This window comes from Hydrogenophaga sp. OTU3427, from assembly GCF_038440225.1.
GTDB lineage: Bacteria > Pseudomonadota > Gammaproteobacteria > Burkholderiales > Burkholderiaceae_C > Hydrogenophaga.
Genome location: NZ_JASATI010000002.1, coordinates 168,091 through 225,761, shown reverse-complemented (window position 1 = coordinate 225,761; position 57,671 = coordinate 168,091). Strand labels below are relative to the sequence as shown.

Genomic DNA, 57,671 nt, shown 5'->3' with positions numbered 1-57,671 from the left:
GTGAAGGCCACCGCCTCGCGCGCCGCCTCGACCCGGATCAGGCGGCTGGCCTTGATCTCTTTCTTGTCGATGCGGTCCTGCGTTTTTTCGTCCAGCGGCCAGCCCAGTTCCATGGCCAGGGTTTCGGGCAGCAGCACACACAGGTCGGCATGGGTGCGCACGGCGATGGCGTGGCAGCTGCCGCACTGGCCACAGGCGCCCTGCGCTGTCGGCTGCTCGCACAGCCAGGCGCTGGCCAGGGCCAGTGCCAGCGGGTACTGCCCCAGGCCGGACGGTCCGGTGAGCAGCAGCGCATGGCCGCGTTGCTGCAGCAGCTCTTGCAACTGGCTCTGCAGCCAGGGCGCCAGTTGGGGCGCGCTCATGCCGCCACCTCGCGCCACCAGGCCTGGCGGCCGCAGGCCGCCATCACGTCGGCGCGCACCGCGTCCAGCGGCTGGTCGGCCGCGATGCGGGCGAAGCGCACCGGGTCATCGGCCAGGCGCTGGGCGTAGCCCGCGGCGACGCGGCGGAAAAACTCGACCGGCTGGGACTCGAACTTGTCGGGCACACGCGCACCGGCCAGGCGCCGGGCCGCGACCTCGGGTGCCAGGTCGAACCAGACCGTGAGGTCGGGCTGGCGCAACCGGCCTTGGGGCGTGGTCTGCACCCAGCGCTCCAGCGTTGTCAGGGTGGCGAGATCGAAGCCACGCCCGTGGCCCTGGTAGGCGAAGGTGGCGTCGGTGAAGCGGTCGCACAACACCGCGTCGCCACGCGCCAGCGCCGGCTCGATGACCTGCTGCAGGTGGTCGCGCCGGGCGGCGAACATCAGCAGCGCTTCGCACAGCGGGTCCATGGCGTCGTGCAGCAGCAGGGCGCGCAGCTTTTCGGCCAGCGGCGTGCCGCCGGGCTCGCGGGTCAGCGTCACCGTGCGGCCCTGGGCACGCAGCGCGGCGGCCAGGGCGTCGATGTGGGTCGACTTGCCGGCGCCGTCAATGCCTTCGAAGCTGATGAAAAGTCCGTCTGTGGGCATGGTGGTTGGGCTCAACGCTTCAGTTGGAATTCGCGCACGGCGCGGTTGTGGTCGTCGAGTGTGGCGCTGAACTGGCTGCTGCCGTCGCCACGCGCCACAAAATACAGGGCCTGGGTGTTGGCCGGGCGCACGGCGGCCAGCAGCGCGGCCTTGCCCGGCATGGCGATCGGCGTGGGCGGCAGTCCGGCGCGGGTGTAGCTGTTGTAGGGCGTGTCGGCCTCCAGGTCGCGCCGGCGCAGGTTGCCGTCAAAACGCTCGCCCAGTCCATAGATCACGCTGGGGTCGGTCTGCAGGCGCATGCCGATGCGCAGCCGGTTGCTGAACACACCGGCCACCTGGCCACGGTCGCTGGCCTGGCCGGTTTCTTTTTCCACGATGCTGGCCAGGATCAGGGCCTCGGTGGGGGTTTTCAGCGGCGTGTCCGGCGCCCGCTGGGCCCAGGCGGTGTCCAGCTGCTGCTGCATGGCCTGCGCCGCCTGCCTGAGCACGGCCGACGCCGGCGAGCGCTTGGGGTAGCGGTAGGTGTCGGGAAAAAAGCGGCCTTCGGGGTGCACACCGGCCAGGCCGATGCGCGCCATGAGGGCATCATTGCCCAGGCCTTTGAGGTCGTCCTGCAGGTGTTCGGCCGATTGCAGCGCGGCGCGCACCTGGCGGAAGGTCCAGCCCTCGACCAGGGTCACCTGGCGCAGGGCCTGTTCGCCGCGCACCAGCATGGCCAGCACCGAGGCCGGCGTGTCGCCGGGCGCGATCTCGTAGCTGCCGGCCTTGATGCGTGTGGCCGCGCCCGAGATGCGCCACGCCACTTGCAGCAGCCACGCGGGCGAGTCCACCCCGGCGTCCACCAGGGCCCGGGCGATGCCGGCCCCAGAGGTGCCGGGCGGCACCAGGACGTCCAGCACGCCCTGGTCCGCGGGCAGTCGCAGCGTCAGCGGCTTGTGCCACCACCACGTGCCCCAGGCCGCTGCCAGCAGGGCCACCAACAGGGCCGACAGCAGCAGCCTTTTCAACACTCTCAGCACGGTCCGGGCACCTTTGGGAAAATAGGAGTCGCAAATCATATAAGAGGACCTTCGAATGACCGTCACCAGCGCCCCCCTGCTCCCTCTACCCACCTTTGACGCCAGCACCGTGTCGGGCGCCGCGCGCCTGCCGCAACTGGGGGTGATCCGGGTCGTGGGCGAGGACGCCGCCAGCTTTCTGCACGGCCAGCTGACGCAGGACTTTGCCCTGCTGGGCCTGTCACAGGCCCGCCTGGCCGCCTTTTGCTCCGCCAAGGGCCGCATGCTGGCGAGTTTTGTCGGCTTCAAGCGCAGCCACACCGAAGTCTGGCTGGTCTGCGCCCAGGACCTGCTGGCCCCCACGCTCAAGCGCCTGTCCATGTTCGTGCTGCGGGCCAAGGCCAAGCTCAGCGACGCCAGCGCCGAACTGGCGGTGTACGGCCTGGTGGGCGACGGCGCGGGCTGGCCGGCCACCGCCTGGTCCAAGCAGGACGATGGCGAGGCCAGCGTGGTCCGGCTGATGCCGGCCGAAGGCCGTGCACGCGCCCTGTGGGTGGCGCCGGTCGAGGCTGCGGCGCCCGCCCTGCCCGCGCTGGACCCGGCCCTGTGGCAGTGGCTGGCCGTGCGCAGCGGCGTGGCCGACCTGTCGGCGCCGGTGGTCGAGGCCTTTGTGCCGCAGATGCTCAACTACGAATCGGTCGATGGCGTGAACTTCAAGAAGGGCTGCTACCCCGGCCAGGAGGTGGTGGCCCGCAGCCAGTTTCGCGGCACCCTCAAGCGCCGCGCCTACCTGGCCCACGCAGACGCGCCCATGGCCGTGGGCCAGGACGTGTTCCATGCCAGCGATGCCGAGCAGCCCACCGGCACGGTGGTGGCCGCCGCGCCCCACCCGGTGGCCGGGTTTGATGCCGTCGTGTCCATGCAGATCAGCGCCGCCGATGGCCAGGCGCTGACCCTGGCGGCGGCCGATGGTCCGGCGTTGCAGTTGCTGCCCCTGCCCTACCCGCTGCGCGACGACATCTGACGCTGCGCCCATGTGCCTGATCGTTTTTGCGCTGGACGCAATGCCCGGCTGCCGCCTGCTGGTGGCCGCCAACCGCGATGAACACCTGGACCGCCCGACCCAGCCACTGCACGCCTGGCGGCTGGACAACGGGACACCCGTGGTGGCCGGGCGCGACCTGCACGCGGGCGGCACTTGGCTGGGTGTGACACCGGCTGGACGGGTGGCCATGTTGACCAATGTGCGCGAGGCGCTGGTGGGCAACACGCCCCAGAGCCGCGGCGAGCTGGTGACCGGCTGGCTGCAGGGCGACCAGGCCTGGCCAGACTTTGCCCAGGGCATCGCGGCCGAGCGCTACAGCGGCTTCAACCTGGTGCTCGGTGACCTGCGTCGGGGCGACTGGGTCTGGCTCAGCAACCGCCCTGCCGACGGCGCCACGCAGCTGGCGCCCGGCCTGGTGTCGCGCACACTGGCGCCCGGCGTGTATGGTCTGTCCAACGCCGCCCTGGACACCCCCTGGCCCAAGACCCTGCGGCTCAAGCAGGCCATGGCCTCGGTGGTGGATCGCGCCGCTGACGCGCTGCCGTCCGACTGGCGCCAGCCTCTGCTGGCCACTCTGCTCGACCGCCGCCAGGCACCTGTGGATGCCCTGCCACACACCGGTGCGCCGCGTGTGTGGGAACAGGCCTTGTCCAGCCCCTTCGTGGACTACGCCGAGCGCCGCTATGGCACCCGCAGCAGCCTGCTGCTGCAGGCCAGCGACGACGAGGTGGTGATGGAAGAGTGGAGCCACGACCGCAGCGGCGCCACCGCGCCGGCCCACGCGACCGACAGCCGCTGGCCGCTGGCCCACAGCACCTACAGGCGCATGTGCATCTCGATGTGGGGGATGCCGGCTTCCTCGAAGGGTTCGCCGTTGAGCGTGTAGCCCAGGCGGGCGTAGAAGCCCTCCGCGCTGCGCTGCGCGTGCAGCACCACCTCGTGTTCGCCCCGCGCGCGGGCCGCGTCCATCAAGGCAAACAGCACGTCGCGCCCCACGCCAGAACCACGGATCACCCGCTTGACGGCCATGCGCCCGACCTTGACCACGCCAGGCCGCACATCGCGCTGATAAGGCAGGTAGCGGCCCGTGGCCAGCGGCGTGCCCATGCGGTTGTAGGCCACGGCATGCACCGCATCGGCATCGGCCGCGTCCCACTCCAGTTCCTTGGGGATCTTCTGCTCCTCGACGAACACCTCGTTGCGCACCTGCGCCGCGTCGGCCCCCAGCTCGTCCCAGCCACCGACCTTCAGGGTGACCATGGGCTCGCCGGCCTCATAACCCAGGAAGACGGCGCGCAGCACCTCGGGCACGGGCCGTGAGGTCTGGCTGATCGGGTCGGCAAAAACGTAGATGATCTCGGACGAGATCAGGTGCTGCTCGCCGCGAAAGATGGCGCCCACAAACTGCATCGACGAGTTGCCGATGCGCTCGCAGCGCAAGGCCACGTCGATCTGGTCGTCCATGGCGGCCGAGGCGTTGAACTCGACCGTGGCCTTTTTCACGTACAGCTCGCCACCGAGCTGGGCAAAGACTTCCTCCATGGGCAGCGCGATGGCCCGCCAGTACTCGGTGATGGCGGTGTCGAAATACATCAGGTAATGCGCGTTGAACACGATTTTTTGCATGTCCACCTCGGCCCAGCGCACGCGCATGCGGTGGAAAAAGCGGAAATCCTGGCGTTTCATGGAAAATTCGTCCTTTGTCGCTTGGCTGTGAAAACAGCTCCGGATTATGTTGCCCCACCAGCTCGAACTGCTGTCACCTGCCCGCACCGCCGACATCGGCATCGAAGCCATCAACCATGGCGCCGACGCCGTCTACATCGGCGGCCCCTCCTTTGGCGCGCGCACCAGCGCCGACAACAGCGTGAGCGACCTGGCGCGGCTGGTGCAACACGCCCACCGCTTCCACAGCCGCATCTTCTGCACCGTCAACACCATCCTGCGCGACGACGAGCTGGAGCCGGCGCGCCGGCAGATCTGGCAGCTGTATGAGGCCGGGGTCGACGCGCTGATCATCCAGGACATGGGCCTGCTGGAGCTGGACCTGCCGCCCATCCAGCTGCACGCCAGCACCCAGACCGACATCCGCACGCCTGAAAAGGCCCGTTTCCTGCAGGATGCCGGCCTGAGCCAGCTGGTGCTGGCGCGCGAACTCACGCTGCAGCAGATCGCCGCCATCCGTGCCGCCACCGATCCACAGCGCAGCGTGATCGAATTTTTCATCCACGGCGCCCTGTGTGTCGCCTACAGCGGCCAGTGTTTCATCAGCCACGCCCACACCGGGCGCAGCGCCAACCGCGGCGACTGCTCGCAGGCCTGCCGCCTGCCCTACGAGGTCAAGGACAGCCAGGGACGCATCGTCGCGCACGAAAAACACGTCCTGTCGATGAAGGACAACAACCAGAGCGACAACCTGCGCGCCCTGATCGACGCCGGCGTGCGCAGTTTCAAGATCGAGGGCCGCTACAAGGACCTGGGCTACGTGAAGAACATCACGGCCCACTACCGCACCCTGTTCGACGAGATCCTGGAAGAGCGCCCCGAGCTGGCCCGCGCCTCCAGCGGCCAGACCCGCTTCAGCTTCACCCCCGACCCCAACCAGAACTTCAACCGCGAGTTCACCGATTACTTCGTGCAGGGCCGCCAGGACGACATCGGCGCCTTCGACACGCCCAAGAACCCGGGCCAGGCCATCGGCTGGGTCACGCGGGTGGCGCCCGACCACCTGGAAATCGAAACCAACTCACCCGAGACCGTGCTCCACAACGGCGATGGCCTGTGCTACCACGACCTGCAAAAGGAACTGGTGGGCCTGCAGACCAACCGCTGCGAGCCCGTGGCCGGCAAGGTCGGTCACTGGGCGGTCTTTCCCAAGGACCCGATGGCGGGCTTCAAGGACCTGCGCAAAGGCACCGAGGTCAACCGCAACCGCGACATGGAATGGGTGCGCGCGTTGGAGAAAAAGTCGGCCGAACGCCACATCAACGTGTGGGTGCGGCTGGCCGATGCCGATGGTGGACTGGTGCTGACGCTGACCGACGAGGATGGCTTCCAGGGCAACGCCACCCTGCCCGGCCCGCTGCAGATGGCCAAGGACGCCACGCAGGCCCGCGCCAAGCTGCAAGACAACCTGGCCCGCCTGGGCGACACCGTGTTCGCGCCGCTGGACGTGTCGCTGGACCTCGGCCAGCCCTGGTTCGTGCCGGCCTCGCAAGCCAACGCACTGCGCCGCGACGCCGTGGCAGCGCTCGAAACCGCCCGCGCCGCCGGGCTGTTGCGCCTGCCGCGTGCCCAGCCTGTGCATCCGCCGGTGCCCTACCCCGAGGACACCCTGAGCTACCTGGCCAACGTCTTCAACCAGAAGGCACACGACTTCTACGCCAAACACGGCGTCAAGGTGATTGCCGCGGCCTACGAAAGCCACGAGGAGCACGGCGAGGTCAGCCTGATGATCACCAAACACTGCGTGCGCTTCAGCCTGAGCCTGTGCCCCAAGCAGGCCAAGGGCGTGACCGGCGTGCAAGGCACCGTGCGCGCCGAGCCCATGCAACTCATCAACGGCAAGGAAAAGCTCACCCTGCGCTTCGACTGCAAGCCCTGCGAGATGCACGTGGTGGGTAAGATCAAGCGTTCGGTGCTCAACGCCGCGGCCGAAAGCCCGCTGACCTTCTACCGCACCCGGCCCACGGCGGTGTCGCCGCACTGAAACAGACCACCCCGTCGCTTGCCCGCTGCGCGTGGCCGCATCCCCCTCAAGGGGCGACACCAGCCGTCCGGCCAAGCCGGCCCGGCGGTGTCCCCCGGTTCGACCGTTTCATGAGCAGCGGGTGGTGCGAAGCACAATAAAAAGCTGATTTACTTGCGCAAGGCGGAGACGGCCGTCACAGCCAGCAGCGCCAGGGCGCCCGCCACCAAGCCGACCACGGCGTCGAACAGCGTGGGCGCGAGCCAGGCCAGGCCCGGACCGACGGCGGCGGTCACCGCCTCGCTGGCGTGGTGCAGGAAAGGCAGGCCGTGCGACAGGATCCCGCCACCGACCAGGAACATGGCGGCCGTGCCAGCCACCGACAGCGCCTTCATCAGCCAGGGCGCGACCCGCAGGATGCCCCGCCCCAGGGCCTGCAGGGCGCTGGACGCCGAGCGGCTCAGGTGCAGGCCGGCATCGTCGAGCTTGACGATACCGGCCACCAGACCGTAGACGCCCACCGTCATGAGGATGGCGATGCCCACCAGCACCGCGACTTGGGTGCCAAAGGGCGCGGCCGCCACGGTGCCAAGGGTGATGGCGATGATTTCGGCCGAGAGGATGAAGTCGGTGCGGACCGCGCCTTTGACCTTGTCGCGCTCGAAGGCCACCATGTCGACCTCGGCATTGGACAGGGCCGCCACGTGTTGTTCGTGGTGCTGGGCGTCGTCCTCGGCACGGTGCAGGAACTTGTGCACCAGCTTCTCGAAGCCCTCGAAGCAGAGGAAGGCGCCGCCCAGCATCAGCAAGGGTGTCACCAGCCAGGGGGCGAAGGCGCTGATGAGCAGCGCCGCTGGCACCAGGATGGCCTTGTTGAGCAGCGAACCCTTGGCCACCGCCCAGACCACCGGCAGTTCGCGGTCGGCGTTCACCCCGGTGACCTGCTGGGCGTTGAGCGCGAGGTCATCACCGAGGACACCGGCGGTTTTTTTGGTCGCGACCTTGGTCAGGATGGCCACGTCGTCGAGCACGCTGGCGATGTCGTCGATCAGTGCAAGCAGGCTGCTGGCCATGGGGCTCCGTGGGGTCAGGTGGGGCCGGCCGTGCGGGGCCAGGCCAGCGGAAACAGGGGGTCATCCATGGGCGCGCCATCGGGCAAGCGTTCCGTCAGACCAGGAAAAGGTGGTGAGGTCCGCCAGGCGCGCGGCGCGTGGCGGCTGTCGTCGCCCAGGTAACGGGCCGAAAACACGCGGCGGCGCTGCCCTGGGGCGGTGCCGCTGGACGCGTGCAGCGTGAGCATCTGGAAGGCCACCAGATCGCCCGGTGCCAGCGCCCAGCCCAGTTGGCGGTAGCGTTCGGGTTCGGCGTCGATCGGCGGCAGCTCGGCCAGGGCACCCTCGGGGAACCACTTGGCCTGTTGATCGCGGAAGGTGCGCGGCATGTACCAGGTGCCGGCGTGCGACCCCGCCACGAAGCGCAGCGTGCTGGCCAGTGGCACCGGGTCCACGGGTATCCAGAAGCTGACGTTCTGGCGGCCGCTCACGTTGTAGTAGGGCTGGTCCTGGTGCCAGGGCGTGGGCTGGCGCGTGCCGGCTTCCTTGACCAGCAGGTGGTCGTGGTACAGGCGCGCGGTCTGGCTCTGCATCAGCTGCGCGGCGATCTGCGGCAGGGCCGAGTCGAGCAGGATGCGCCGGTAGGCCGGGTTGCCCTGCCAGGTGCAGAAGTCCTCGACGAATCGCCCCGGGTCGTCGGGCTCGCTGGCCACCAGGGCCAGCGGGCTCAGGTGGGCGAGGTTGTGCTCGATGCCCTGCTCCAGCAAGGCCAGGTCGCTGGGCTGGAGCGCGCCGCGTACGACCACGGCGCCGTCGCGGGCGAAGGCTTCAACGGTGCCGGGGTCCAGCCGCATGTGCAGCGGCACGCTCAGCCCACCCAACGGCGGGCGTTGCGCCAGATCTGCATCCAGGGGCTCAGGGCGTTCCTGTCGCCGCTGGTCCAGCTCATCTGGATGTTGCGGAAGACACGCTCGGGGTGGGGCATCATGGCCGTGAAGCGGCCATCAAGCGTGGTCACCGCGGTCAGGCCGCCCGGGCTGCCGTTGGGGTTGAACGGGTACAGCTCGGTCGGCGCGCCGGTGTTGTCCACAAAGCGCATGGCGGCAATGGCCTGGGCCGGGTCGCCACGGTGCTTGAAGTTGGCATAGCCCTCGCCGTGCGCCACGGCGATCGGCAGGCGGCTGCCGGCCATGCCGTGCAGGAACAGGCTCGGCGAGTCGAGCACTTCAACCATCGACAGACGCGCTTCGAAGCGTTCGCTCCGGTTGGTGGTGAAACGGGGCCAGGCTTGCGCGCCGGGGATGATGTCGGCCAGCTCGGCGAACATCTGGCAGCCGTTGCACACGCCCAGGCCGAAGGTGTCGGCGCGACCGAAGAAACCCTGGAACTGCTCGGACAACACCGGGTTGAAGGTGATGGAGCGAGCCCAGCCGATGCCCGCGCCCAGCGTGTCGCCGTAGCTGAAGCCGCCGCAGGCGACCACGCCCTTGAAGTCGGCCAGCCGGGCACGACCGGTCTGCAGGTCGGTCATGTGCACATCAAAGGCTTCAAAGCCGGCCTGGGTGAAGGCGTAGGCCATCTCCACATGGGAGTTGACGCCCTGCTCGCGCAGGATGGCGACCTTGGGGCGCGCCAGGTTCAGGAAGGGCGCGGCCACGTTGTCCGACGGGTCGAAGCTCAGCGCCACGTGCAGACCCGGATCCTGGTCCAGGCCCGCCGCCGCGTGTTCGGCGTCGGCACAGGCCGGGTTGTCGCGCTGCTGGTTGATCTTCCAGCTCACGCTGTCCCAGACCTGGTGCAGGTCGAACAGGGAGGCGCTGAACACCGCCTGGGTGTCCCGCCAGACCTGCAGCTGGCCCTTGCCCACGTCCATGCCCGACGACACGGGACGCGTCTTGCCGATGAAGTGGCTGTGTTTGCTCAGGCCGTGCTCGCGCAGCGTGGCCATCACGGCGTTGCGCTCGGCGGTGCGCACCTGCAGCACCACGCCCAGCTCTTCGCTGAACAAGGCCTTCACGGTCAGCTCTTCGCGGCGGGCGCTGACCTGCTTGGCCCAGTTCTTGGCGTCGCCGTATTCGGCTCGGCTGTCGGCGATGCCGTCGCCCTCGGTGACCAGCATGTCGATGTTCAGCGCCACACCCACGTGGCCGGCAAAGGCCATTTCAGCCACCGTGGCCAGCAGGCCGCCGTCGCTGCGGTCGTGGTAGGCCAGGATCTGGCCCTGGGCGCGCAGTGCATTGACGGCCTTCACCAGGTGAATGAGTTCCTGCGGGTCGTCGAGGTCGGGCACCTCGTCGCCCGGCTGGCCCAGGGTCAGGCCCAACACGCTGCCGCCCATGCGGTTGCGGCCCCGGCCGAGGTCGATCAGCACCAGGGTGGTGTCTTCTTCCTGCGCATCAAGCTGCGGCGTGAGCGTGCCCCGCACGTCGGCCAGCGTGGCAAAGGCGGTGACGATCAGGCTCACCGGCGAGGTGACCTTTTTCTTGTCGCCATCGGCCTGCCACTGGGTGCGCATGGACAGGCTGTCCTTGCCCACCGGCACTGACACGTCCAGCGCCGGGCACAGCTCCATGCCCACGGCCTTGACGGTGGCGTAGAGGTCGGCGTCCTCACCGGGTTCGCCACAGGCCGCCATCCAGTTGGCGGACAGCTTGACGCGTGGCAGCTCGATGGGCGCGGCCAGGAGGTTGGTGATGGCTTCGGCCACCGCCATGCGCCCCGACGCCGCAGCGTTGATGGACGCCAGCGGCGTGCGCTCGCCCATGCTCATGGCTTCGCCGGCAAACCCGGCGTGGTCGGCCAGGGTCACGGCGCAGTCGGCCACCGGCACCTGCCAGGGGCCCACCATCTGGTCGCGGTGGGTCAGGCCACCCACGGTGCGGTCGCCGATGGTGACCAGGAAACGTTTGGAGGCCACGGTCGGGTGGCTCAACACGTCGATCACGGCCTTTTGCAGGTCGACGCCGGTGAGGTCCATGGGCTGGAACTGGCGTTGCACCGTCTTGACGTCGCGGTGCATCTTGGGCGGCTTGCCCAGCAGCACGTCCATCGGCATGTTGACAGGGCTTTCGTTGCCCTCGTCCACCAGCGACAGGTGGCGTTCTTCTGTGGCGACGCCGACGACAGAGAACGGGCAACGCTCACGCTCGCAGAAGGCCTTGAACTGTTCCAGGGACTCGGGCGCGATGGCCAGCACGTAACGCTCCTGGCTCTCGTTGCACCAGATTTCCTTGGGTGCCAGACCGCTCTCTTCCAGCGGCACGGCGCGCAGGTCGAAGCGTGCGCCCCGGCCAGCGTCGTTGGTCAGCTCGGGGAAGGCGTTGGACAGGCCACCCGCGCCCACGTCGTGGATGAACAGCACCGGGTTCTTGTCGCCCTGCGCCCAGCAGTGGTTGATGACCTCCTGCGCGCGGCGCTCGATCTCGGGGTTGCCGCGCTGCACGGAATCAAAGTCCAGTTCCGCCGCGTTGGTGCCGGTGGCCATGGAGCTGGCCGCGCCACCGCCCATGCCGATGCGCATGCCCGGGCCGCCGAGCTGGATCAGCAGCGTGCCGGCCGGGAAATCGATCTTCTTGGTCTGGCCAGCGTCGATCTGGCCCAGGCCACCCGCGATCATGATGGGCTTGTGGTAGCCGCGCACCACGCCGCCCACGTCCTGTTCGTATTCGCGGAAGTAGCCCAGCAGGTTGGGTCGGCCGAACTCGTTGTTGAAGGCCGCGCCGCCCAGCGGGCCCTCGGTCATGATCTGCAGCGGGCTGGCGATGTGCTCGGGCTTGCCGCCGGGCTGGTCGCTCAGGCCACCCCAGAGCTTGGAGACGGTGAAGCCGGTCAGGCCGGCCTTGGGCTTGGAGCCGCGGCCGGTCGCGCCCTCGTCGCGGATCTCGCCGCCCGCGCCGGTGGAGGCACCGGGGAAAGGCGAAATGGCGGTCGGGTGGTTGTGGGTCTCCACCTTCATCAGGATGTGGTGCTGCGCGGCCTCGGCCTGGTAGGCCGGCGCGGTGTCGCCACCGGCGCGAGCGACAAAACGCTCCAGGTGGTGGCCTTCCATGATGGAGGCGTTGTCCGAGTACGCCACGATGGTGTGCTGCGGGCTGGTCTGGTGGGTGTGGCGGATCATGCCGAACAGGCTCTTGTCCTGCGGCACACCGTCGATCGTGAACTGCGCGTTGAAGATCTTGTGGCGGCAGTGTTCGCTGTTGGCCTGGGCGAACATCATGAGCTCGACGTCGGTCGGGTTGCGCTTCAGGCCGGTGAAGGCCGCCACCAGGTAGTCGATCTCGTCGTCGGCCAGGGCCAGGCCCCAGGCGGTGTTGGCGGCCTCCAGCGCCGCGCGTCCGCCGGCCAGCACGTCCACGTGTTCCATGGGGGCCGGCTGCAATTCGGTGAACAGGGCCTGGGCATCTTCCCGGCTGTTGACCACACTCTCGGTCATGCGGTCGTGCAGCAGCGCGGCCACGGCGGCGCGCTGGGCCTCGCTGAGAGCGGCCTTGCCCAGCAAGGGGTTCTTCAGCGCCACGTGGAATTCGGTGATGCGCTCGACCCGCTTGAGCGCGATGCCGCAGTTGTGCGCGATGTCGGTGGCCTTGGACGCCCAGGGCGACACGGTGCCGAAACGGGGCGTGACCACCAGGCGCTCGCCGTCCAGGGGGCCGCCATAGGGTTCGCCGTAGGTCAGCAAGGCAGCGAGTTGTGCGCCTTGTGCCGGGGTCAGGGGCTCGCTGCTGGCCACCAGATGGACAAAACGGGCCGAAATGCCCGTGATGCGCTCGTGTATGCCTTGCAGGCGGGGAAGCAGTTGCTGGACGCGAAAGCCGCTGAGGGCGTCGCCGCCATCGAAGAAGGAAATATGAAGGGTCACGGTGGTGGCCTGAATGACTGCGGCCGCCGCCGCCGGGCCACCGCTGAGAACCCCGGATTTTAGCCCGTGCCCCGGGCCGTCCCGTGACCTCGGGCTCAGTTCGGCCGGCTTTCGCCCATGACCTGCGCCAGATGGCCCAGGGTTTCGGCGGTCACGTAACCGGCATAGTTCACCCCGCCCTTGCACCAGTTGTTGTGGCTGGCGTATTTGCGCTTGGTGCCGGCTTCCGTGATTTCGATGACGTAGACCTTGCCATCCTCGCTGCAATGCAGGTTCTGGGACGTGGGCGCGAGCCCGTTGACCATGGCCTTCACGGTGTCGCTGGCGGTGGACAGGTTGTCCGTATACGCCACCTTGCGCTTGTTGAAGTTGGGGTTCATGTCGTCGTAGACGATCAGGCGGATGTCGGCGTGGTAACCGTTCCACAGCTTGTCACCCGACGCCGGCTCCGACGCCGCCACGTCGGCGCTGCACCCCGCCAGTTGCTGCACCAGCACCACCGACAACACGCCCGCCAGACTCACAAACATCTTTGACATTGTTCTTCCTCCCTGCCTTCTTGTCTTGCTCGGCTGCCGGTCAGACCCTCGCGGGACCACCGGAAGCCGTGGCGGAATTATTCCACCGCGGGCCTGACTTTGTTAAATTTGAAAGCCAAACTTTTGTCAAACATCGGCAGGAAAAGGCGCGCAGCGAAACGACCTGGAGGCCCACGGGCCTCCAGGGACACCCCACCGGCCCGCCACGTGGCGGGATGGCAACTGCGATAATCCCGCCCCATGAACATCACTTACAAGGATGCGGCCGGTGTGGCCGGCATGCGCCTGGCGGGCCGGCTGGCCGCTGAGGTCCTGGACCACCTCACGCCGCTGATCGTGCCTGGCATCACGACCAAGGAGATCGACCGCATCGCCTCGGAGGTCATGCAGCGCCAGGGTTCGGTGTCCGCCACCATCGGCTACCAGCCCGGGGGCTATCCGCCCTACCCGGCCCACCTGTGCACCTCGGTCAACCACGTGGTCTGCCACGGCATCCCCAACGACAAGCCGCTCAAGAAGGGCGACATCGTCAACGTCGACGTGACCGTCATCAAGGACGGCTGGTACGGCGACACCAGCCGCATGTTCCTGGTCGGCGAATGCTCCATCGCGGCCAAGCGCCTGTGCCACCTCACCTTCGAAGCCATGTGGAAGGGCATCGCCATGGTCAAGCCCGGCATCCGCCTGGGCGACATCGGCCACGCCATCCAGACCTTCTCCGAGGGCCACGGTTTTTCGGTGGTGCGCGAGTTCTGCGGCCACGGCATCGGCCAGAACTTCCACGAAGACCCCCAGGTCCTGCACTATGGCCGCCCCGGTACCGGGGTGGAGCTGGTGCCGGGCATGACCTTCACCATCGAGCCCATGATCAACCTGGGCCGCCGCGAAGTGCGCGAGCTGGGCAACGACGGCTGGACCATCATCACCAAGGACCGCTCGCTGTCGGCCCAGTGGGAACACACGGTGCTGGTGACCGAGACCGGCTACGAGGTCATGACCTTGTCCGAGGGCTGCCCGCCGCCGCCGGCCTTCGTGGGCCAGCCCACCGCCGCGACCGCCTGATCCGCCGACATGCCCGCGCTGGCTGCCGACATCGACCTGGCCACGCTGCGCCAGCACCACAAGCATGAAAAAGCCGCCGTGTTCGAGCGGCTGGCCCAGTCGGGCAGCAGCGCGCGTGGCGTGCGCACGGCCTTGCACGCCCTGGCCCGGCTGACCGACCAAGCCCTGATGCGGCTGTGGCAGCGGGCCGGTTTCGGGGCCGATTTTTCGCTGGTGGCCGTGGGCGGCTATGGCCGTGGCGAGCTGTTCCCCCATTCCGACGTGGACGTGCTGCTGCTGCTGCCCGACCATGCCCGGCCGGACACCGACGAAGCGCTCAAGGCCCGCATAGAGGCCTTCATCGGCACCTGCTGGGACTTGGGACTGGACATCGGCTCCAGCGTGCGCACCGTGGCCGAATGCGTGGACGAAGCCACCAAGGACGTGACGGTGCAGACCTCGCTGCTCGAATGCCGCCTGATCGTGGGGCAGCGTTCGCGCTTCGTGGCCCTGTCGCGCGCGCTGTCGGAGGCCATGGACCCCAAGGCATTTTTTGTGGCCAAGAGCCTGGAGCTGCGCCAGCGCCACCAGAAATTCGAAAACACGCCGTATGCGCTGGAGCCCAACTGCAAGGAATCGCCAGGTGGCCTGCGCGACCTGCAGATCATCCTGTGGGTGTCCAAGGCCGCCGGTCTGGGGCGCAGTTGGGACGAGCTGGCCCGCAAGGGCCTGGCCACGCCGCTGGAGGCTCGGCAGATCAAGGCCAATGAAGCCTTGCTGTGCCTGATCCGGGCGCGCCTGCACCTGATTGCCCACCGGCGCGAAGACCGGCTGGTGTTCGACCTGCAGACCTCGGTGGCCGACTCCTTTGGCCTCAAGCCGCAGGTGCCGACCGAAGGCAGTGCCACCGCCCGCGGGGCGCGCCGCGCCAGCGAAGCGCTGATGCGGCGCTACTACTGGGCGGCCAAGGCCGTCACCCAGCTCAACCAGATTCTGCTGCTCAACATCGAGGAGCGGCTGCGTCAGGACGAAGCCCGGCCGACCGAACTGCGCCCGATCAACGAGCGCTTCTTTGACAAGGGCGGCATGCTGGAGGTGGCCAGCGACCACCTCTACGTGCAGCAGCCGCACGCCATCCTGGAAACCTTCCTGCTCTACCAGACCACCGTGGGCATCAAGGGCTTGTCGGCCCGCACCCTGCGTGCGCTGTACAACGCGCGTCCGGTGATGAACGCGAAGTTCCGCAGCGACCCGGTCAACCGCGCCACCTTCCGCCGCATCCTGATGGAGCCCGAAGGCATCACCCACGCCATGCGGCTGATGAACCAGACCTCGGTGCTGGGCCGCTACCTCTGGGTGTTCCGCAACATCGTCGGCCAGATGCAGCACGACCTGTTCCACGTCTACACGGTGGACCAGCACATCCTGATGGTGCTGCGCAACGTGCGCCGCTTCTTCATCGCCGAACACTCCCACGAATACCCCTTCTGCTCGCAGCTGGCCGGTGGCTGGGACAAGCCATGGGTGCTCTACATCGCCGCCTTGTTCCACGACATCGCCAAGGGCCGTGGCGGCGACCACTCCGACCTCGGCGCCAAGGATGTGCGCGTGTTCTGCCGCCAGCACGGCATCGCACGGGAGGACGCCGAGCTGATCGCCTTCCTGGTGCAGGAGCACCTGAGCATGAGTCAGATCGCGCAGAAGGCCGACCTCAGCGATCCGGAGGTCATTGGCGCCTTCGCCAGGCGCGTCGGCAACGAACGCCGCCTGACCGCGCTCTACCTGCTCACCGTGGCCGACATTCGGGGCACGTCACCGAAGGTCTGGAACGCCTGGAAGGCCCGGCTGCTGGAAGACCTGTACCGCTACACCCTGCGCGCCCTGGGCGGGCGGGCGCCCGATCCTGACGCCGTGGTCGAGTCGCGCAAGCGCGACGCCCTCACGCTGGTGGCCCTGCACGCCCTGCCCCACCAGGCGCACAAGGCCCTATGGGACCAGCTCGACGTGAGCTACTTCATGCGCCACGACGCCAGCGACATCGCCTGGCACACGCGCCAGATCTCACGCGAACTCGCCCGTGCGCCCGAGCAGCCCTTCGAGGGCACCATCGTGCGCGCCCGCCTCTCGCCCGACAGCGAAGGCCTGCAGGTGCTGGTCTACGCCCCCGACCAAAACGACCTGTTCGTGCGCATCTGCGGCTATTTCGACCAGGCCGGCTTCAGCATCCTCGACGCCAAGGTCCACACCACCCGCGACGGCCACGCGCTCGACACCTTCCAGGTCGTGGCACCGACCATGTCGGACCACTACAGAGAACTGATCGGCATGGTCGAGTCGGGCCTGGCCCAGGCCATCGAGCACCACGGTGAACTGCCCCCCCCCAGCCGGGGCCGGCTGTCGCGGCGCGTCAAGAGTTTCCCGGTCATCCCGCGCGTGGACCTGCGCCCGGATGAAAAAGCCCAGCGTTGGCTGCTCAGCGTCTCGGCCAGCGACCGCACCGGCCTGCTCTACAGCATCGCCCGCGTGCTGGCCCGCCACGGCATCAACTTGCAGCTGGCCAAGGTCACCACCCTGGGCGAGCGGGTGGAAGACACCTTCCTGATCGCCGGCGTGCAGCTGCAGCACAACAAGACGCAGATCGAGATCGAGACCGAACTGCTGGACGTGCTCAAAAGCGAGGTGTGACCGGCGCTTCAGCGCTGTGCCTGCCACAGCAGGTAGGCGCCCAGCGTGCTGATGGCGGCCATGAAGGCCCGCTGGAAGGCCATCTCACCCAGCCGCTGGCGCAGGCGCCGGCCCAGCTCCATGCCCAGCAGGGCCGGGCCCAGCGCCAGCAGCGACGCCAGGATGAGTTCGGGCCGTGCCCGTACCGCATCTGCCACCTCGGTGCCCAGCGCCAGCGTGGCCACCGAAAAGCACAGGCCCAAGGCCGTCAGCAGCGCCTCCTTGCGCAGGGCCAGGGACTGCAAGTACATGATGACTGGCACCACGAAGATGCCGCTGGCCGCCGACAGCGCACCACCCAGGTAGCCGACCCAGGGCCCCAACCACCACTCGTGCCGACCGGGCGCGGGTGGTCGCCAGCGCAGCAAGCCCAGCAGGCCATAGACCAGCAGCACCGCCCCGATCAAGAGCCGTGTGCCCTCCCGCGCCTGCGCCAGCCCCGGCAGAAAACCCCAACAAGTGCCGGCCACGATGCCCACGTTCAGGCCCAGCAGGCGCCGCAGGAGTGGCCAGCGATCCACGCCACGGGCATACTGCCAGAGGTTCGTCAAAAACGAAGGAATCAGCATCACGGCAGCGGCCGCCACGGGTGACACGACGAGTGCCATCAGGGCCACCGTCACGGTGGGCAAGCCAAAACCAGCCAAGCCCTTGACCGTTCCAGCCAAAAGAAAAACAATCAACAGCGCGGGCCAAAAGCAGGTGTCCATGGTCGGCATTCTGGGCAAAGGCCGGCCGCATGCCTATCGCAAAAATCGGATGTCAACCTTCGGATTCTTGAAAGCATGCACACCCCACACATCGATCCACGCAGCCTGGCGCTTTTCCTTTCGGTGGTGGACGGCGGCTCGCTCACCGCAGGCGCGCGTGGGGTACATCTGTCGCTGGCCGCCGCCAGCACCCGGCTGCGGGAGCTGGAGCAGCAACTGGGCGTGACACTGCTGCAGCGCTCGCGCCGAGGCATGGCACTCACCGCCGCGGGTCAGGAACTGCTGCCCCACGCCCGCGCGTTGCTGCAGGAGGCAGAGCGCCTGCGCCATGCCCTGGCGCCCTACTCGCGCGGGCTGCGCGGCCGCATCCGGCTGGCCGCCAACACCGCCGCCCTGCGCGACTGGCTGCCCGAGGTTCTGGGCGCCTTCCTGACTGACCACCCCGACATCGACCTGGACCTGCGCGAACTCGCCAGCGCCGACATCCTGGCCGCCCTGCACGCGCGCGAGCTGGATGCGGGCCTGCTGTCAGACGCGGTCGACACCAGCGGGCTGGAGACCCATCCGCTCTACACGGATCAACTCGTGGTGGCAGGCACGGCCACCCAGTTGGCCAGCCTGCCCAACCCCGTCCTGCTGCGCGACTGCGCGGGGTGGCCACTGATCGGGTTGCCGGAAACCGCGGCCTTGTCGCGCTTCCTGCAACGCCAAGCCTCACAAGCCGGTCTGTTGCTGCACCACCGCGCCCGGATCGATTCGGCGGATGGCCTGTTGGCTCTGGCCGAGGCCGGAGCGGGCCTGGCGCTGCTGCCCGAGCGCGCCGTCGTGCGGACCGCAGCCACCCGGCCGGGCATCGCCTGCCGCCCGCTGGCCGATGCTTGGGCGCGTCGGCGCATCCTGCTGTGTTCGCCGCCCGGTGACCGGGCGTCCACCTACGTCAGGATGCTGTTGGCACGGCTGGCGCCGCCGGGTGGCGCCTGAACAGCCCGCGCAGCCACTGCGCCACGTCGTCCACCAGGGTGAACACCGCCGGGATCACCAGCAGGCTCAGGAAGGTGGAGGTGATGAGGCCGCCGATCACCGCCACCGCCATGGGCGAGCGGAAGCTGCTGTCGGCCGCGCCCCAGCCCACGGCGATCGGCAGCATGCCGGCGCCCATGGCGATGGTGGTCATCACGATGGGGCGGGCCCGCTTGTGGCAGGCGTCCAGGATGGCCTCGCGCCGGCCCAACCCATGCGCGCGCCGCGCCTCGATGGCGTATTCCACCAGCAGGATGGAGTTCTTGGTCGCCACGCCCATCAGCATGATCAGCCCGATCAGCGAGGGCATGGAAAAACTCTTGCCCGTGAGCAGCAGGGCCACGAAGGCGCCCCCCAGCGACAGCGGCAGCGCGGCCAGGATGGTGAACGGGTGCAGGAAGGCCTTGAAGAGCAGCACCAGCACGATGTAGATGCACAGGACGCCGGTCAGCATGGCGAGGCCGAAACTCGCGAACAGCTCGCCCTGCACCTCGGCATCGCCGATCTCCAGCACGCTGACGCCGGCCGGCAGGTTGCTCACGCTGGGCAGGCGGGCCACCGCCGTTTTCATGTCGCCCAGCGCGATGCCGGCCAGCTCGACCTCGAAATTGATGTTGCGCGAGCGGTCGTAGCGGTCGATGACCGCCGGGCCGCCGCCAAAACCCAATGTCGCCACCTGGCCCAGCATCACCGGGCCACGCGCGCCCGGCACGGCCAGGCGTTCCAGCACCTCCAGGTCCTGCCGGGCAGACGCGTCGAGCTTGACGACGATGGGCACCTGGCGCTGGGCCAGGTTGAGCTTAGGCACCGCGTTGTCGTAGTCGCCGACGGTGGCGATGCGCAGGGTTTCGGCGATGGCGCTGCTGGTCACGCCGAGGTCGGCGGCACGGGCGAGGTCGGGCGTGACGCTGATTTCGGTGCGCACCAGGGCCGCGCTCGACTGGATGCTGCCCACGCCCTGGATGGTGCGCAGGTCGCGTTCGATGGCGCGTGCGGCATCGGCCAGCGCATTCGCGTCGTTGCCGGTCAGGGTCAGGATGTATTTTTCACCCGACCCGCCCAGGCCCACCTTGCTGCGCACGCCCGGCAGCGCGGCCATGGTGGCGCGGATGTCGTTTTCAATCACCTGCTTGCGCGGGCGGGCGCCTCGGGCGTCCAGCTGTATGGTCAGTGCCGCCTTGCGCGATTCGGCCGCGCCCTGCGGCGCAAACGGGTCGCTGCCGGCCGAGCCTGAGCCGATGGTGGTGTAGATGGACTTGACGTGGCGCACCGCCGCCACCCGCAGGCGTGCCGCCTCGGCCGTGGCCACGGTCTGGGCCAGCGTGGCGCCGGGCGGCAGCTCCAGGTAGACCTGGGTCTGCGAGTTGTCGTCGGCCGGGATGAAGCCCTGCGGCAGCAGCGGGATCAGCGCCAGCGAGCCAAAGAAAAACAGGCCGGCGCCCACCATGGTGATCCAGCGGTGGCGCAGGCACCAGGCGGCCCAGCGGCCGTAGACGGTCAGCCAGGCCGGCTCGTTCTGGTGGCTCATCCAGGCCCAGACGCGGCCCAGCAGCGCGTTGCGGCGCGCCCAGGCCGGGCGGTGCTCGGCGGTGACCACCGGCTTGAGCAGGTAGGCCGCCATCATGGGCGTGAGCGCGCGCGCCACCACCAGCGAGGCGAACACCGCAAAGGACGCCGTCCAGCCGAACTGCTTGAAGAACTTGCCCGGGATGCCCGACATGAAGGCGGTGGGCAGGAACACCGCGATCAGGGTGAAGGTGGTGGCGATCACGGCCAGGCCGATCTCGTCGGCCGCCTCCATCGCCGCCTGGAACGGGGTCTTGCCCAGCGCCAGGTGGCGCACGATGTTCTCCACCTCCACGATGGCGTCGTCCACCAGGATGCCGATCACCAGCGACATGGCCAGCAGCGTCACCACGTTGATGGTGAAACCCATGTAGTGCATGCCGATGAAGGCAGGGATGGCGGACAGGGGCAAGGCCACGGCGGACACCACCGTGGCGCGGAAATCGCGCAGGAACAGCCACACCACCAGCACCGCCAGGATGGCGCCTTCGTAGAGCAACTCCATGGAGCCGTTGAATTCCTCCTCCACCGGCGTCGCGAAGTCGAAGGACTCGGTGATGCGCAGGTCGGGCCGGCTGGCCTGCAGCGCCTTGAGCTTGGCGCGCACGCCATGGCCCACCTCCACCTCGCTGGCGCCACGGCTGCGCGCGACCTCGAAACCCACCACCGGCTTGCCGTCCAGGAAGGCCGCCGCCGTCGGCTCGGCGATGCCGTCCACGACGTTGGCGATCTGCTCCAGCCGCACGCGCCGGCCGTCCTGCAGCGACAGTTCCAACCGCGCCAGGTCCTCGGCCGAGCTCAGCGCCGACAGGGTGCGCAGAGGCTGCTGGCTGCCGCCCAGGTCGGCGCGGCCCCCGGCGCTTTCGATCTGCACCTTGGCCAGCTGGCGCGACACGTCGGCCGCGGTGGTGCCCAGGGCCTGCAGCTTGAGCGGATCCAACAGGATCTGCACCTCGCGGTTGACGCCGCCCACGCGATTGACCGCGCCCACGCCGCGCACCGACAACAGCAGCTTGGCGATGTCGTTGTCAACGAACCACGACACGGCTTCGTCGTCCATGCGGTCCGAGGCCACGGTGTAGGCCAGCACCGCACCACCGGCCAGCTCGATCTTGTTGATGATGGGCTCGCGCAGGTCGGTGGGCAGGTCACCGCGCACCTTGGCCACGGCCGAACGCACGTCGTCCAGCGCCTCCTGGGTGTCCTTCTCGATGCGGAACTCGGCGGTGATGGACACCGTGCCGTCCTGCACCTTGGTGTAGATGTGCTTGAGGCCCTGCAGCGCCGCCAGGCTGTTCTCGATCTTGCGGGCGACGTCGTTTTCCAGCTGGTTGGGTGCGGCGCCCGGCAGGCTGGCCACCACGGTGATGTTGGGCACGTCCAGGTCCGGGAAGTTCTGCACCTTCATGGACTGGAACGAGAACAGCCCGGCCAGCGTCAGCATGACGAACAGCATGGCCGCCGGGATCGGGTTGCGGATGGACCAGGCGGAAACGTTCATCGATCCCCCCCGATGCGCCGGCGGCGCTTCCCCCTCAAGGGGGCAACACCTGCGGCCTGGCGAAGCCAGCTCCGCGGCGCTCCCGGCCTGGGATGCGCGTGCGCTGCGGGCCTTCTCATGGCACCACCTTCACGAGATCACCCTCGTTGAGGAAACCGGCGCCCTGCACCGCCACCGCCTCCTCGGCCTTCAGGCCGCTGAGCACTTCGACCCGCTCGCCCACCCGGCGCCCCACCACCAGCTTGCGCTGGCTGGCCTTGTGGCTGGTGGCGTCGATCACGAACACGTGGTTGTGGCCGTCGCGCACCACCACGGCCTGGGCGGGCACGGTCAGCGCGCTGCTCTGGCCGAGCTGGAACTGGCCACGGGCGAAGGTGCCGGCCTTGAGTTCATCGTGGCGCGGCAGGTCCACGTAGACCGTGATGTTGCGGGTCTGGGCATCGGCCACGGGCGCGACGGCGCGCACCGTGCCCGACAGGCGCAGGCCGGCGGCGGTGGTGACCTCGGCCCGGGTGCCGGCCTTGACCCGCCCGACCTCGCTGGCCGTGAGCTCGGCGCGCCACTCCATGCGACCCTGGCGCACCAGCCGGAACAGCTCCTGGCCGGAACCGGACACCGCGCCCACCGTGGCGCTGCGGGCCGAGATCAGGCCATCGTCGGGCGCCTGCACCTGGGTCTGGCGCAGGCGAAGCGCGGTGGCCGCGTGCGCGGCCTTGGCCGATTCCCACTGAGCCACGGCCACTTTTTCCTGCGTCAGGTAGAGGTCGATCTGTGAACGCGACAAGGCGCCAGTGTCGGCCACCGAGCGGGCCCGCGCGGCCTCGGCCCGGGCATGTTCCATCTGCGCCTCGGTCAGCATCAGGTTGGCGCGGGTCTGCTGGTGTTCGGCCTCCACGCTGTCGCTGGCAAAGGTGGCCAGCACCTGGCCGCGCCGCACGCGGTCGCCCACCTCGGCCCGCACGCTGGCCAGCCGCAGGCCGGCCACCTCGCCGCCCACGCTGGCCTCCTGCCACGCGCCGACGTTGCCATTGGCCTGCAGCAGCAGGGGCAAGGTGTCGCGCGTGGGTCGGGCCACGGTGACGGTCATGGCCGGGCGGGCCTCGGTTGCCGCCGTCTGAGCCAGCGCCGTGGCGCTGCGGTGGCCGCTCCACACCAGTCCGCCCAACGCGACCACCGCAGCGAGCCACAAGGGCTTGTGCATCTTCATGGCTTGTCCTTCAGTGCTTCCTGCGCGCTGGCCATGGGGTCGAAGCCCCCACCCAGCGCCACGTAGAGGTCTATCCAGGTGGCCACCCGTTCCTGCTCCAGCGCCAGCATGGCGTTCTGCGCGTTGAGCTGCAGGCGCCGCGCGTCTTCCAGTTCGTTCAGGCTGGCCAGGCCCGCCCGGTGGCGCGCCTCGGTGGCCACGAACGACTGGCCATAGCCCTGCGCCGCGGCCTGCGCGTCGATGCGGCGCTGGCCCAGGGCCGACAGGCTGACCAGGGCCTGCTCCACCTCGGACACCGCCTGCCGCAAGGTCGCCGCGTAGGCTTTGGATGCGGCCTCGTATTGCGCGCGTGCGCTGGCGACACCGGCGTCCAGGCGCTCGCGGCCCAGCAGCGGCAGCCGCAGCGTGAGCGGCCCGATGGACCAGGTCTCGAAGCCCACCTCGGCGCCGGCGCCCGAGAAACGGTTGAGGAACAGGTTGCCCGACAGGCTGAGGCTGGGCAGCAAGGCCGCCTGGGCCACGCCGACCTGGGCGCTGGCCGCCACCAGCTCGCGCTGGGCACGGTAGACGTCAGGGCGCTGGCGGATGATCTCGACCGGCAACGCACCGACCGACAAGGCCCGGTCGGCCTCGTCCGAGACCAGCCAGGCCGACAGGTCGGGCGCCTGCCGCAGCTCGGCCCGCAGTTCGGGTTCGGCCAGACCGGTCAGGGCCGACAAGGCCTTGATCTGGCGTTCGCAGGCCTGGGCCTGCTGGCCGTGGCGGCCGGCCGCGTCGGCGCGGCTGGCGCGCGCCAGGGCGGCCACGGCGGGGGCGGTCAGGCCCGCCTGTTCGGCAACGGTCGTGGCGGCCGCGGTGGCGGCGCGGGAATCGCGGTCGGCCGCCGCCACGCCCAGCAACACCACACACAGGCGCTGCGCGAAATACAAACGGGCGGTGTCCGCCGCCACCAGCACGCGGGCGTCGTGCCAGCCGGCGCTGGCGCTGTCCTGCTGGGCCTGGGCGCTGTCGCGGCGGGCGCCGGCCTCGCCCCAGAGGTCCAACGCCCACGACACCTCGGCGCCGGCGCTCAGCAGGCTGCCCAGCGGCTGCAGTGGGTCGGTCTGCCCACGGCTGGCGCGCCCCACCAGCACGGCCTGCGGGCCGGTATCGGCCGCCACGCCCAGGCTGGTGGCGCGTGCCACGAACACCCGGGCGCGGGCGGACGCCACGCTGGGGCTGGCGGCCTGGGCACGCGCGATCCAGCGGCTCAGCACCGGATCGTTGAAGCGCGACCACCATTGGCCCAGGTGCTCGGTGCTGCCCGCGTGGGGCAAGGGCGGCGCCTGCCATTGGAGCGGCAGCGCCACCGCCGGCGCGGGATCGGGCCGCTGCGGCAGGCTGCAGCCCACCAGCAGACAGCCCAGCCACAGGGGAAACGTGCGGGCCAGCATGGCGTCAGTCGTCCTCGACCGGCAGCTCGGGAAACATCACCTCGGCAAAACCGAACTGGCTGAAATCACGCACCCGCATGGGGTAAAGCTTGCCGATGAGGTGGTCACATTCGTGCTGCACCACCCGGGCATGGAAGTCCTCGACCGTTCGGTCGATGGCCTGCCCTTTGGCGTCGACACCGGTGTAGCGGATGCGTTTGAAGCGCGGCACCATGGCGCGCAGGCCGGGCACCGACAGGCAACCTTCCCAGTTGTGCTCCTCTTCGTCGCCCAGGGGCGTGAGCACCGGGTTGATCAGCACCGTGCGCGGGATGGGCTCGTACTGCGGGTAGCGCGGATTGACCTGGCCCGAGCCGAAGATGACCACCTGCAGGTCCACGCCGATCTGTGGCGCCGCCAGGCCGGCGCCGTTGGCCGCGGCCATGGTGTCCTGCATGTCGGCGACGAGCTGGTGCAGTTCGGGCGTGTCGAAGGCCCGCACCGGCTGCGCGATGCGCAGCAGGCGTGGGTCGCCCATTTTCAGGATCGGGTGTACGGCCATGCGTGTGTTGGCGCGAGCGGCGCCAGGGTAGGAATCAACAATATCATTATGCGTGACCCGTCCGCCGCTATTGGCCTCTCGGTCGGCCAAGCCGCCACCCTGTGCCGGGCCTGCCTAGCCGGCCGCCAGCATGGCCAACAGCCGCGCCTCGTCGATCACGGGCACGCCCAGCTCCTGGGCCTTGGCCAGCTTGCTGCCGGCCTCGGCGCCGGCCAGCAGGTAGTGGGTCTTCTTGCTCACCGAGCCCGCCACCTTGCCGCCGGCGGTCTCGATCAGCGCCTTGGCGTCCTCGCGGCCCAGCGTGGGCAGGGTGCCGGTGACGACAAAGGTCAGCCCGCTCAGCGGTGTGGGCGCACGTTCGGCGGGCGCGCCCTCGGGCCAGCTCAGGCCACAGGCACGCAACTGCTCCACCACCTCGCGGTTGTGGGCCTGGTCGAAGAAAGTGCGCAGACTCTGGGCCACCACCGGGCCCACGTCGTCCACCTCGACCAGCTGTTCCAGGGGCGCGTCCATGACCGCGTCCAGGCTGCCGAAATGCCGCGCCAGCGCCTTGGCCGTGGCCTCGCCCACGTGGCGTATGCCGAGGCCGAACAGGAAACGCGGCAGCGTGGTTTGCTTGCTTTTCTCCAGCGCCTCCAGCACGTTCTGCGCCGATTTGTCGGCCATGCGGTCCAGCGTGGCCAACGCGTTCAGGCCCAGCCGGTACAGGTCGGGCAAGGTCCTGACCACGTCGGCATCCACCAACTGGTCCACCAGCTTGTCGCCCAGGCCCTCGATGTCCAGCGCCCGGCGCTGGGCGAAATGCAGCAGGGCCTGCTTGCGCTGCGCGCTGCAGAACAGGCCGCCGGTGCAGCGGTGGTCGGCCTCGCCTTCCTCGCGCACGGCCGCGCTGCCACACACGGGGCATTGGGTGGGCATGGTGAATTCGGACGCGCCCGCCGGACGCTTGTCGGCCAGCACACCCACCACCTCGGGAATCACGTCGCCCGCGCGGCGCACGATCACCGTGTCGCCCACGCGCACGTCCTTGCGGCGCGCCTCCAGCTCGTTGTGGAGCGTCGCGTTGGTCACGGTCACGCCGCCCACGAACACCGGCGCCAGCTTGGCCACGGGCGTGAGCTTGCCGGTGCGGCCCACCTGCACGTCGATGGCCAGCACCGTGGTCAGCTGTTCCTGCGCCGGGTACTTGTGGGCCACGGCCCAGCGCGGCTCGCGGGTCTTGAAGCCCAGCTGCTGCTGCAGGGCCAACGCATTGACCTTGTAGACGATGCCGTCGATGTCGAAAGGCAGGCTGTCGCGCTTGGCGCCCATGGCGGCGTGAAACGCCACCAAACCTTCGGCGCCCAGCACCACGGCCCGGTCGGCACACACCGGCAGGCCCATGGCGGCGAACGCGTCCAGCAAGGCGCCATGGGTGGGTGGCACGGTCCAGCCCGACACCTCGCCCAGCCCATAGGCGAAAAAGCTCAAGGGCCGCTGGGCCACCAAGGCCGGGTCGAGCTGACGGATGGCGCCGGCGGCGGTGTTGCGCGGGTTGATGAAGGTCTTGTCGCCCCTCTCGCGCTGTTTCTCGTTCAGGCGCTCGAAATCGTCGCGGCGCATGTAGACCTCGCCACGCACTTCGAGCACCTCTGCGTCCACACCCTGCAGGCGCAGGGGTATCTGTCCGATGGTGCGCACGTTCTGCGTCACGTCCTCGCCGGTTTCGCCATCGCCGCGCGTGGCCGCCAGCACCAGCACGCCGCGCTCGTAGCGCAGGTTCATGGCCAGGCCATCGAACTTGAGTTCGGCCGCGTATTCGACCGGCGGTGCGTCCTCGGCCAGCTTGAGCGCATTGCGCACGCGGATGTCGAAGTTGCGCGCGCCCTCGGGTGTGGTGTCGGTCTCGGTGTCGATGGACAACATGGGCACCGCATGACGCACCGGCGTGAGACCGTCCAATACCTTGCCCAACACCCGCTGGGTGGGCGAATCAGGGGTCAGCAGTTCGGGGTGTTCGGCCTCCAAAGCCTGCAGTTCCTGGAACAGCCGGTCGTACTCGGCGTCCGGCAGCTCCGGATCGTCGAGGACATAGTAGCGGTGGGCGTGGTGCTGCAGCTGGGCGCGCAGCACGGCGGCGCGTTCGGCCGGGTCGGGGTCGGCCGAAAAAAGGTCCATGGTGTCCATGTTCAGGAAAAAAGTCGGCGTGCCTGAGGCGAACCGGCCGACAGATCGTGGCCGTCCAGCGCGTCGTACAGGCTTTCGAGGTCGGCGCCGATGCGGTCCATCAGTTCCTGGGCCAGGGGTTGGCCGTTGTCGTCGGTGACCACGCCGTCCATGGCCTGGGCCAGGCTGGCGGCGGCTTCGCGCATGCGCTGGTAGGGGCGCTCACTGCGCGCCACGTGGGGCACGTCCAGCGACAGGCTGACCTCGCGCAAGGCGCTTTGCTCCGGATCCTCGGCCAGCGCGGCCTGGGTGTCGAACTGCAGGCTCAGGATGGGCGCGTTGTCGACGTCACCGGGCAGGACCATGCGCCCGGGCAAGGCGCCCGGCACGAAGCCCAGCCGGGCGGCACTCTGGGTCACGTAACCCGGGCTCCAGGCGGCGCGCCGGGCGCGCAGCATGAAGCCGAGCTGGGCGTCGTGGGTGCTGGCGAACTGGTCCAGCTCGCGCGCGCGGGCCACCTCCTCCAGCATCTCGGGAAACTCGGGCGCGGCCGCCATCACGTCGGCGAAGGCCTGGGCCTTGACGATGAACTCGGAGAACTCGATCTCGTTGAGCGCGCCCGAGCGGTTGGCCAGCTGCACGCCGGCCTGCAGCGCCTGGTAGCGCTGGCCGGCGCGGGGCGCTTCCCATTCCTCGCTGCTGGCATTGAACCCTTCCACCGCAAAGGGCTTGGTGCCCACGCGGCGCGAGCGCGGCAGGGCGGCCAGCACCGCGTCGCCCGACACCACGGCCTCCAGCGCCAGCGGCGCGATGATGTCGATCAGCGGGTCCAGGCCCAGGCGTTTGTCGGCCAGGGGCATGGTCGGCAGCGGTGGCACGGTGTCGCCGGCATCGGCCGGCGACTCGGCCGCGGCCTGCCCCTCGCCGTCCAGCACGGGCTCGATGCGCTGGCCGCCCTCGGTGCTGGCGGGCGCGTTGATCTCGCGCTGGGCCGCCTTGCGCGAGGTGCTCTGGCGCGTGACCCAGGCGTTGTAGGCCATCACCGCGGCCAGCACCAGCACGCCGATGACGATGAGGCTGAGTTGCAATGTGCTCATGTGTCGTATCCGTTGATGCAGGGGGTGCTCAGGCCAGGTCCACCAGGCTGGCGGCCGATTCCATGTCCACCGCGACGATGCGCGAGACGCCCTGTTCCTGCATGGTCACGCCGATCAGTTGCTCGGCCATCTCCATCGCGATCTTGTTGTGGCTGATGAACAGGAACTGGGTTTCCTTGCTCATGCTGCTCACCAGCTTGGCGTAGCGCTCGGTGTTGGCGTCGTCCAGCGGCGCGTCCACCTCGTCCAGCAGACAGAAAGGCGCCGGGTTGAGCTGGAAGATGGCGAACACCAGCGCGATGGCGGTCAGCGCCTTCTCGCCGCCCGACAGCAGGTGGATGGTCTGGTTCTTCTTGCCTGGCGGCTGCGCCAGCACCTGCACGCCCGCGTCCAGGATTTCCTCGCCGGTCATCATCAGCTTGGCGTTGCCGCCGCCGAACAGCTCGGGGAACATCTTGCCGAAATGGTGGTTGACGGTGTCGAAGGTGCTGCCCAGCAGGTCGCGCGTTTCGGCGTCGATCTTCTTGATCGCGTCCTCCAGCGTGCCGATGGCGTCCAGCAGGTCCTTCATCTGCGCGTCGAGGAAGCCCTTGCGCTCGCGCGCCGCCGTCAGTTCGTCCAGCGCCGCCAGGTTGACCGCACCCAAAGCGGCGATCTCGCGGTTGACACGGTCGATCTCGCCCTGCAGCCCGGTCAGGCGCACGCTGTCGGCCGTGATGCTTGCGGCAATCGCGGCCAGGTCGGCGTTGGCCTCGGTCAGGAGCTGGGCGTACTGCTCGATGCCCAGCTGGGCGGCCTGTTCCTTGAGCTGGAATTCGGTGATGCGCGCGCGCAGCGGTTCCAGTGCGCGTTCAGTCTGGAGCCGGCGCTCATCGCTGGCGCGCAGCTTGGCGGTCAGATCGTCGTACTGGCTGCGCTGGGCGGCCAGGGCCTGCTCACGCTCCATCTTGGTGTTGAGCGCGTCCTGCAGGCCGCCCTGGGCGGCGGCATCGCTGAGGCGCGACAGTTCGTCGCGCGCGCGCTGGTCCTCGTCGGTGAGCGACAGCACCTGCTGGCCGGCGGTGTCCACCGCGCGCTCCAGCTCGCTGCGCCGCGCCTGCAGGCTGCGCTGCGAGAAGGTGGCCTCCTGCGCCTGGCGCTCCAGCGTGCGCAATTGTTCACGCGCCTGGCCCAGCCGGCGCTCGGCCTCGATCACCGCGTCGTCCAGCTGGCTGTGGCGTTCCTGGCTGTCGGCCAGCAACATGTCGAGTTCCTCGAAGCGCGCCTCGGCGGCCACGCGGCGCTCCTGCAGGTCCTCCAGCTGGGCGTCGACCTCGGCCATGTCGTCGGCGATCTGCGCGCCTCGGGCCCGCGCCTGCTCGCTCAGCTGGCGCAGGCGCAGCACCTCCACCTGCAACCCGTGCACGCGGCCCTGGCCCTCGCTGGCCTCCCGCCGGGCACCGACCAGGCGCTGCGAGGCGTCAGCGTAGGCGGCTTCGGCGCGGGTCAGGGCCGTGCGCGCCTCGTCCTGGATCAGCGACTGCGCGCGCTGGTCTTTTTCCAGGTTCTCGATTTCCTGCGCGCGGCCCAGCAGGCCGGCCTGTTCGGAATCGGGGGCGTAGAAACCCACGCTGTGGGCCCCCACCACGTGGCCGCTGGGCACGAACACCTGCTGCCCGGGCTGCAACTGGGCGCGCTGGGCCAGGGCATCCTCCAGCGTCGACGCGGTGAAGCAGCCGTGCAGCCACTCGGTCAGCAGGGCCTGCAGTCCGGCGTCGTTCAGGCGCAGGCGCTGGGCCAGCGGCGTGAAGCCAGCGATGCCGGTGTCGGCCCCCGCCGCGCCGCTGGGCGGGCTGTAGAAAACCAGCTTGGCAGGCGGTGCGTCCTGGCTCTGGTGGCCCAGGAAGCCGCGCACCATGTCCAGGCGCGAGATTTCCAGCGCGCCCATGCGTTCGCGCAGCGCGGCTTCGAGCGCGTTTTCCCAGCCGGTCTCGATGTGCAGCTTGCTCCACAGCCCGGCCATGCCGTCGAGGCCGTGCTGGGCCAGCCAGGGGCGCAGCTTGCCGTCGGTCTTGACCTTTTCCTGCAAGGCCTTGAGCGCCTCCATGCGGGCCGACAGCTCGGCCAGGCGGGCCGATTCGCTGTTGAGCGCCTGCTGGCGGGCGCGGCGGTCGTCGTCCAGGCCGGGCACTTGCTCTTGCAGCTCGTGCAGGCGGGCATCACTTTCCTCCTGGGTGGCCTGGGCGGCCTGCCACTGCGCTTCCAGCTGGTGCAGCCGGGCGTCGTCGGGCGCGGCCAGGGCGTTCTTGTCGGTGGCCAGGCGCTCACGGCGGGTATTGAGCGCACGCGATTGCTCTTCGATGCTGCGCTGCTCGGCCGCCAGCACCTGGATTTGCTGCTGGATCTGCGTCACCCCGGCGCGCTGCTCGTTGCTGCGCGCCTGCGCCTGGCGCAGGGCGTCCTCGAGCGCGGGCAGGCGCTGGGCCTCGTCTTCCAGCTGCGCGGCCAGGATCTCGGCCTGCTCCTCGGCCTGTTCGCCGGTGGCGGCCAGGTTCTCCAACTCCACCGCGGCGTCTTCCTTGCGGGCCGTCCATTGGGCGATCTGTTCCTTGAGCTGCAACAGGCGCTGCTCGACCCGCTGGCGGCCTTCGACCACGTAGCGGATCTCGGCTTCGAGCTTGCCCACCTCGGCGCTGGCCTCGTAGAGCTTGCCCTGGGCCTGGTTGACCTGGTCACCGGCGGCGTAGTGCGCCTGGCGCAGGGTTTCGAGCTCGGCCTCGATGTGGCGCAGGTCGGCCACGCGCGATTCAAGCTCGTTCACGCCCTTGAGGCCTTCGGCCTGCACGCGGGCGAGTTCGGCTTCGGCGTCGCTGCGCTTCAAGAACCACAGCTGCTGCTGGCGCAGTGTCACCTGGGCGTTGAGCTGCTTGTAGCGCGCGGCCACCTCGGCCTGCTTCTCCAGCTTCTCCAGGTTGGCGTTGAGCTCGCGCAGGATGTCCTCGACCCGCGTGAGGTTTTCACGCGTGTCGTTCAGTCGGTTGGCGGTCTCGCGGCGGCGCTCCTTGTACTTGGAGACACCGGCGGCTTCCTCCAGGAACAGGCGCAGTTCCTCGGGCTTGCTCTCGATGATGCGGCTGATGGTGCCCTGGCCGATGATGGCGTAGGCACGTGGGCCCAGGCCGGTGCCCAGAAACACGTCCTGCACGTCGCGGCGGCGCACCGGCTGGTTGTTGATGTAGTAGCTGCTGGTGCCGTCGCGGGTGAGCACGCGCTTGACCGCGATCTCGGCGTACTGGCTCCACTGGCCGCCAGCGCGGTGGTCGGCGTTGTCGAACACCAGCTCCACGCTGGAGCGGCTGGCCGGCTTGCGGTGGTTGGTGCCGTTGAAGATGACATCCTGCATGGATTCGCCGCGCAGTTCGGAGGCCTTGGATTCACCCAGCACCCAGCGCACCGCGTCCATGATGTTGGACTTGCCGCAGCCATTGGGCCCGACCACGCCCACCAACTGGCCCGGCAGCATGAAGTTGGTCGGCTCGGCGAAAGACTTGAAGCCGGACAGCTTGATCGAATTGAGACGCACGCGAAATCCCTGTTGGCCCACCCTCAAAGGACAGGACACCTGATGCAGAAGCTTGATTTTGTTCGATTTTTCCCGCCGGAAGCCGCACCCGGCCACGGGAAGTGATGCTGGATGTTAACTGAGCATCCAGGCGTATCGGCCGCTGCACGCGCCGTACCGGGGTGGGGCGGGATGGCCGCCGCCGCGCGGAACCGGTCTGGCGACCCAACGGTGTGCCGGTGTGTGATTCAATGCCTCGTCATGCGCCGCCGACCGGGCTCCCATCCGGGGCCCCGCGGCACACCTTCAGGAGAACCCATGAACTCGATCAAGCTGGTTGGCGTAACACTGCTCGTGGCGGGTGTACTGGCGCTGGTGTATGGCGGCTTCAGCTACACCAAGGACACCACGGCGTTGAAGCTGGGGCCGCTGGAGCTGACGGTCAAGGAAAAAGAAACGGTCAATGTCCCGATCTGGGCCGGCGTGGGCGCCATCGCCGTGGGCGGCCTGCTGCTGGTGTTCAGGGGCCGCAAGGGCTGAGCGGCCCGGGGGGCGCATCGGCCAGGCCCGCGCGGCCCATCCCCAACACCCCAGCGCGTGCCCGACGGACCCACGCGCTTGCGCCGCGCGGCTCTCCGGGATAATCCCCGCCCATGAACCCCCTGCTGTCCCACCTCCAGCCTTACCCGTTCGAACGCCTGCGCCAGCTGTTTGCCGGCGTCACCCCCAGCCCGGGCCACCGCGCCATCAGCCTGGGCATCGGCGAACCCAAACACGCCACGCCCGAGTTCCTCAAGCAGGCGTTGTGTGATGCCATCAACGACCCGGCCGGCGGCCTGGCCGCCTACCCGGCCACGATCGGCACGCCCGCCCTGCGGGCCTCGATGACGGGCTGGATGTCGCGCCGCTACGGCTTGCAGGTGGACCCGGCCACCCAGGTGTTGCCGGTCAACGGCTCGCGCGAGGCGCTGTTTGCCTTCACCCAGGTGGTGGTGGACGCCTCCCGGCGCACGGCCGACGGCCCGCCGCTGGTGGTCTGCCCCAACCCCTTCTACCAAATCTACGAAGGCGCGGCCCTGTTGGCCGGCGCCCAGCCCTGGTACGCCCACAGCGAGCCGGCGCGCAATTTCGGCATCGACTGGGCGGCCGTGCCCGACAGCGTGTGGGCGCGCACCCAGCTGCTGTTCGTCTGCTCGCCCGGCAACCCCACGGGCGCGGTGATGCCGCTGGCCGAGTGGAAGCTGCTGTTCGAGCTGAGCGACAAGCACGGCTTCGTGATCGCCTCCGACGAGTGCTACAGCGAGATCTACTTCCGCGACGAAGCACCGCTGGGCGGGCTGGAAGCGGCGGCGCAGCTGGGCCGTGCCGACTTCAGGAACCTGATCGCCTTCACCAGCCTGTCCAAGCGCAGCAACGTGCCCGGCCTGCGCAGCGGCTTCGTTGCCGGCGACGCGGCGCTGATCAAGGCCTTCAGCCTCTACCGCACCTACCACGGTTGCGCCATGAGCCCGGTGGTGCAGACCGCCAGCATCACCGCCTGGGACGACGAGGACCACGTGGTGGACAACCGCCGCCAGTACCGCGAGAAGTTCGCCCGCGTGACGCCCATGCTGGCCGAGGTGATGGAGGTGCGCCTGCCCGACGCCGGCTTTTACCTCTGGGCCGGCGTGCCCCGCGCCTTCGATCAATCCGGCACCGGCCTGAGCGCGGACGAACTGTTCGCGCGCGACCTGCTGGCTCAATACAATGTGACCGTTCTCCCGGGCAGCTACCTCGCGCGCAGTGCGCGCGGCACCAACCCGGGGGCCAACCGGGTGCGCATGGCCCTGGTGGCCGAGACCGCCGAATGTGTCGAAGCCGCCGAACGCATCCAGGCCTTCATCCGGGGCTGGCGCGCCTGAGTTATTCCGATTTCCTTTTCACAAGCATCACCATGACCCAACAACTGCAGCAGATCATCGACACCGCCTGGGACAACCGCGCCAACCTGTCGCCCACCAGCGCCCCCAAGGAAGTCAGCGAGGCCGTCGAGCACGTGATCGCCCAGCTCAACGTGGGCCAGCTGCGCGTGGCCACCCGCGAAGGCGTGGGCCAGTGGACCGTGCACCAGTGGATCAAGAAGGCCGTGCTGCTGTCCTTCCGACTGAAGGACAACGCCGTGATGAAGTCCGGCGACCTGGCCTTCTTCGACAAGGTGCAGACCAAGTTCGCCCACCTCAGCGAAGAAGACATGAAGGCCACCGGCGTGCGCGTGGTGCCGCCGGCCGTGGCGCGCCGTGGCAGCTTCATCGCCAAGGGCGCCATCCTGATGCCCAGCTACGTCAACATCGGTGCCTACGTCGACGAAGGCACCATGGTCGACACCTGGGCCACCGTGGGCAGCTGCGCCCAGATCGGCAAGAACGTGCACCTCAGCGGCGGCGTGGGCATCGGCGGCGTGCTGGAGCCGCTGCAGGCCGGCCCCACCATCATCGAGGACAACTGCTTCATCGGGGCCCGCTCCGAAGTGGTCGAGGGCGTGGTGATTGAAGAGAACTCGGTGCTGGGCATGGGTGTGTACATCGGCCAGAGCACCCCCATCTTCAACCGCGACACCGGCGAGACCCTCTACGGCCGCGTGCCCAGCGGCAGCGTGGTCATCAGCGGCAACTTGCCCAAGAAGACCAAGGCGGGTCAGGACTACAGCACCTACGCCGCCATCATCGTCAAGACGGTGGACGCGCAAACCCGGTCCAAGACCAGCCTGAACGACCTGCTGCGTGACTAAACCCCCTTGCGTTCTACGCCCTGCGGGCGCAGCCCGGGGCTCCGCCGCTGTGCGGGTCGCTGCGCGGGTCGCTGCGCCCCGAGGGGACTGGGCCGCCTTGGTAGCGGCCCGGCGGCGGCCCGTGATCTCTCCGACCACTCATTGGGAGAAGCAGGAATGAGCACCCCCAACGGCAACGGCACCGGCACGATGGAGCGCATCCTGCGGCTGATGGCCGAGAAGAAGGCCTCCGACATCTACATGTCGGCCGGTTCTCCGGTGCAGATCAAGATCAATGGCGTGACGCAGCCCATCAACGGCCAAGTGCTGCCGGCCGATGCGCCGCGCGCCTTGCTGGCCGAGATACTGGCGCCCGAGCGCATGGAAGAACTGATGCACTCGGGCGAGCTCAACATGGCGCACGCCATGCCGGGCGTGGGGCGTTTCCGCATCAGCGGCATGCGCCAGCGCGGCACCTACGCAGTGGTGATCCGCTTCATCCAGACCGAGGTGCCGACCCTGGACTCGCTGGGCGTGCCCGAGATCCTGAAGGAGATGATCCTGGCCAAGCGCGGCCTGGTGCTCATGGTCGGCTCCACCGGCGCGGGCAAGAGCACCACGCTGGCGGCCATGCTGGACCACCGCAACGAAAACATGTCCGGACACATCCTGACGGTCGAGGACCCGATGGAATACCTGTTCAAGAACAAGCGTTCCATCGTCAACCAGCGCGAGGTCGGCACCGACACCGCGTCGCTGCACGTGGCGCTGAAGAACGCGCTGCGCCAGGCGCCCGACGTCATCATGATCGGCGAGATCCGCGACCGCGAGACCATGTCGGCCGCCATCGCCTACGCGCAGTCGGGCCACCTGTGCCTGGCCACGCTGCACGCCAACAACAGCTACCACGCGCTCAACCGCATCCTGAGCTTCTACCCGGTGGAGGTGCGCCCCACCCTGCTGGGCGACCTGTCGGCCTCGCTGCGCGGCATCATCTCGCAGCGCCTGCTGCGCACCGTGGACGGCACCCGTGCGCCGGCCATGGAGGTGATGGTCAACACCAAGCTGGTGCAGGAGTTGATCGACAAGGCCGACTTCTCCGGTGTGCGCGAGGCGATGGAGAACTCCATGGCCGAAGGCTCACAGACCTTCGAGGAAGACCTGGCGCGACTGATCGTCGAGGGCCGCATCGACCGCAAGGAAGGCCTGGCCTACGCCGACTCGCCCACCAACCTGTTGTGGCGCCTGCAGAACACCTTTGCCAGTGCCCCCAAGGCGGCGGCCGAAGCCGAACAGGCGGCCGAAAATGCCGGTCCCTCTTTCACCGAGTTCACGCTGGACGTCAAGCATTGAGAAGGTGTGAACGAATCCCTCACGCCCGATTCATCCCCACCTTCTGAGACGGGCGCGTCCGCGTACGTCCCCCCACACCCATGAACCACGACACCCTGCGCCTGGCCGAGGCACTGATCGCCTGCCCCTCGGTCACTCCCGCCGACGCCGGCTGCCAGGCCATGCTGGCCGAACGGCTGGCGCCCCTGGGCTTCGCTTGCGAAACGCTGGAAAGCGGCCCCGACGACTTCCGCGTGACCAACCTGTGGGCCAAGCGCCCAGGCCGTGCCATCAACGGCCTGGCCGCGCCCACGCTGGTGTTCGCCGGCCACACCGATGTGGTGCCCACCGGCCCGCTGTCCCAGTGGGGCAGCGACCCCTTCGTGCCCACCCACCGCGACGGCAAGCTCTACGGCCGCGGCGCCAGCGACATGAAAACCTCGCTGGCCGCCATGGTGGTGGCGGTGGAGGAATTCCTCGCCGCCCAGCCCGACCCCGCCCTGTCCATCGCCTTCCTGCTGACCAGCGACGAGGAAGGCCCGGCCAACGACGGCACGGTGATCGTCTGCAACGCCCTGAAGGCCCGTGGCGAGACACTCGACTACTGCATCGTGGGCGAGCCCACCTCGGTCGAGCGCACCGGCGACATGGTCAAGAACGGCCGGCGCGGCACGATGAGCGGCAAGCTCACGGTCAAGGGCATCCAGGGCCACATCGCCTACCCCCACTTGGCCAGGAACCCCATCCACAGCCTGGCACCGGCACTGGCCGAACTGGTGGCCACCGAGTGGGACCGCGGCAACGACTTCTTCCCGCCCACCAGCTGGCAGGTCAGCAACATCCATGGCGGCACCGGGGCCAGCAACGTCATCCCCGGCGAGGTGGTGGTCGACTTCAACTTCCGCTTCAGCACCGAATCCACGCCCGAAGGCCTGCAGCAGCGCGTGCGCGACACCCTGGCCCGCCACGGCCTGCGCGAAGACGCCGATTACCAGCTCGCCTGGACGCTGGGCGGCCGCCCCTTCCTGACCACCCCCGGCACCCTGGTGGACGCGGTGCGCGCCGCCATCCTGGATGAGACCGGCATCACCACCGAACTGTCCACCACCGGCGGCACCAGCGACGGCCGATTCATCGCCCAGGTCTGTCCCCAGGTCATCGAGCTGGGTCCGCCCAACGCCACCATCCACAAGATCGACGAGTGCGTGGCGGTGGCCGACATCGAACCGCTCAAGAACATCTACCGGCGCGTGCTGGAAAACCTTGCCGCATGACCCTCTCTGAACTCATCGACAGCGCCGAGCAGCAACTCCAACAAGCCGGCGTGGCCTTTGGCCAGGGCACGACCCATGCCTTCGACGAAGCCGTGTGGCTGGTGCTGTGGCGCCTGGGCCTGCCGCTGGATGCCGACCTCGACACCGAGGGCGCCCGGACGATCACCGAGGCCGAACAGGACCAGGTGGCCACGCTGGTCGCCCAGCGCATCGCCACCCGCCAGCCCGCCGCCTACCTCACCCGCGAAGCCTGGCTGCAGGGTGTGTCCTTCTACGTCGACGAACGCGTCATCATCCCGCGCAGCCTGATCGCCGAACCCCTGGCCGACGGCACGCTGGACGCCTGGCTCGGCGCCGACACCCGCCAGGTGCTGGACCTGTGCACCGGCAACGGCAGCCTGGCCGTGCTCGCCGCCCTGGCCTGGCCCGACGTCGCCGTAACCGGCGCCGACCTCTCCACCGACGCCCTGGCCGTGGCCCACATCAACGTCGAGCGCCACGGCCTGCGGGACCGCATCACCCTGATCGAGTCCGACGGCCTGGCCGCCTGCCCCGGCCCCTACGACCTCGTCCTGTGCAACCCGCCCTACGTCAACGCCGACAGCATGGCGGCGCTGCCGGCCGAATTCCGCGCCGAACCCGAACTGGCCCTGGCCGGCGGCACCGACGGCATGGACTTCGTGCGCGCCCTGCTGCGCGACCTGCCCTCCCGCCTCTCGCCCCACGGCGTGCTGGTGCTGGAAATCGGCCACGAACGCGCGTATTTCGAAGCCGCCTTCCCAGACCTCTCGCCCGTGTGGCTCAGCACCAGTGCGGGGGATGACCAGGTGCTGCTGCTCACGGCCGCTGATTTGCACGGCTGACAGCACCGGGGCCGGCCACCGTTGCAGGGCCACAACCGGTGAATGGGGCAAGGGACTCAACCGGCCCATCGCCGCGTCATGTGATACAAATGTCCAGCGCTGTTGCCATCTCCCCATGGGCAACGGCCAGCTTATGCAACCTGTTGGGCAGACACATGAAGACCCATCACCGCTGTTCGGCTGCCGCATTGGTGACGTCAGTCGTCCTCACGGTCATCGGCATCTACAAAGGTGCGGCCGTTTTGGTCGGACTGGCGACAGCCATAGAACTGGTGGCCACCATCGTCACCGGCAAGAAGACCAACGCTTAGCAAAGGGGAGCGCAGCGCCTATGTCATCACCCCGTCCGCAGTGGCTGGTGCTTGCATCGGTCGTTGTTCTGTTCCTCCTGGCGGTCTCGGGCGTGCGCCCCTACGATCGCGCCACGTGGCTCATGGAAGTGCTGCCGGTGATGATCGCCTTACCCGTTCTGTGGCTCAGCCACAAGCGCTTCCCCCTCACGACGCTGCTCTACACGTGCATCTTCGTCCACGCAGTGGTGCTCATCTTGGGCGGTGCTTACAGCTACGCCAGGGTTCCGCTGGGGTTCCAGCTGCAGGAGCTTTTGGGCCTCAGCCGCAACCCCTACGACAAGATCGGTCACTTCGCCCAAGGCTTCGTGCCAGCGCTTGTTGCCCGGGAAATCCTCCTGCGCGGCAGCCACGTGGCAGGACGCCGCATGCTGGCCTTTCTGGTCGTCTGCGTGGTGCTCGCCATCAGCGCGACCTATGAGCTCATCGAATGGGGCGCGGCGCTGGCACTCGGTCAGGGCGCCGACGAGTTTCTGGGGACACAAGGCGACCCGTGGGACACGCAGTCCGACATGTTTTTCGCGCTCATCGGCGCCGTCACGGCCTTGTGCCTCTTGTCTCGGCTGCATGATCGCCAACTGCAAAGGCTCCGCCCAGTGGCGGCGTGCGCCTGAACTGGGACCTGGAACGCCATCAACTGACGTGGAGGCTGGCATGTGCCGCAATATCCGAACACTCTTCAACTTCGAGCCACCGGCCACGGAACTGGAGATTCGCGACGCGTCCCTGCAGTTCGTGCGCAAGCTCAGCGGCTTCAACGTGCCCTCCAAGGCCAACGAAGCGGCCTTCAACCAGGCGGTGGAGCAAGTGGCGGCTTCAGCCAGGCAACTCATGTCCTCGCTGGTCACCTCGGCGGAACCACGCAACCGCGACATCGAGGCCGCCAAGGCAAAGGCCCGGTCTGCCGAGCGTTTTGGCACCCAGGCTTGAGGCGGGTCGCCGCCGTGCCAGTTGCGGCCGTCAAAACCTCGACCCAAGGTCTCAGGCCATGCGCACTGCCCCGGGCATCACGTCCGTGGAGCAACTGCAAAAGCTCGGGTCGGAGTCCGCGTTCAGCAAACACATGAACGTGGCGCGTGACCCGCTCTGTAGGGACGCCACCCGCCACTGCGGCACAATCGGGGCTTCGCGCGTTGCCCGCTCCGGGCGCACACCACCCTCTTTTCCAGCCTCCGGCCCCCGTCCGCACCTTGGGTGCGGTCTTGTGTTCCCATGATCCAACTGCAAAACCTGACCCTGCGCCGTGGCGTCAAGGTCGTGCTCGACGCCGCGTCGGCCACCCTCAACCCGGGCGAAAAGGTCGGCCTGGTCGGCCGCAACGGGGCCGGCAAGTCCAGCCTGTTCGCCCTGCTCACCGGCGTGCTGCACGAGGACAGCGGCGATTTCAGCATCCCGGCGCAGTGGCGCATGGCGCAGGTCGCACAGGACATGCCCGAAACCGAACAGCCGGCCACGCGCTTCGTGGTCGAAGGCGACACCACCTTGCTGGCGGCCGAGCAGGAGGTGAGCGCGGCCGAGGACAGCGGCGACGGCGAGCGCATGGCCCATGCCTACATGGCGCTGCACGACGCCGGCGCACACGACGCCATCCCCCGCGCCCAGGCCCTGCTCATGGGCCTGGGCTTCAGCAGCGCCGAGGTCGACCGGCCGGTGAACAGCTTTTCGGGCGGCTGGCGCATGCGCCTACAGCTGGCCCGCGCGCTGATGTGCCCCAGCGACCTGCTGCTGCTCGACGAACCCACCAACCACCTGGACTTGGACGCCCTGGTCTGGCTGGAGGCCTGGCTGCGCCGCTACGAAGGCACGCTGCTGGTCATCAGCCACGACCGCGAATTCCTCGACGCGGTCACCACGGTCACCCTGCACATCGAACACGCCAAGCTCAACCGCTACGGCGGCAACTACAGCCGCTTCGAGGACATGCGGGCCGAGCAACTGGCGCTGCAGCAGACCAGCTACGCCAAGCAGCAGGAAAAAATCGCCCACCTGCAGAAGTTCATCGACCGCTTCAAGGCCAAGGCCAGCAAGGCCAAACAGGCACAGAGCCGGGTCAAGGCGCTGGAGCGCATGGAAAAGCTGGGTCCGGTGCTGGCCGAGGCCGACTTCGAGTTCGAGTTCCGCGAGCCGCTCAACCTGCCCAATCCCATGCTGTCGCTGGAGTCGGTGAGCGTGGGCTACCCAAGCGAGACCGAGGGCGGCGATCCCACCGTCATCGTGCACGGCATCAGCAAATCGGTCATGGCCGGCCAGCGCATCGGCATCCTGGGCGCCAATGGCCAGGGCAAGTCCACCCTGGTCAAGACGGTGGCGCGCGCGCTGCAGGCGGTGGACGGACAGATCACCGAAGGCAAAGGCCTGAACATCGGCTACTTCGCCCAGCAGGAACTGGACGTGCTGCGCCCGCAGGACAACCCGCTGGAGCACATGGTCCGCCTGGCCAAGGAGGTGTCGCCGCAGGCGCGTGAACAGGAACTGCGCAACTTCCTGGGCAACTTCAACTTCACCGGCGACATGGTCAAGCAGGCCGTGGGCAGCATGAGCGGCGGCGAAAAAGCCCGCCTGGTGCTGTGCATGATCGTCTGGCAGCGCCCCAACCTGCTGCTGCTCGACGAACCCACCAACCACCTCGACCTCGCCACGCGCGAGGCCTTGAGCGTGGCGCTCAACGAGTTCGAAGGCACCGTCATGCTGGTCAGCCACGACCGCGCCCTGCTGCGCGCCGTGTGCGACGAGTTCTGGCTGGTCTCGCGCGGTGGCGTGGAGCCCTTCGACGGCGATCTGGACGACTACCAGCGCTACCTGCTGGACGAATCCAAACGCCTGCGCGAACAGGCGCAGAACAAGGCCCAGGCGGCGGCCAGGGAAGAACAGGCCGCGGCGGCGTCGGCCCTGGCGGCGGCCAAGGCCAAGCCGGCGCCCGAGGCGCCCCGGCTGGGTGGCGCCGAGCAACGCCGCGCCGACGCCCAGCGCCGCCAGGAAACCAACGAGAAGATGCGCCCCCTCAAGCGCGAACTCGCCGAGGTGGAAAAACGCCTGGAAGCGCTCAACGCCGAGCAGGCCCAACTCAATGAACGCCTGCTGGCCAGCCTGCCACCGGCCGAGATGGCCGAGATCGGCAAACGCCTCAAGGCCATCGACACCGAGCTGGCCGAGCGCGAGGAGCGCTGGCTGGAACTGGGCGAGGCGCTGCAGGCTTTGGAAGCCTGAGACGGTTTGGAGGGCACCCCCCGGTGGGCGATGGGTGGCATGCGCACAGTTATCATCTGTTGACGATTGACCCACACCACCCACATGCCCCCCGCTGCCCAGGCTCCACGATCCTTCCAACGCCCTGCGGCTGCCGCGGTGCCGGGCATGCGGCCGGGCCAGGTGCTGCCCGGCCTGTGCTTGCTGGCCCTGGCCACGGGCGCCCTGGCCGATGAGCTGGCGATCTCCGAGCGCGACTACTTCGAGGTCCTGCCGGTGGTGCTGACGGTCAGCCGCCTGGCGCAGCCGATCAGCGAGACGCCGGGCGCCGTCACCGTGATCGACCGCAAGACCATCCAGGACCTGCAGGTGCGCGACATGGCCGAGCTGCTGCGCCTGGTGCCAGGCTACTTCGTCAGCGGCTACAACGGCGCCAACCCCATTGCCGTGTACCACGCGCCGCTGGACGAATTCGGCGTGCGCAACCTGGTGCTGATCGACGGCCGGCCGGCCTACTCGTCCTACTACTTCGGCGGCACCGCGCGTGGCCTGATGTCGGTGGATCCGCAGGATGTGGAGCGGGTCGAGGTGCTGCGCGGCGCCAACTCCGCCGCCTATGGCGCCAACGCCATGTTCGGCGTCATCAACATCGTCACCCGCCATTCGGCCGACACCCTGGGTGGCGAAGCCTCGCTGCGCGTGGGCGGCGGTGGCGTGCGCGACGCCCGCGTCAGCCTGGGGCGCGGCGACGGCACCCTGAGCTACCGCCTCAGCGCCGTGCAGCGCCGCGACAACGGCCTGCGCAGCCTGTTCGACAGCCGCGACCTGGACCAGCTCCGCTTTCGCGCCGACCTGCGCACCGACGCCCGCAGCGAACTGCAGTTCGAGGCCGGGCTGAGCCAGCTCGATGCCGGCGATGGCTACGCCGGCGACGTCGGCAACCCGGCGCGCACCCTGAGCTGGCACGACTGGTACCTCAACGGCCAGTGGCGGCGCCAGCTCTCGGACACCGAGCAGCTCAAGCTGTCCATGAGCCTGACCCGCGAATCCCTGCGCGACAGCTACGCCTACCTGCCGGTGCCCGGCATCACCGTCGACTTCAGCGGCGTCGGCCGCCGCATGGACCTGGAGCTGCAGCACCAGACACAGCTGCGCCCCGGCCTGCGCCTGGTCTGGGGGGCCGGCGTGCGCCAGGAAGAGGCGCAATCGCTGCCCCTGTTCTACCGGGCCGACGCCCTGTCCTTCACCGAATCGCGCCTGTTCGGCAACCTCGAATGGCGGCTGGCGCCGGACTGGACCCTCAATGGCGGCCTGTTCGTCGGCCACCACAGCTGGACCGGCGCCTTCGCCACGCCACGGGTGATGTTGAATTACCAGGCCGCGCCCGACCACACCCTGCGCGCGGGCGTCAACAAATCGGTGCGCACGCCCTCGCTGTTCGAACTGGCCGGGGACGTGCGTTACGACCTGGACGGGCTGACCCTGGGCCGCACCTTCGCCGCCACCGGCCAGGTGCGCCCCGAACGCCTGCTGAGCCACGAGCTCGGCTACTTCGGCAACCTGCGCGCGCTGCGCGCCACGCTGGACGTGCGCGTGTTCCGCGAAAAGATGGATGGCTACATCGCCAGCCGCGAGTACAACCTGCCCGCGCCCCTGCCCTACACCGGCACCCTGGTCACCGACTACGTCAACACGCCCGGCCCTCGCATATCGGGCGTGGAATACCAGTGGCGCTGGTCGCCGGTGCCCCAGACCGACGTCTGGCTCAACCAGGCCTTCGCCAGCCTGAGCTGGCCCGGCGACAGCGGCGCTGGCAGCACACCCACGCGCGCGACGACGCTGGCGGTGTTCCACCAATGGCCGCGGCACCTGCGGCTGGGCCTGCTGTGGACGGAGCGCGGTCCGATGAGCTGGTCGGGCGTGGGCGAGATGCCCAAGCGCCTGCGGCAACTCGACCTGCACCTGTCCTACCCCTTGCGTTTCGGCCCCAACGCGGCCCGTGTCGCCTTCACGGTGCGCAACCTCAACGGCGCACAAACCCTGTTCCAGTCGCGTTTCGCCAGCCCGCAATCGCGGCGCCAGGCCTACGCCAGCCTGCACGTTGACCTCTGACGCCCCACACCGCCCGCGCCGCCGCCGCGTGCTGCACGGCGGGCTCGCGGCTGCCCTGCTGGGGGCCGGTGCGCTGGCCAGCGCCGCCGACCCGGTGGTGTGGCTGATCGCCGCCGACCAGAGCGCCGCCTACGCCGAAGCCCTGGCGGCCGTGCGCGAAGCCCTGCCGGGTGTCGTCCTGCGCAGCTTCGCCACCACCGCCCTGCCCGCCCCCGGACGCGAGCCGGCCCCGGCCCTGGTGCTCACCCTGGGCAGCAGCGCGCTGCGGGTGGCATTGGAGCGCGCGACCAACGACAGCGCCCTCGCCCAGGTGCCGGTGGCCGCCGGCCTGCTGCCGCGCGCGAGTTTCGAGGTGCTGCCGCTGCGCGCCAGCCCGCCGGTCACCGCGGTCTGGCTGGACCCGGCCGTGGAGCGCCACCTCGATCTGCTGCGTCTGGCCCTGCCGGACCGCCGCCGCCTCGCCGTGTTGTGGGGCCCCACCTCGCGCGCCTGGCGGGCCACGCTGCAGCGCGCCGCCACCGAGCGGGGCCTGCAGCTGATCGAAGCCGAGCTGCCCGCCGTCGAGCTGTTCCCGGCCCTGAGCCAGGTGCTCGGCGACGCCGATGCCCTGTTGCTGCTGCCCGACAGCGCGGTCTACCAGCCGGGCAACCTCAACAACGTGCTGATCGCCGCTTACCGCCAGCGGGTGCCGGTGCTGGGTTACGCCGCCACCCATGTGCGGGCCGGCGCCACCCTGGCCCTGCACACCGAACCGGCGCAGGCCGGTCGCCAGCTGGCCGCCGTGGCGCGCCGCCTGCTGAATGAGCGCCGCGGCCTGCCACCACCGGCCGCGTCCACCTTGTGGACGGTCGACGTCAACGAACAGGTGGCCCGCTCGCTGGGCCTGTCGCTGCCCGACCCGGCGGCCCTGACCCAGGCCTTGCGCCGCCAGGAGACCCGGCCATGAAACGGCACCGCACCGCCATCCGCACCCGGCTCTGGCTGGCCGCGGCGCTGCCCGCGCTGCTGGCCGCCGCCGCGCTGCTCGGGGTCTTTCTGAGCCGCTATTCGGACGACCTCACCGAGGCCTGGCAGGAGCGCGCGCGGGTGGCCGCGCTGCAACTGGCCGGGGCGGCGGAGTTCCCGCTGTTCGCCAACGACACCGAAACCCTGTCGCGCCTGGTGGAGGCCAGCCGCAAGGGCGACGCCCAGCTGCGCGCGGTGGCTGTGTACGACGCCAGGGGCCGCCAGCTGGCCGCCGCCGGCAGCCCCGAAGGCCCGCCGCTGCCGTTTGACCAGCAGGAACACGTGCGGCTGGACCGCCAGCTCACGGTGCTGGTGCCCATCGCCTCCGGCACCGCGCGCGTGGACCTGTTCATCGAGACCAACGGTGCCGCGCCCCGCAACCCCGATGGCGGGGTGCGTGGCTACGCCCTGGTCCAGCTGAGCCTGGACAGCCTGGAGCAGCGCCGGAGCGAACTGCTGGCCTGGACCGTGCTGGCCACCGGCGGCGCCATGCTGCTCGCGGGTCTGCTCTCCACCATCATCGCCAGCCGGGTGACGCGGCCCATCGGCCACATCAGCCAGGTGGTCGAGTCCATCGGCAACGGCCTGCTGAGCGCGCGCACCGAACCCGCGCGCTGCGGCGCCCTGGCCGAGCTGGCGCAGGGCGTCAACGAGATGGCCGCACAGGTGGCCATGAACCAGCAGGAGCTGCGGCGCCAGATCGACCTGGCCACCGGCGAGCTGCGCCAGCAGAAGGACGCCGCCGAGCAGGCCGCCCGTTTCGATTCGCTGACCCAGGTGCTGGGCCGGCGCGGTTTCACCGAGCAGGCCGAAAGCGAAATCCAGCGCTGCATGCGCTACCCGCATGCGCTGTCGCTGATCATGATCGACATCGACCACTTCAAGGCCATCAACGACACCCACGGCCATGCAGCGGGCGATGCGGTGCTGCTGCATTTCGCGCAGTTGCTGATGCGCGAGCTGCGCGAATGCGACGTGGTCGGGCGCATCGGTGGCGAGGAATTCGCCGTGCTGCTGCCCGACAGCGGCGTCGAGCAGGCCATGCGCGTGGCCGAACGGATGCGCGCCTCGGCGGTGGCGACCCAGATCCATGTGCGTGGCCAGCCGCTGAACTTCAGCGCCAGTTTTGGTGTCGCAGAGTTCCTGCCCCAGGAACTCACGCTCGACAGCCTGCTGGCCCGCGCCGACGCCGCGCTCTACGAGGCCAAGCGCCAGGGCCGCAACCGTGTGCTCCTGGCCAGCCCGCCCGGCGCGGCCTGACCACCTTCAACCTGAGAATCTTGTTCCGTGGATACCCTGTTCCTGCTTGTCGTGTTGGTGGTGGCGCTTCGCCTGTTCAACGGTGTCGCCCAGCGGCGGCGCATCGCCCTGCTGGCGCAGCACCTGAGCCCGCTGCGCATCGAACCGCTGATGGGCACCCTGATGGACGGCTACCTGCGCGCGCTCGGTGAAACCGACCCCGAACGGCAGCGCCAGGTCTGGGCGGTGCTTGAAACGGCAGAGGCCGAGATCGACATCCAGCTGGGCCGCCTGTCGGCGTCGGTGGCACAGATGCCGCCCGAGCACGCCCGCGTCAGCCGCCTGCCACTGGCCCTGCCCTTTGTCGAGCAATGGCTGCCACAAGCCTGTTTCGACCTGCGCGAACTGCTGGCCATCCACGCCCGTGGCGTGGCGGCGGTGCGCCAGCAGGACGGGCTGTCGGTGCGCGACCGCGCCTTCACGCTGTCGGCCGAGCTGCTGCTGTTCCAGCACAGCTGCCACTGGTACTGCAAATCCAAGATGGTGGCCTCGGCGCGCCTGCTGGCGCGCCACAAGACCAGCCACGCCCAGGTGCTGGCGAGTGTCTCGGCCGGCACGCGCCAGGCCTACCTGGCGCTTGTTTCAGGCCGCTGAACCTTCCGGCGACACGTCGGGCAGGCCGAGCAGCGCCCAGCGCTGCGCCAGCTGCGAGCCCTGCGGATCGGCCAGCGCGGCAAAACGCAGGGCCGCGAGGTCGTCGGCCGCCGCCGGGCGCCCCTGCAGCAGCGCGGCGGCGCGCAGCAGGCGGTCGAACTTGCTGCTGCCCCGGGCGTGGGTGTCGCTGTAGCCCTTGACCAGGCGCCGACAGCGGATCAGCTCCAGGGCCAGGGCCGGGTCCAGCGCCATCAGGCGGTGGACCTCGGCCAGCCAGCCCGCCATGTGCGCCTGCTCGGTGGCGTGGCGCGTGCTGCGGCGGCGCCAGCGGCGCAGACCGGCCAGGACTTGCAGCATCAGCTGGCCGCGCACGGTGTGGGTGCGGATGCGCTTGCCGTTGCCGATGCGCCGCAACAGCTGGCCACGCAGCAGCGCGGAGCTGTCGATCCATTTCACCAGGCCGGCCGGCATCAGGCCGTAGATTTCCTCGAGGCGCGGGTGGAAGTACTCGGTGGTGCCCACCACCTCGCCGGCGGGCGCACCCACCTCCTCACGCACACGCTCGAAACGCTCGGTCCGGGTCTTGAGGTCGGCCACCCGGATGACGTCGTCGTAGGCCATGGCCACCGCCACCCAGCGCGCCGCCTCCACCGTCGCGGCAAAACCGCGCGTGGCGTCGCCGCAGGCCACGGCGCGGGTATGGAGGGCCGCCATGTGGTCGAGGTATTCGCTGCCGTAGGCGAGGTCCTGGAACTCGATCACACGCTGCAGGCCGGCGCCCAGCATGGCGTGGGCCTCCTTGGGGAAGTCTCGTTCGATGCGCGCGCGCAGCGGCTCCACCGCCGCGCTGGCCGCGCGCGCGGGCAGCGGTGGCGGGGCCGTGACCATGGGGTCGGCCGGCGGGGCTTCAGCACGCACCGGTTCGCGCACCGACCGGGCACCGGCCTTGAAGGCGCGCAGGCTGGCATCCACACCGACGCCCGCTCGCCGCACCGTGGCCTCGAACATGGCGTCGTCAAAAGGCAGCTCGCCGCAGCCGGCCAGGGCGCCGAACAACACAGCCGAGATCACACTGCCCGACTGGCGCGACAGCAACAGCATGTCGTCGTGCAGGAAACGGCGCGCGTGCTGCTGCGCGGCCTCGAACACCGCCTGGGCGTCGGCCACGCCGTTGCCGGGCACGACCTTTTCCACCGTGGCGTAGTCGCGGTGGCTGGAGGTGATCAACGTGGTGCGGTCGGGCGTGACCAGGCCACGGACCATGGCGCGGCCGGCCTCCATCAGTTCGGAGGTGATGACCAGGTCGACCTCGCCCGGCACCGGCATCAGTGCCAGCACCGGTGCCTGGCCTTTGGCCGACACATGGGCCTGCGAGAAGAGTTCGATGTAGTAGATGGTGGCGCCGGTGCGCTGGGCCACGCCGGGCACCGAGGTGGACTGGGCCAGGTAGCCGTTGTGTTCGGCCAGGTCGACGATCCAGTCGACCAGCACGCCGCCGCCCTGCCCGCCCATGGCGAGCACGGCGATGGTGATGGGGCGGCGCGGGTCGGCGCCGAGGGTGCGGATGGGGTGGGTCATGGTAGGTTCCTCAGTAGAGGGCACGTTCGGCCAGGGCGCGCTGCTGGCGGGCCTGGAACCAGCCGACGACGCGGCGGCGCAGGGCGTGCACGCGGCGCTCCCAGGCGCCGGCGTTGCGCACCCACTCGGTGCGGTAGAACGAGGGGCACAGGACGGCGGCGTCGGCCACTTCGCCGCAGTGGCCGCAGGCCACGCAGCCGTCGTCCACATGGGCCACCGGATCGGGCTTGAGCGGATCGCCGCTGGGCTTGAGCGTGAGCGAGGGGCAGCCCGAGACCCGCATGCAGGCGTGGTCGCCGCTGCAGACGTTGGCGTCGACGCCAAACTTCTCCTTCAGCGTGCGTTCGCCTCGCTTGACGGCGGCGGCCACCTGCGGCTTGACGCGGCGCTGCTTGTTGAGCATGCACTCGCTCTGCGCGATCACCACCTTGGGACCCTTGTGGTCGGTGGTCATGGCCTCCTTGAGGGTGGCCAGCATGCGCTTGACGTCGTAGGTGTGGTCCACCGTGCGCACCCACTGCACGCCGATGCCTCGCACCGCCGCCTCGATCGGGTGGAAGGTGCTGCGGTGCGGGTTCTCGGCGCGCGAGGACAGGATGTCCTGCCCGCCGGTGGCGGCGGAATAGTTGTTGTCCACGATCACGATCACGCCGTCGGACTGGTTGAAGACCGCGTTGCCGATGCCGCTGCTCAGGCCGTTGTGCCAAAAACCACCGTCGCCCATGATGGCGATCGAGCGTTTGCTGCCCTCCACGTTGAACGCGGCCGCGCTGGACACACCCAGGCCATAGCCCATGGTGGTGGCGCCCAGGTTGAAGGGCGGCAGCGCGGCGAACAGGTGGCAGCCGATGTCGCCCGCGATGTGGTGGGTGCCGAGGTCGTCCTGCGCCAGGGTCAGGGCCGAGAAGATGGGCCGCTCGGGGCAGCCGACGCAGAAACCGGAGGGCCGGCCAGGCACCACGGAGGCCAGCGAGGTGACGCCCACCTGCGCCGGCGCGGCCGCCGACGCGGCGGCCAGCGCCGAGGTGAAGGGAATCTGCAGCCGGCCATCGGCCTGGGGCACGGCTTTCGGGGCCACCGGGCGGGGCATGGCCACCGCCACCGGCTTGGCCAGGGCCGCCGGGTGGTAGCGCTCCAGGAAACGGGCCAGGCCTTTCTTGAGTTCGGTGACGGTGTATTCGCCGGCGCGCGGCAGCATGTCCTTGCCGTGGATGACGGTGCGCACGCCCGCGCGTCCCAGGATGGTGTGCAGGTTCTGCTCGTGGTACTCGGGCTGGCCTTCCTCGATCACCAGCACCGCCTTCTTGCCTTCGCAGAAGCGCAGCACCTCCGAGTCGATGACCGGGTAGGCCACGTTCATCACGTACTGCGGGATGCGGGTGTTGCCGAACAGGTCGGCCATGTCGTGCGCCAGCAGCGCGCGCTGCACGTTGTTGTAGTGCCCGCCCAGCATGACGATGCCGATGTCGGTGAGGTCGCCGGCGAAGAACTCGTTGAGCTGCCGCTCCTCGATGAACTTCACCGCCGCCGGCCAGCGGTCCATGATCTTTTCGTGTTCGTGCAGGTAGGCGGCCGGAGGCAGCACGATGCGGCTGGTGTCGCGTTGCGGGTTCTCCAGCGCCTGCTTGAGCGAGAAATCGGGCCGCTTGTTGGGCCGGGTGATGAAGCTGCCGTGCACGTGGCAGCTGCGCACGCGCAACTGCAGCATCACCGGCGTGCGGCTGGCCTCGGACAGCTCGAAGGCGTCGTGCACGGCCTGGGTGATGGCCGGCAGGTTGGGCCGGGGGTCGAGCAGCCAGATCTGCGACTTCATGGCGAAGGCGTGGCTGCGCTCCTGCATGATGGAAGAGCCTTCGCCGTAGTCCTCGCCGATGATGATGACGGCGCCGCCGGTGACCCCGCCCGAGGCCAGGTTGGCCAGCGCGTCGGAGGCGACGTTGGTGCCCACGGTGGACTTCCAGGTGACCGCGCCGCGTATCGGGTACATCACCGAGGCCGACAGCGTGGCGGCGGCCGTGGCCTCGCTGGCGCTGGGCTCGAAATGCACGCCCAGGTCTTCGAGGATGGGCTGGGCATCGGCCAGCACATCCATCAGGTGCGAGATCGGCGAGCCCTGGTAGCCGGCCACATAACCCACGCCACATTCCAGCAGCGCCTTGGTCACGGCCAGGATGCCCTCGCCCCGGAATTCCGTGCCCTCGGGCACGGTCAGCTGCTGCACCTCGGCGGCAAACGATCGTTCAGCCATAGTCTTGTCCTTAAGTCTTCAATTGCGCCGAAGCACGGGCGCCACCCAACAGGCGCACCTCTTCCCGGGGGGCACCGCCGGGCCCGCTCAGCCGGACGGCAGGTGCCGCCCCCCTTGGGGGGTGATGCGCAGCGGCGCGGGGGGTCAGTCCACTTTTATTCCGCGCGTCTTGACCACCGGGCCGAAGATCGCGATCTCGGCCTGCACCAGCGCCTTGACCTCGGCCGGCGTCAGGGCCACGGCATCGGCGCCCACCTCGGCGAAGCGGGCCTTGATGGCCGGCAGCGCCAGCAGCTTGTTGATCTCGCGGTTCATGCGGGCCACGTGGGCGGCGGGCATGGCGGCGGGGGCGTAGACGGCAAACGGGGTGTCGGCGTAGACCTTGCCGGCGCCGGCCTCTTCCATGGTCGGGGCGCTGGCGAAGTTCTGCGTGCGGTGGGCGCTGGCCACGCCCAGCAGCTTGAGCTTGCCGGCGCGCACGCTCTGGAACACGGTGCCAGGTGCGAAGGCGTAGTCGATCTGGCCGGCCATCACGTCCTGGATCGCTGGCGCCGCACCCCGGTAGGGAATGTGGGTGGCGAAAGCGTTGTTGAGCTGCTTGAACAGCTCGCCCGCGATGTGGGGCGTGGTGCCGTTGCCAGCCGAGCCGTAGCTGAGCTTGCCCGGGTTGGCCTTGACGTAGGCCACAAACTCCTTGACGTCGTTGACCGGCATGTTGGGCCGGGTGATCAGGAACAGCTGGGTGTTGGCCAGCAGGGCCACGTGCTGCAGGTCCTTGGCCGGGTCGAAGGGCATGCGGTCGAACATCAGCGGGTTGACCGACTCGATGGTGGTGACGTTGACCATGAAGGTGTGGCCGTCGCCGCCGTTGCGCGCGACCTCGGCACCGGCCACGTTGCCGCTGGCGCCGCCCCTGTTGTCGATGATCACCGGCTGGCCCAGGGCCTCGGACAGCTGGGGCTGCAGCATGCGGGCCATCACGTCGGCCAGGCCGCCGGCGGGGAAAGCCACCACCAGGCGCACTGGCTTGGTCGGCCAGGGGGCGTTCGCCGCCGTCTGGGCCTGGGCGTTGCCACCCAGCAGCCCCACGGCCAGCGGGGCCAACAGAAGCAGCGAACGGCGGGTAAGGCGGGCAAAAGTCGGTTTCATGGGCAAGGACTCTCGTTCATGGGATGAATGACACACAGGCCACCACGGCGCGCCTGGAACGCGACTTGCATGACCCGATGGCCACCGCAGGGCTTGGTCTGAGTGTCGGGCGCCCCAGGGGTCGAGGCAATCCGGTTTTCGCCCGTCGCTGTCCGAAAAGCGCAGACTTGGACCGGCGCGCGGCGCGTCCGACAGGCGCGGGTTTGTCCTGTGAATGTTTAAGCCTCAATCAGTTAGCATCGACCCTGCCAAGGATTTCTCCCATGCCACACGCCCCCGGACAACTGCTCGATGGCTTCCCCCTCTTCCGCTCGCGCTCGGCCGACGAGGCGCGCGAACGGGTCGGACAGGCGTTTTCGCCCCACCGCCTGGCGGTGTGTGGCGGTGGCCAGGCGCTGGAGGTCTGCCACAACCAGGTGGCGCTGCGCCAGCTGCGCATCAATGTGCTGAGCTACGGCGCCGAGGTCGAGATCGATCCAGGCGAACGCGGCAATTTCTACATGCTGCAGATGCCGCTGCAGGGCGGGGCCCGCATGGCCTGTGGCCGGCACGAGGCCGAGATCGACACCCAGGTGATGGGTGTGCTGCACCCGCGCGCACCCACCCGCATGCACTGGAGCCAGGACTGCACCATGCTGCTGGTGCAGGTGCCCAGCCACGCCGTGGACGGCCGGTTGATCGAGTCGTCCATGCGCGCCGGCAACGGCTATGGCGCGCTGACCCTCTCGCGCCGCGACCCGGCCGTGGCCGCCTGGTGGCAGGCCGTGCTGGACCTGACCCACAACCTTCACCTGCATGGTTCCTACTGGATGGGACAGCCCAGCGCCCAGGCCGCCATGGAGGCCTTTCTGCTGGCCGGCCTGCCCTCGCTGGGCGCCGCCCACGCCGAGCACCGCAACGAGGTGCCCGCCGGCCGCCACGAACTCTGCCTGCAGCGCGCGCGCGCCTACATCCACGACCACGCCCACGAAGGCCTGACGCTGGCAGACGTCGCGGCAGCCGCCTGCGTGAGCCCGCGCACGCTGGAGGTGGCGTTCCGGCGCCGCTACGACCAATCCCCGCTGGGCTATGCCCGCACGGTGCAGCTCGACCGGGTGCACCAGGCGCTGGTGAGCGCGGCCCGCGACGGCCGCCCGTTGCGCGTGACCGACGCCGCCCTGCAGCAGGGCTTTGTCCACATGGGCCGTTTTGCCGCTTACTACAAGGCGCGCTTTGGCTGCGCGCCCTCGGACACCCTGCGTCAGCGCTGACCTGGGTCAAGGCAGCGCACCCGGCCTTGCCGCAAGCTCCACATCAGCTTGCGCGCGCACCATGTGCGCAACACCACGACGAGGGGACAGAGCATGAAACTGGCGCTGCTGTCGGACCTGCACGCCAACCTGCAAGCCGTCGAGGCCTGCCTGGCCCACGCACGCGCCCAGGGCGCCGAGCGGGTGGCCCTGCTGGGCGACCTGGTCGGCTATGGGCCCCAGCCGGCCGAGGTGATGGACCTGGTGCAGCGCCTGGCCGCCGAGGGGGCGGTGGTGCTCCAGGGCAACCACGATGAAATGGCGGTGTCGCCACCGGCCGACACAGCCACCCACGGCAACGCCACGGCGGCCTGGACCGCGGCCCAGCTGTCCGATGCCCAGCGCCGCTACCTGGCGGGCCTGCCCCTGACCTGGCACGGCCCGCAGTTGCTGCTGGTGCACGCCAGTGCGCAGCAGCCCGAGCGCTGGCGTTACGTCGAGGACGAACGCAGCGCCAGCACCAGTCTGGACGCCGCCCAACAGCTTCACGGCGACGTGACCCATGTGTTCGGTGGCCATGTTCACCACCAGCGCCTGTTCTACCGGGGAGCCGGTCAGCAGCTGATGCGCTTCGATCCGCGCCCCGGCGTGCCCGTGCCCACGCCACGGCACCGCCGCTGGCTGGCCACCGTGGGCTCGGTGGGTCAGCCGCGCGACGGCGACCCACGCGCCATGTACGCCTTGTTCGACAGCCGGGCCGCGGTGCTCACCTTCCATCGCGTGGCCTACGACCACCACGCCGCTGCCCAGGCGCTGCGTCACTCAAGCCTGCCGGCCATACTGGCCGAACAACTCGCACAACGATTGGAGAACGGACGTTGAAGCTGCTGGAACCGGGACAAGAGATCGATGGCTTCCTGATCGGGGAGCGCGTGCATTCGGGCGGCATGGCCCAGATCTACCGCGTGAGCTACGCCAACCCCGGCGCCAGCGACCCCGGTTTTCCACTGGTGATGAAGGTGCCTCGCATGACACAGGGAGATGGCGCCGAGACCATCGTGAGCTTCGAGGTCGAGCACCAGATCATGCAGCTGCTGCACGGCTCCCACGTGCCGCGCTTCGTGGCCGCGGGCGACCTCGCCACCCTGCCCTACCTGGTGATGGAGTACGTGCCCGGGCGCACGCTGCAGTCGTGGCTGGACGGCGACGCGCTGCCCGACGTGGCCACACTGGCGCGGCTGGGCGCGGCCACCGCGCGGGCGGTGCACAGCCTGCACAAGCAGAACGTCTGCCACCTGGATCTCAAGCCCGCCAACGTCCTGATCAAGCCCGATGACACGGCGGTGCTGCTGGATTTCGGCCTGTCCTGCCACGCGCACCAGCCCGACCTGCTGGCCGAGGAGCTGCGTCTGGCCGTGGGTTCGCCGGCGTGGATCGCCCCCGAGCAGATCGTGGGCGTGCGTGGCGACGCCCGCAGCGATGTGTTCGCGCTGGGCGTCATCCTCTACGAGCTGGCCACCGGCGAGCTGCCGTTTGGCACGCCGTCCACCCGGGGCGGCCTGCGCCAGCGCCTGTGGATGGACCCGGTGCCGCCCCGGCAGCGCCAGCCCGGCCTGCCCGAATGGCTGCAGGAAATCATCCTGCGTTGCCTGGAACCCGAGGCCGCGCGCCGCTACCCGTCGGCGGCCCACCTGGCCTTCGACCTCAGCCACCCGGACCAGGTGAAGATCACCGAGCGCGGGCGCAAGACCACCGGCACCCCGTGGCGCGAGCACCTGCGGCGCTGGTGGCGCGCGGCGGGCATGCACTACCGGCCCAGCGCCCTGCCCGAGCACCAGGCCGAGTCGGTACCCATCGTGATGGTGGCCGTGCCGCACCAGGACGTCTCCGACGCCACCCTGTACGCGCTGCGCGAGGCCGTGGGCCGCTCGCTGGGCATACGCCCCGGCGCGCGCCTGGCCTGTGTCACGGTGCTGGGCGCAGGCGAGGCCAGCAGCACCCACAGCGACAAAAGCGAAACCACGCTGCACCGGCGCTACCTGGCCATGCTGCGGCAATGGGCGCAGCCGCTGGACCTCAGTGACCACCAGACCTCCTACCACGTGCTGGAGGCCAGCGACGTCGCCCAGGCCCTGCTGCGCTACGCCGAAGGCAACCACGTCAGCATGATCGTCATGGGCGCGGCCACCCACGGCCTGCAGCTGCAGCGCTTCGTGGCGACGGTACCGATACGGGTGGCGATGGAGGCGCCCTGCACCGTGCTGCTGGTCAAGCAGGCGCTGCCGTTCGAGCGCCTGTCCGCCTAGGAACGTGTCGACGATCTACAAGGGACCTCTTGTGGATCGTCAACATGTTCTGACCCCGTTCAGCGCGCGGCCGGCGCCATGTGCACGCGCGAGCGGTAGAAACGCAGGATGCGCTTCACGTAGTCCTGGGTCTCCAGGTAGGGCGGTATGCCACCGTGGCGCTCGACCGCTTTTTCGCCCGCGTTGTAGGCGGCCGATGCCAGCTCCACGTCGCCATCGAAACGCGCCAGCAGCCACTTGAGGTAGGCCAGGCCGCCGCGCACGTTCTGCTCGGGGTCGCGGATGTTGCGCACGCCAAAGCGTTCGGCGGTGTCGGGGATGAGTTGCATCAGGCCCTGCGCGTTCTTGGGCGACACGGCTTCGGCGTCGAAGTTGGATTCGGCGCGGGCGATGGCCAGCGCAAAACGTGGATCGACCGAAAAACGCGGTGCCAGCAGCTGGATCAGGCGCGCATGGCGGCGCTTGTTGTCGGGCAGGGCCAGCACATAACGCTCCACCACCTCGTAAGGCACGGCCTCGGGCTCCACCGGCGGTGGCGGCAGTGCCAGTGCCAGCGCGGCGGCTTCGCCGGTGAGCTGGCATTGCGGCGGATCGCCCTGGGGCAACATGCCGCTGGCCGACTGGCTGCGGAGTTGCTCCAGCACCGCGATGGCGGCCGCGTGCCCCCGCTGCGCGGCCAAGCCCAACGAGGCAATGCCCTGGCGCTGCTGTTCGGGATCCGGGCTGCTCGCGAACAGGCGGCCCAGCCGGTACTGCGCGTCCACATGCCCCAGCCGCGCTGCCTGGCAGTAGCGGTTGGCGGCCTCGGGAAGCCACCCGGCCACCTGGGCCGCATAGGCCTGCTCCAGCAGGCGCGACAAGGCGGGCGGTTCATCGGTCCATTCGGGCGGGCCGTCGGCCACCTGGGCCTGTGCGGCCGCCAGCCAGCATCCGGCCAGCAAGACAGCGGCAGCACGGGCGCCGGGCCAGGGTCGGCGTAAGAAAGCGCGGGACCCGACACAGGCAGAAATGACAGAACTTTGCATTGTGAAATGAATTGTCAGGGTTTGACCTGATTTTGTCAGCCCCTATTCAGTTTCGTGAAAGGCTTTGTTGGGCAGGCGTCAGAACGAGGTCAGTGCCGACACCTAAATTCTCTTCACCGTTTCACACCGAACGGCAACTGTTCCCCATAAATACAGGAGACGCGCGCATGGCCACCAATGCTGCCCCACGCCCGATGACCGGTGAAGAGAAGAAAGTGATCTTCGCTTCGTCGCTCGGCACCGTTTTTGAATGGTACGACTTCTACCTCTACGGGTCGCTCGCCGCGATCATCGCCAAGCAGTTCTTCGGCGGCCTGGACCCGACGTCCGCCTTCATCTTCGCGCTGCTGGCCTTTGCCGCCGGCTTCATTGTGCGCCCCTTCGGCGCGCTGGTGTTCGGGCGCCTGGGCGACATGATCGGTCGCAAGTACACCTTCCTGGTGACCATCCTGATCATGGGTCTGTCGACCTTCATCGTGGGTGTCCTGCCGTCCTACGCCAGCATCGGCATGGCCGCTCCCATCCTGCTCGTCGGCCTGCGCATGCTGCAAGGCCTGGCGCTGGGTGGTGAGTACGGTGGCGCCGCCACCTACGTGGCGGAACACGCGCCCCAGGGCGCGCGGGGTGCCTACACCTCGTGGATCCAGACCACGGCCACGCTGGGCCTGTTCCTGAGCCTGATCGTGATCCTGGGCACCCGCACCCTGATCGGTGAAGAGGCCTTCGGCGACTGGGGCTGGCGCATTCCCTTCATCGTGTCGATCGCGCTGCTGGCCATTTCGGTCTGGATCCGACTGAGCATGAACGAATCGCCCGCCTTCAAGAAGATGAAGGAAGAAGGCAAGACCTCCAAGGCCCCGCTGACCGAGTCCTTCGGCCAATGGAAGAACCTCAAGATCGTGCTGCTGGCCCTGTTCGGCCTGGTCGCCGGTCAGGCCGTGGTGTGGTATTCGGGCCAGTTCTACGCGCTGTTCTTCCTGACCAGCGTGCTCAAGGTTGACAGTGCCACCGCCAACATCCTGGTCGCCGTTTCGCTGCTGATCGGCACGCCCTTCTTCGTCATCTTCGGCACCCTGTCGGACAAGATCGGCCGCAAGCCCATCATCCTGGCCGGTCTGGCCCTGGCGGTGTTCACCTACTTCCCGCTGTTCGGCGCGCTGACCAAGGCGGCCAACCCCGACCTGGCCGCCGCCCAGGTGAAGAACAAGATCACGGTGACCGCCGCCGCTGGTGACTGCTCGTTCCAGGGCAACCCGGTGGCACGCGAAATCGACTTCACCAAGTCCTGCGACATCGCCAAGCGTTTCCTGGCCCAGAACTCGGTGAGCTACGACAACGCCGTGGCCGCCGCCGCCGGCCCCGCCACCATCAAGATCGGTGACAAGGAAATCGCGGCACCCGTGGGTGTGGTCGTGAACAGCAAGTTCGACGAAGCCAGCGCCAAGAGCATCGCCGCCTTCAAGAAGGAAGTGACCGACGCCCTGCGCGCCGCCGGCTACCCCGCCAAGGCCGACCCGGCCAAGCTGGACAAGCTGACCATCGTGGCCATTCTGACGGTGCTGGTGATCTACGTGACCATGGTGTACGGCCCCATCGCGGCCATGCTGGTGGAACTGTTCCCGACCCGCATCCGCTACACCTCCATGTCTCTGCCGTACCA

At 69.1% G+C, this 57,671-nt stretch carries 44 protein-coding genes (2 of these 44 only partly in view); 24 read left to right on the top strand and 20 right to left on the bottom strand.

Annotation, left to right across the window (positions count from 1 at the left end; translation table 11 throughout):
- The 3 genes in view from AAHB17_RS02160 to mltG are tightly spaced (at most 11 nt apart) and all read right to left on the bottom strand, a layout consistent with a single transcriptional unit that may run on beyond the window.
- Positions 1 to 362, bottom strand: partial view of a DNA polymerase III subunit delta' gene (locus AAHB17_RS02160; protein WP_342128782.1) — the 5' end (the start) only. It extends 655 nt beyond the left edge of the window; 362 of the gene's 1,017 nt are visible here — the first part of the coding sequence; the start codon lies at positions 360 to 362; its stop codon lies beyond the left edge, outside the window.
- Positions 359 to 1,009, bottom strand: a complete 651-nt coding sequence (gene tmk / locus AAHB17_RS02155; protein WP_342128780.1) for a dTMP kinase — start codon at positions 1,007 to 1,009, stop codon at positions 359 to 361. The genes AAHB17_RS02160 and tmk overlap by 4 nt, the downstream gene beginning before the upstream one ends.
- Before the next feature lie 11 nt (positions 1,010 to 1,020).
- A complete protein-coding gene (gene mltG / locus AAHB17_RS02150; RefSeq protein WP_342128779.1) occupies positions 1,021 to 2,016 on the bottom strand; it encodes an endolytic transglycosylase MltG in 996 nt (331 codons plus the stop codon).
- Positions 2,017 to 2,083: 67 nt separating this feature from the next.
- On the opposite strand from mltG, the gene ygfZ reads away from it, so the two are divergent.
- Positions 2,084 to 3,031, top strand: coding sequence for a CAF17-like 4Fe-4S cluster assembly/insertion protein YgfZ (gene ygfZ, locus AAHB17_RS02145; protein ID WP_342128778.1), 948 nt, complete (start codon positions 2,084 to 2,086; stop codon positions 3,029 to 3,031).
- Positions 3,032 to 3,041: 10 nt separating this feature from the next.
- The gene (locus AAHB17_RS02140; protein WP_342128777.1) at positions 3,042 to 3,938 is read left to right on the top strand and encodes an NRDE family protein; all 897 of its coding nucleotides are present in this window, start codon (positions 3,042 to 3,044) and stop codon (positions 3,936 to 3,938) included.
- On the opposite strand, the gene AAHB17_RS02135 is transcribed toward AAHB17_RS02140, so the two are convergent.
- Entirely contained in the window at positions 3,869 to 4,738 is an 870-nt protein-coding gene (locus AAHB17_RS02135) for a YbgC/FadM family acyl-CoA thioesterase (RefSeq protein ID WP_342128776.1), read from the bottom strand. The two genes, AAHB17_RS02140 and AAHB17_RS02135, sit on opposite strands and share 70 nt — an antisense overlap.
- Positions 4,739 to 4,784: 46 nt before the next feature.
- Here AAHB17_RS02135 and AAHB17_RS02130 point away from each other — a divergent pair, with 46 nt between their 5' ends.
- Entirely contained in the window at positions 4,785 to 6,761 is a 1,977-nt protein-coding gene (locus AAHB17_RS02130; RefSeq protein WP_342128775.1) for a peptidase U32 family protein, read from the top strand.
- 149 nt (positions 6,762 to 6,910) lie between these two features.
- On the opposite strand, the gene AAHB17_RS02125 is transcribed toward AAHB17_RS02130, so the two are convergent.
- From AAHB17_RS02125 to AAHB17_RS02110, 4 genes are all read right to left on the bottom strand, one after another.
- Positions 6,911 to 7,813: a DUF808 domain-containing protein gene (locus AAHB17_RS02125; protein ID WP_342128774.1), complete on the bottom strand. Its 903-nt coding sequence runs from the start codon at positions 7,811 to 7,813 to the stop codon at positions 6,911 to 6,913.
- 14 nt (positions 7,814 to 7,827) lie between these two features.
- Positions 7,828 to 8,646 carry a phytanoyl-CoA dioxygenase family protein gene (locus AAHB17_RS02120; protein WP_342128819.1) on the bottom strand — a complete coding sequence of 273 codons (819 nt, stop codon included), beginning with the start codon at positions 8,644 to 8,646 and terminating at the stop codon, positions 7,828 to 7,830.
- Between the two features lie 14 nt (positions 8,647 to 8,660).
- Entirely contained in the window at positions 8,661 to 12,650 is a 3,990-nt protein-coding gene (gene purL / locus AAHB17_RS02115; RefSeq protein ID WP_342128773.1) for a phosphoribosylformylglycinamidine synthase, read from the bottom strand.
- Between the two features lie 95 nt (positions 12,651 to 12,745).
- On the bottom strand, positions 12,746 to 13,189 hold the full coding sequence (locus AAHB17_RS02110) for a hypothetical protein (RefSeq protein ID WP_342128772.1): 444 nt from the start codon (positions 13,187 to 13,189) through the stop codon (positions 12,746 to 12,748).
- A gap of 240 nt (positions 13,190 to 13,429) precedes the next feature.
- Here AAHB17_RS02110 and map point away from each other — a divergent pair, with 240 nt between their 5' ends.
- A complete protein-coding gene (gene map / locus AAHB17_RS02105) occupies positions 13,430 to 14,251 on the top strand; it encodes a type I methionyl aminopeptidase (RefSeq protein ID WP_342128771.1) in 822 nt (273 codons plus the stop codon).
- 9 nt (positions 14,252 to 14,260) lie between these two features.
- Positions 14,261 to 16,915 (top strand): [protein-PII] uridylyltransferase, encoded by a 2,655-nt coding sequence (locus AAHB17_RS02100; RefSeq protein ID WP_342128770.1) that lies wholly within the window; start codon positions 14,261 to 14,263, stop codon positions 16,913 to 16,915.
- A gap of 8 nt (positions 16,916 to 16,923) precedes the next feature.
- On the opposite strand, the gene AAHB17_RS02095 is transcribed toward AAHB17_RS02100, so the two are convergent.
- Positions 16,924 to 17,664 (bottom strand): sulfite exporter TauE/SafE family protein, encoded by a 741-nt coding sequence (locus tag AAHB17_RS02095; protein WP_342128769.1) that lies wholly within the window; start codon positions 17,662 to 17,664, stop codon positions 16,924 to 16,926.
- A 75-nt stretch (positions 17,665 to 17,739) separates the two neighbouring features.
- Between AAHB17_RS02095 and AAHB17_RS02090 the strand changes: the two genes are divergently transcribed.
- Entirely contained in the window at positions 17,740 to 18,645 is a 906-nt protein-coding gene (locus AAHB17_RS02090; protein ID WP_342128768.1) for a LysR family transcriptional regulator, read from the top strand.
- On the opposite strand, the gene AAHB17_RS02085 is transcribed toward AAHB17_RS02090, so the two are convergent.
- From AAHB17_RS02085 to smc, 7 genes are all read right to left on the bottom strand, one after another.
- Positions 18,602 to 21,751 (bottom strand): efflux RND transporter permease subunit, encoded by a 3,150-nt coding sequence (locus AAHB17_RS02085; protein ID WP_342128767.1) that lies wholly within the window; start codon positions 21,749 to 21,751, stop codon positions 18,602 to 18,604. The genes AAHB17_RS02090 and AAHB17_RS02085 overlap by 44 nt on opposite strands.
- A 115-nt stretch (positions 21,752 to 21,866) precedes the next feature.
- Positions 21,867 to 22,958, bottom strand: a complete 1,092-nt coding sequence (locus tag AAHB17_RS02080) for an efflux RND transporter periplasmic adaptor subunit (protein ID WP_342128766.1) — start codon at positions 22,956 to 22,958, stop codon at positions 21,867 to 21,869.
- Positions 22,955 to 24,391 carry an efflux transporter outer membrane subunit gene (locus AAHB17_RS02075; RefSeq protein ID WP_342128765.1) on the bottom strand — a complete coding sequence of 479 codons (1,437 nt, stop codon included), beginning with the start codon at positions 24,389 to 24,391 and terminating at the stop codon, positions 22,955 to 22,957. Before AAHB17_RS02075 ends, AAHB17_RS02080 begins: the two co-directional genes overlap by 4 nt.
- Positions 24,392 to 24,395: 4 nt before the next feature.
- Positions 24,396 to 24,932: a peptide deformylase gene (gene def / locus AAHB17_RS02070; RefSeq protein WP_342128764.1), complete on the bottom strand. Its 537-nt coding sequence runs from the start codon at positions 24,930 to 24,932 to the stop codon at positions 24,396 to 24,398.
- Between the two features lie 114 nt (positions 24,933 to 25,046).
- Positions 25,047 to 27,098 (bottom strand): NAD-dependent DNA ligase LigA, encoded by a 2,052-nt coding sequence (gene ligA / locus AAHB17_RS02065; protein WP_342128763.1) that lies wholly within the window; start codon positions 27,096 to 27,098, stop codon positions 25,047 to 25,049.
- Between the two features lie 2 nt (positions 27,099 to 27,100).
- Positions 27,101 to 28,174, bottom strand: a complete 1,074-nt coding sequence (locus AAHB17_RS02060) for a cell division protein ZipA C-terminal FtsZ-binding domain-containing protein (protein ID WP_342128762.1) — start codon at positions 28,172 to 28,174, stop codon at positions 27,101 to 27,103.
- Between the two features lie 28 nt (positions 28,175 to 28,202).
- Positions 28,203 to 31,736, bottom strand: coding sequence for a chromosome segregation protein SMC (gene smc / locus AAHB17_RS02055; RefSeq protein ID WP_342128761.1), 3,534 nt, complete (start codon positions 31,734 to 31,736; stop codon positions 28,203 to 28,205).
- A 297-nt stretch (positions 31,737 to 32,033) separates the two neighbouring features.
- On the opposite strand from smc, the gene AAHB17_RS02050 reads away from it, so the two are divergent.
- From AAHB17_RS02050 to AAHB17_RS01985, 14 genes are all read left to right on the top strand, one after another.
- Positions 32,034 to 32,255 (top strand): hypothetical protein, encoded by a 222-nt coding sequence (locus tag AAHB17_RS02050; protein ID WP_342128760.1) that lies wholly within the window; start codon positions 32,034 to 32,036, stop codon positions 32,253 to 32,255.
- 113 nt (positions 32,256 to 32,368) lie between these two features.
- A complete protein-coding gene (dapC, locus tag AAHB17_RS02045) occupies positions 32,369 to 33,616 on the top strand; it encodes a succinyldiaminopimelate transaminase (RefSeq protein ID WP_342128759.1) in 1,248 nt (415 codons plus the stop codon).
- Positions 33,617 to 33,648: 32 nt separating this feature from the next.
- The gene (gene dapD, locus AAHB17_RS02040; protein ID WP_342128758.1) at positions 33,649 to 34,482 is read left to right on the top strand and encodes a 2,3,4,5-tetrahydropyridine-2,6-dicarboxylate N-succinyltransferase; all 834 of its coding nucleotides are present in this window, start codon (positions 33,649 to 33,651) and stop codon (positions 34,480 to 34,482) included.
- A gap of 156 nt (positions 34,483 to 34,638) precedes the next feature.
- On the top strand, positions 34,639 to 35,814 hold the full coding sequence (locus tag AAHB17_RS02035) for a PilT/PilU family type 4a pilus ATPase (RefSeq protein ID WP_342128757.1): 1,176 nt from the start codon (positions 34,639 to 34,641) through the stop codon (positions 35,812 to 35,814).
- Positions 35,815 to 35,894: 80 nt separating this feature from the next.
- On the top strand, positions 35,895 to 37,067 hold the full coding sequence (dapE, locus tag AAHB17_RS02030) for a succinyl-diaminopimelate desuccinylase (RefSeq protein WP_342128756.1): 1,173 nt from the start codon (positions 35,895 to 35,897) through the stop codon (positions 37,065 to 37,067).
- Positions 37,064 to 37,930 carry a 50S ribosomal protein L3 N(5)-glutamine methyltransferase gene (gene prmB / locus AAHB17_RS02025; protein ID WP_342128755.1) on the top strand — a complete coding sequence of 289 codons (867 nt, stop codon included), beginning with the start codon at positions 37,064 to 37,066 and terminating at the stop codon, positions 37,928 to 37,930. The genes dapE and prmB overlap by 4 nt, the downstream gene beginning before the upstream one ends.
- 155 nt (positions 37,931 to 38,085) lie before the next feature.
- Positions 38,086 to 38,241, top strand: coding sequence for a hypothetical protein (locus tag AAHB17_RS02020; RefSeq protein WP_342128754.1), 156 nt, complete (start codon positions 38,086 to 38,088; stop codon positions 38,239 to 38,241).
- 20 nt (positions 38,242 to 38,261) lie between these two features.
- Positions 38,262 to 38,894, top strand: coding sequence for a DUF2238 domain-containing protein (locus tag AAHB17_RS02015; RefSeq protein WP_342128753.1), 633 nt, complete (start codon positions 38,262 to 38,264; stop codon positions 38,892 to 38,894).
- A gap of 40 nt (positions 38,895 to 38,934) precedes the next feature.
- The gene (locus AAHB17_RS02010) at positions 38,935 to 39,210 is read left to right on the top strand and encodes a DUF2277 domain-containing protein (RefSeq protein ID WP_342128752.1); all 276 of its coding nucleotides are present in this window, start codon (positions 38,935 to 38,937) and stop codon (positions 39,208 to 39,210) included.
- Positions 39,211 to 39,492: 282 nt separating this feature from the next.
- Entirely contained in the window at positions 39,493 to 41,487 is a 1,995-nt protein-coding gene (locus AAHB17_RS02005; protein ID WP_342128751.1) for an ABC-F family ATP-binding cassette domain-containing protein, read from the top strand.
- 84 nt (positions 41,488 to 41,571) lie between these two features.
- Positions 41,572 to 43,578, top strand: coding sequence for a TonB-dependent receptor plug domain-containing protein (locus AAHB17_RS02000; RefSeq protein ID WP_342128750.1), 2,007 nt, complete (start codon positions 41,572 to 41,574; stop codon positions 43,576 to 43,578).
- Entirely contained in the window at positions 43,568 to 44,524 is a 957-nt protein-coding gene (locus AAHB17_RS01995; RefSeq protein ID WP_342128749.1) for an ABC transporter substrate-binding protein, read from the top strand. The genes AAHB17_RS02000 and AAHB17_RS01995 overlap by 11 nt, the downstream gene beginning before the upstream one ends.
- Entirely contained in the window at positions 44,521 to 45,843 is a 1,323-nt protein-coding gene (locus tag AAHB17_RS01990) for a GGDEF domain-containing protein (RefSeq protein WP_342128748.1), read from the top strand. Before AAHB17_RS01995 ends, AAHB17_RS01990 begins: the two co-directional genes overlap by 4 nt.
- Positions 45,844 to 45,870: 27 nt before the next feature.
- On the top strand, positions 45,871 to 46,476 hold the full coding sequence (locus AAHB17_RS01985; RefSeq protein ID WP_342128747.1) for a hypothetical protein: 606 nt from the start codon (positions 45,871 to 45,873) through the stop codon (positions 46,474 to 46,476).
- On the opposite strand, the gene AAHB17_RS01980 is transcribed toward AAHB17_RS01985, so the two are convergent.
- The 3 genes from AAHB17_RS01980 to AAHB17_RS01970 form a co-directional block, all read right to left on the bottom strand.
- Entirely contained in the window at positions 46,465 to 48,054 is a 1,590-nt protein-coding gene (locus tag AAHB17_RS01980; RefSeq protein WP_342128745.1) for an indolepyruvate oxidoreductase subunit beta family protein, read from the bottom strand. The two genes, AAHB17_RS01985 and AAHB17_RS01980, sit on opposite strands and share 12 nt — an antisense overlap.
- Positions 48,055 to 48,064: 10 nt before the next feature.
- Positions 48,065 to 50,302 carry an indolepyruvate ferredoxin oxidoreductase subunit alpha gene (locus tag AAHB17_RS01975; protein ID WP_342128744.1) on the bottom strand — a complete coding sequence of 746 codons (2,238 nt, stop codon included), beginning with the start codon at positions 50,300 to 50,302 and terminating at the stop codon, positions 48,065 to 48,067.
- Positions 50,303 to 50,446: 144 nt separating this feature from the next.
- Positions 50,447 to 51,451 (bottom strand): Bug family tripartite tricarboxylate transporter substrate binding protein, encoded by a 1,005-nt coding sequence (locus AAHB17_RS01970; RefSeq protein ID WP_342128743.1) that lies wholly within the window; start codon positions 51,449 to 51,451, stop codon positions 50,447 to 50,449.
- A 263-nt stretch (positions 51,452 to 51,714) separates the two neighbouring features.
- Between AAHB17_RS01970 and AAHB17_RS01965 the strand changes: the two genes are divergently transcribed.
- The 3 genes from AAHB17_RS01965 (at position 51,715) to AAHB17_RS01955 (ending at position 54,986) form a co-directional block, all read left to right on the top strand.
- Positions 51,715 to 52,701: an AraC family transcriptional regulator gene (locus tag AAHB17_RS01965; protein WP_342128742.1), complete on the top strand. Its 987-nt coding sequence runs from the start codon at positions 51,715 to 51,717 to the stop codon at positions 52,699 to 52,701.
- 93 nt (positions 52,702 to 52,794) lie between these two features.
- Positions 52,795 to 53,562 carry a metallophosphoesterase family protein gene (locus tag AAHB17_RS01960; RefSeq protein WP_342128741.1) on the top strand — a complete coding sequence of 256 codons (768 nt, stop codon included), beginning with the start codon at positions 52,795 to 52,797 and terminating at the stop codon, positions 53,560 to 53,562.
- Positions 53,559 to 54,986 carry a serine/threonine protein kinase gene (locus AAHB17_RS01955; RefSeq protein WP_342128740.1) on the top strand — a complete coding sequence of 476 codons (1,428 nt, stop codon included), beginning with the start codon at positions 53,559 to 53,561 and terminating at the stop codon, positions 54,984 to 54,986. The genes AAHB17_RS01960 and AAHB17_RS01955 overlap by 4 nt, the downstream gene beginning before the upstream one ends.
- Before the next feature lie 59 nt (positions 54,987 to 55,045).
- Here the strand turns inward: AAHB17_RS01955 and AAHB17_RS01950 are convergent, their stop codons facing one another.
- On the bottom strand, positions 55,046 to 55,927 hold the full coding sequence (locus AAHB17_RS01950) for a lytic transglycosylase domain-containing protein (RefSeq protein ID WP_342128739.1): 882 nt from the start codon (positions 55,925 to 55,927) through the stop codon (positions 55,046 to 55,048).
- Between the two features lie 251 nt (positions 55,928 to 56,178).
- On the opposite strand from AAHB17_RS01950, the gene AAHB17_RS01945 reads away from it, so the two are divergent.
- A protein-coding gene (locus AAHB17_RS01945) for an MFS transporter (RefSeq protein WP_342128738.1) crosses the window boundary here: on the top strand, positions 56,179 to 57,671 show its 5' portion. The gene runs 178 nt beyond the window's last position; only the first 1,493 of its 1,671 coding nucleotides appear in the window; its start codon is at positions 56,179 to 56,181; its stop codon lies off the right edge, out of view.

Bases quoted from the DNA above. Each gene is read 5' to 3' on its own strand.
- tmk (WP_342128780.1), bottom strand. From the start codon at position 1,009: ATGCCCACAGACGGACTTTTCATCAGCTTCGAAGGCATTGACGGCGCC.
- ygfZ (WP_342128778.1), top strand. From the start codon at position 2,084: ATGACCGTCACCAGCGCCCCCCTGCTCCCTCTACCCACCTTTGACGCC.
- AAHB17_RS02140 (WP_342128777.1), top strand. From the start codon at position 3,042: ATGTGCCTGATCGTTTTTGCGCTGGACGCAATGCCCGGCTGCCGCCTG.
- AAHB17_RS02135 (WP_342128776.1), bottom strand. From the start codon at position 4,738: ATGAAACGCCAGGATTTCCGCTTTTTCCACCGCATGCGCGTGCGCTGG.
- AAHB17_RS02130 (WP_342128775.1), top strand. From the start codon at position 4,785: ATGTTGCCCCACCAGCTCGAACTGCTGTCACCTGCCCGCACCGCCGAC.
- AAHB17_RS02125 (WP_342128774.1), bottom strand. From the start codon at position 7,813: ATGGCCAGCAGCCTGCTTGCACTGATCGACGACATCGCCAGCGTGCTC.
- AAHB17_RS02120 (WP_342128819.1), bottom strand. From the start codon at position 8,646: ATGCGGCTGGACCCCGGCACCGTTGAAGCCTTCGCCCGCGACGGCGCC.
- AAHB17_RS02110 (WP_342128772.1), bottom strand. From the start codon at position 13,189: ATGTCAAAGATGTTTGTGAGTCTGGCGGGCGTGTTGTCGGTGGTGCTG.
- map (WP_342128771.1), top strand. From the start codon at position 13,430: ATGAACATCACTTACAAGGATGCGGCCGGTGTGGCCGGCATGCGCCTG.
- AAHB17_RS02100 (WP_342128770.1), top strand. From the start codon at position 14,261: ATGCCCGCGCTGGCTGCCGACATCGACCTGGCCACGCTGCGCCAGCAC.
- AAHB17_RS02095 (WP_342128769.1), bottom strand. From the start codon at position 17,664: ATGGACACCTGCTTTTGGCCCGCGCTGTTGATTGTTTTTCTTTTGGCT.
- AAHB17_RS02090 (WP_342128768.1), top strand. From the start codon at position 17,740: ATGCACACCCCACACATCGATCCACGCAGCCTGGCGCTTTTCCTTTCG.
- AAHB17_RS02085 (WP_342128767.1), bottom strand. From the start codon at position 21,751: ATGAACGTTTCCGCCTGGTCCATCCGCAACCCGATCCCGGCGGCCATG.
- AAHB17_RS02080 (WP_342128766.1), bottom strand. From the start codon at position 22,958: ATGAAGATGCACAAGCCCTTGTGGCTCGCTGCGGTGGTCGCGTTGGGC.
- AAHB17_RS02075 (WP_342128765.1), bottom strand. From the start codon at position 24,391: ATGCTGGCCCGCACGTTTCCCCTGTGGCTGGGCTGTCTGCTGGTGGGC.
- def (WP_342128764.1), bottom strand. From the start codon at position 24,932: ATGGCCGTACACCCGATCCTGAAAATGGGCGACCCACGCCTGCTGCGC.
- ligA (WP_342128763.1), bottom strand. From the start codon at position 27,098: ATGGACACCATGGACCTTTTTTCGGCCGACCCCGACCCGGCCGAACGC.
- AAHB17_RS02060 (WP_342128762.1), bottom strand. From the start codon at position 28,174: ATGAGCACATTGCAACTCAGCCTCATCGTCATCGGCGTGCTGGTGCTG.
- AAHB17_RS02050 (WP_342128760.1), top strand. From the start codon at position 32,034: ATGAACTCGATCAAGCTGGTTGGCGTAACACTGCTCGTGGCGGGTGTA.
- dapC (WP_342128759.1), top strand. From the start codon at position 32,369: ATGAACCCCCTGCTGTCCCACCTCCAGCCTTACCCGTTCGAACGCCTG.
- dapD (WP_342128758.1), top strand. From the start codon at position 33,649: ATGACCCAACAACTGCAGCAGATCATCGACACCGCCTGGGACAACCGC.
- AAHB17_RS02035 (WP_342128757.1), top strand. From the start codon at position 34,639: ATGAGCACCCCCAACGGCAACGGCACCGGCACGATGGAGCGCATCCTG.
- dapE (WP_342128756.1), top strand. From the start codon at position 35,895: ATGAACCACGACACCCTGCGCCTGGCCGAGGCACTGATCGCCTGCCCC.
- prmB (WP_342128755.1), top strand. From the start codon at position 37,064: ATGACCCTCTCTGAACTCATCGACAGCGCCGAGCAGCAACTCCAACAA.
- AAHB17_RS02020 (WP_342128754.1), top strand. From the start codon at position 38,086: ATGAAGACCCATCACCGCTGTTCGGCTGCCGCATTGGTGACGTCAGTC.
- AAHB17_RS02015 (WP_342128753.1), top strand. From the start codon at position 38,262: ATGTCATCACCCCGTCCGCAGTGGCTGGTGCTTGCATCGGTCGTTGTT.
- AAHB17_RS02010 (WP_342128752.1), top strand. From the start codon at position 38,935: ATGTGCCGCAATATCCGAACACTCTTCAACTTCGAGCCACCGGCCACG.
- AAHB17_RS02005 (WP_342128751.1), top strand. From the start codon at position 39,493: ATGATCCAACTGCAAAACCTGACCCTGCGCCGTGGCGTCAAGGTCGTG.
- AAHB17_RS02000 (WP_342128750.1), top strand. From the start codon at position 41,572: ATGCCCCCCGCTGCCCAGGCTCCACGATCCTTCCAACGCCCTGCGGCT.
- AAHB17_RS01990 (WP_342128748.1), top strand. From the start codon at position 44,521: ATGAAACGGCACCGCACCGCCATCCGCACCCGGCTCTGGCTGGCCGCG.
- AAHB17_RS01980 (WP_342128745.1), bottom strand. From the start codon at position 48,054: ATGACCCACCCCATCCGCACCCTCGGCGCCGACCCGCGCCGCCCCATC.
- AAHB17_RS01975 (WP_342128744.1), bottom strand. From the start codon at position 50,302: ATGGCTGAACGATCGTTTGCCGCCGAGGTGCAGCAGCTGACCGTGCCC.
- AAHB17_RS01970 (WP_342128743.1), bottom strand. From the start codon at position 51,451: ATGAAACCGACTTTTGCCCGCCTTACCCGCCGTTCGCTGCTTCTGTTG.
- AAHB17_RS01965 (WP_342128742.1), top strand. From the start codon at position 51,715: ATGCCACACGCCCCCGGACAACTGCTCGATGGCTTCCCCCTCTTCCGC.
- AAHB17_RS01960 (WP_342128741.1), top strand. From the start codon at position 52,795: ATGAAACTGGCGCTGCTGTCGGACCTGCACGCCAACCTGCAAGCCGTC.